35 protein-coding genes are annotated in these 44,600 nt (G+C 64.7%); 14 read left to right on the top strand and 21 right to left on the bottom strand.

The window, feature by feature from the left end; translation table 11 throughout:
- Positions 1-302: 302 nt before the first annotated feature.
- Positions 303-680, bottom strand: a complete 378-nt coding sequence (locus V7787_RS37800; RefSeq protein WP_336092762.1) for a hypothetical protein — start codon at positions 678-680, stop codon at positions 303-305.
- A gap of 122 nt (positions 681-802) precedes the next feature.
- Positions 803-1,978: a thiolase family protein gene (locus V7787_RS37795; RefSeq protein ID WP_336092761.1), complete on the bottom strand. Its 1,176-nt coding sequence runs from the start codon at positions 1,976-1,978 to the stop codon at positions 803-805.
- Positions 1,979-2,419: 441 nt separating this feature from the next.
- Between V7787_RS37795 and V7787_RS37790 the strand changes: the two genes are divergently transcribed.
- The gene (locus V7787_RS37790) at positions 2,420-5,221 is read left to right on the top strand and encodes a S8 family serine peptidase (protein WP_336092760.1); all 2,802 of its coding nucleotides are present in this window, start codon (positions 2,420-2,422) and stop codon (positions 5,219-5,221) included.
- A gap of 9 nt (positions 5,222-5,230) precedes the next feature.
- Here V7787_RS37790 and V7787_RS37785 read toward each other — a convergent pair whose 3' ends face one another.
- Positions 5,231-6,301 (bottom strand): helix-turn-helix transcriptional regulator, encoded by a 1,071-nt coding sequence (locus V7787_RS37785; protein ID WP_336092759.1) that lies wholly within the window; start codon positions 6,299-6,301, stop codon positions 5,231-5,233.
- A 132-nt stretch (positions 6,302-6,433) separates the two neighbouring features.
- On the opposite strand from V7787_RS37785, the gene V7787_RS37780 reads away from it, so the two are divergent.
- Positions 6,434-7,174 carry a hypothetical protein gene (locus V7787_RS37780; RefSeq protein ID WP_336092758.1) on the top strand — a complete coding sequence of 247 codons (741 nt, stop codon included), beginning with the start codon at positions 6,434-6,436 and terminating at the stop codon, positions 7,172-7,174.
- A 99-nt stretch (positions 7,175-7,273) separates the two neighbouring features.
- Here the strand turns inward: V7787_RS37780 and V7787_RS37775 are convergent, their stop codons facing one another.
- The 3 genes from V7787_RS37775 to V7787_RS37765 all read right to left on the bottom strand — a co-directional run bounded on the left by V7787_RS37775 (position 7,274) and on the right by V7787_RS37765 (position 10,433).
- The gene (locus V7787_RS37775; RefSeq protein ID WP_336092757.1) at positions 7,274-8,431 is read right to left on the bottom strand and encodes an isovaleryl-CoA dehydrogenase; all 1,158 of its coding nucleotides are present in this window, start codon (positions 8,429-8,431) and stop codon (positions 7,274-7,276) included.
- A gap of 1 nt (position 8,432) precedes the next feature.
- Complete coding sequence (locus V7787_RS37770; RefSeq protein WP_336092756.1) at positions 8,433-9,179, bottom strand: carbonic anhydrase; 747 nt, start codon at positions 9,177-9,179, stop codon at positions 8,433-8,435.
- Positions 9,180-9,329: 150 nt separating this feature from the next.
- On the bottom strand, positions 9,330-10,433 hold the full coding sequence (locus tag V7787_RS37765) for a Glu/Leu/Phe/Val dehydrogenase dimerization domain-containing protein (RefSeq protein WP_336092755.1): 1,104 nt from the start codon (positions 10,431-10,433) through the stop codon (positions 9,330-9,332).
- Positions 10,434-10,860: 427 nt separating this feature from the next.
- On the opposite strand from V7787_RS37765, the gene V7787_RS37760 reads away from it, so the two are divergent.
- On the top strand, positions 10,861-12,969 hold the full coding sequence (locus V7787_RS37760) for a C1 family peptidase (protein ID WP_336092754.1): 2,109 nt from the start codon (positions 10,861-10,863) through the stop codon (positions 12,967-12,969).
- A 180-nt stretch (positions 12,970-13,149) separates the two neighbouring features.
- Here V7787_RS37760 and V7787_RS37755 read toward each other — a convergent pair whose 3' ends face one another.
- From V7787_RS37755 to V7787_RS37745, 3 genes are all read right to left on the bottom strand, one after another.
- A complete protein-coding gene (locus tag V7787_RS37755) occupies positions 13,150-13,557 on the bottom strand; it encodes a hypothetical protein (RefSeq protein WP_336092753.1) in 408 nt (135 codons plus the stop codon).
- Positions 13,558-13,725: 168 nt separating this feature from the next.
- Positions 13,726-14,811, bottom strand: coding sequence for a C2 family cysteine protease (locus V7787_RS37750; protein WP_336092752.1), 1,086 nt, complete (start codon positions 14,809-14,811; stop codon positions 13,726-13,728).
- Between the two features lie 205 nt (positions 14,812-15,016).
- Complete coding sequence (locus tag V7787_RS37745; protein ID WP_336092751.1) at positions 15,017-15,334, bottom strand: YXWGXW repeat-containing protein; 318 nt, start codon at positions 15,332-15,334, stop codon at positions 15,017-15,019.
- A 464-nt stretch (positions 15,335-15,798) separates the two neighbouring features.
- Between V7787_RS37745 and V7787_RS37740 the strand changes: the two genes are divergently transcribed.
- The 5 genes from V7787_RS37740 to V7787_RS37720 all read left to right on the top strand — a co-directional run bounded on the left by V7787_RS37740 (position 15,799) and on the right by V7787_RS37720 (position 25,116).
- The gene (locus tag V7787_RS37740; protein ID WP_336092750.1) at positions 15,799-19,251 is read left to right on the top strand and encodes a methylmalonyl-CoA mutase family protein; all 3,453 of its coding nucleotides are present in this window, start codon (positions 15,799-15,801) and stop codon (positions 19,249-19,251) included.
- 274 nt (positions 19,252-19,525) lie between these two features.
- The gene (locus tag V7787_RS37735) at positions 19,526-20,296 is read left to right on the top strand and encodes a hypothetical protein (RefSeq protein ID WP_336092748.1); all 771 of its coding nucleotides are present in this window, start codon (positions 19,526-19,528) and stop codon (positions 20,294-20,296) included.
- Complete coding sequence (locus V7787_RS37730; RefSeq protein WP_336092746.1) at positions 20,289-20,741, top strand: hypothetical protein; 453 nt, start codon at positions 20,289-20,291, stop codon at positions 20,739-20,741. Before V7787_RS37735 ends, V7787_RS37730 begins: the two co-directional genes overlap by 8 nt.
- 150 nt (positions 20,742-20,891) lie before the next feature.
- The gene (locus V7787_RS37725) at positions 20,892-23,027 is read left to right on the top strand and encodes a phosphocholine-specific phospholipase C (RefSeq protein WP_336092744.1); all 2,136 of its coding nucleotides are present in this window, start codon (positions 20,892-20,894) and stop codon (positions 23,025-23,027) included.
- Between the two features lie 313 nt (positions 23,028-23,340).
- Positions 23,341-25,116 (top strand): proprotein convertase P-domain-containing protein, encoded by a 1,776-nt coding sequence (locus tag V7787_RS37720; RefSeq protein WP_336092742.1) that lies wholly within the window; start codon positions 23,341-23,343, stop codon positions 25,114-25,116.
- Positions 25,117-25,172: 56 nt separating this feature from the next.
- On the opposite strand, the gene V7787_RS37715 is transcribed toward V7787_RS37720, so the two are convergent.
- Positions 25,173-25,799: a LysE family translocator gene (locus tag V7787_RS37715; RefSeq protein ID WP_336092741.1), complete on the bottom strand. Its 627-nt coding sequence runs from the start codon at positions 25,797-25,799 to the stop codon at positions 25,173-25,175.
- 148 nt (positions 25,800-25,947) lie between these two features.
- Here V7787_RS37715 and V7787_RS37710 point away from each other — a divergent pair, with 148 nt between their 5' ends.
- A complete protein-coding gene (locus V7787_RS37710) occupies positions 25,948-26,505 on the top strand; it encodes a DUF3228 family protein (protein ID WP_336092740.1) in 558 nt (185 codons plus the stop codon).
- A gap of 181 nt (positions 26,506-26,686) precedes the next feature.
- On the top strand, positions 26,687-27,040 hold the full coding sequence (locus V7787_RS37705) for a hypothetical protein (RefSeq protein ID WP_336092739.1): 354 nt from the start codon (positions 26,687-26,689) through the stop codon (positions 27,038-27,040).
- Positions 27,041-27,254: 214 nt separating this feature from the next.
- On the opposite strand, the gene V7787_RS37700 is transcribed toward V7787_RS37705, so the two are convergent.
- The 3 genes from V7787_RS37700 to V7787_RS37690 form a co-directional block, all read right to left on the bottom strand.
- Positions 27,255-28,286, bottom strand: a complete 1,032-nt coding sequence (locus V7787_RS37700; protein WP_336092737.1) for a hypothetical protein — start codon at positions 28,284-28,286, stop codon at positions 27,255-27,257.
- Positions 28,287-28,404: 118 nt separating this feature from the next.
- Positions 28,405-28,773, bottom strand: coding sequence for a lysozyme inhibitor LprI family protein (locus V7787_RS37695; RefSeq protein ID WP_336092736.1), 369 nt, complete (start codon positions 28,771-28,773; stop codon positions 28,405-28,407).
- A gap of 55 nt (positions 28,774-28,828) precedes the next feature.
- Positions 28,829-29,413, bottom strand: coding sequence for a hypothetical protein (locus V7787_RS37690; protein ID WP_336092735.1), 585 nt, complete (start codon positions 29,411-29,413; stop codon positions 28,829-28,831).
- A gap of 109 nt (positions 29,414-29,522) precedes the next feature.
- On the opposite strand from V7787_RS37690, the gene V7787_RS37685 reads away from it, so the two are divergent.
- Together V7787_RS37685 and V7787_RS37680 are read left to right on the top strand one after the other, a co-directional pair.
- On the top strand, positions 29,523-30,779 hold the full coding sequence (locus tag V7787_RS37685; protein ID WP_336092734.1) for a glycosyltransferase: 1,257 nt from the start codon (positions 29,523-29,525) through the stop codon (positions 30,777-30,779).
- Positions 30,780-30,979: 200 nt separating this feature from the next.
- Positions 30,980-32,815 carry a hypothetical protein gene (locus tag V7787_RS37680; RefSeq protein WP_336092733.1) on the top strand — a complete coding sequence of 612 codons (1,836 nt, stop codon included), beginning with the start codon at positions 30,980-30,982 and terminating at the stop codon, positions 32,813-32,815.
- A gap of 92 nt (positions 32,816-32,907) precedes the next feature.
- Here the strand turns inward: V7787_RS37680 and V7787_RS37675 are convergent, their stop codons facing one another.
- The gene (locus V7787_RS37675) at positions 32,908-33,567 is read right to left on the bottom strand and encodes a hypothetical protein (RefSeq protein WP_336092731.1); all 660 of its coding nucleotides are present in this window, start codon (positions 33,565-33,567) and stop codon (positions 32,908-32,910) included.
- A 669-nt stretch (positions 33,568-34,236) separates the two neighbouring features.
- On the opposite strand from V7787_RS37675, the gene V7787_RS37670 reads away from it, so the two are divergent.
- Positions 34,237-36,492, top strand: coding sequence for a S8 family peptidase (locus V7787_RS37670; RefSeq protein WP_336092730.1), 2,256 nt, complete (start codon positions 34,237-34,239; stop codon positions 36,490-36,492).
- Between the two features lie 163 nt (positions 36,493-36,655).
- Here V7787_RS37670 and V7787_RS37665 read toward each other — a convergent pair whose 3' ends face one another.
- The 7 genes from V7787_RS37665 to V7787_RS37635 form a co-directional block, all read right to left on the bottom strand.
- Complete coding sequence (locus V7787_RS37665; protein WP_336092729.1) at positions 36,656-37,690, bottom strand: VOC family protein; 1,035 nt, start codon at positions 37,688-37,690, stop codon at positions 36,656-36,658.
- Between the two features lie 137 nt (positions 37,691-37,827).
- The gene (locus V7787_RS37660) at positions 37,828-38,205 is read right to left on the bottom strand and encodes a helix-turn-helix domain-containing protein (protein ID WP_336092728.1); all 378 of its coding nucleotides are present in this window, start codon (positions 38,203-38,205) and stop codon (positions 37,828-37,830) included.
- A gap of 418 nt (positions 38,206-38,623) precedes the next feature.
- Positions 38,624-38,941, bottom strand: coding sequence for a hypothetical protein (locus V7787_RS37655; RefSeq protein WP_336092726.1), 318 nt, complete (start codon positions 38,939-38,941; stop codon positions 38,624-38,626).
- A 4-nt stretch (positions 38,942-38,945) separates the two neighbouring features.
- Entirely contained in the window at positions 38,946-39,992 is a 1,047-nt protein-coding gene (locus V7787_RS37650) for a nuclease-related domain-containing protein (RefSeq protein ID WP_336092724.1), read from the bottom strand.
- A gap of 526 nt (positions 39,993-40,518) precedes the next feature.
- The gene (locus tag V7787_RS37645) at positions 40,519-41,358 is read right to left on the bottom strand and encodes a class I SAM-dependent methyltransferase (RefSeq protein WP_336092722.1); all 840 of its coding nucleotides are present in this window, start codon (positions 41,356-41,358) and stop codon (positions 40,519-40,521) included.
- Between the two features lie 97 nt (positions 41,359-41,455).
- The gene (locus tag V7787_RS37640) at positions 41,456-41,806 is read right to left on the bottom strand and encodes a hypothetical protein (RefSeq protein ID WP_336092721.1); all 351 of its coding nucleotides are present in this window, start codon (positions 41,804-41,806) and stop codon (positions 41,456-41,458) included.
- A gap of 59 nt (positions 41,807-41,865) precedes the next feature.
- Positions 41,866-42,096, bottom strand: coding sequence for a DUF4287 domain-containing protein (locus V7787_RS37635; RefSeq protein ID WP_336092720.1), 231 nt, complete (start codon positions 42,094-42,096; stop codon positions 41,866-41,868).
- 323 nt (positions 42,097-42,419) lie between these two features.
- Here V7787_RS37635 and V7787_RS37630 point away from each other — a divergent pair, with 323 nt between their 5' ends.
- Positions 42,420-44,480: a M13 family metallopeptidase gene (locus V7787_RS37630; protein WP_336092718.1), complete on the top strand. Its 2,061-nt coding sequence runs from the start codon at positions 42,420-42,422 to the stop codon at positions 44,478-44,480.
- The last annotated feature ends 120 nt before the right edge of the window (positions 44,481-44,600 follow it).

Below are 44,600 nucleotides of genomic sequence, written 5' to 3'. Positions count from 1 at the left end.
GGCGGCGGAAGCTTCAGCAGCGGCGTCCTTGGCTTCTTCAGCCTTCTGGGCGCAAGCCGACAGTGCCAGGACGGCGGCGGCGAGCAGGACGTAGAGATGGGTCTTCATGAGCTGTCTCCTGAGGAGTTGTCTGAGAAAAAACGTGTGGTGGAACGTGTCAGGCAACGCCAGTGCTCGCAGCGGTCCGGCAAGCCGGCTTCGATCGTTCACTGACCTTACGGAAAAAGCCGCCGGATAACCGGCGGCTTTCCCGTTCGACGCGAGGTTTTCGCGTCGGAACTAGCAGTATCGCTTGCGCGATATTACTTCTTCGCTTCTTCCTTGGCAGCTTCCGCCGGAGCGGCAGCGTCCTTGGCGGCGTCGGCAGCAGCGCCGGCGGCGTCAGCAGCGCCCTTGGCGGCGTCGGCAGCGGCGTCGGCAGCGGCCGGGGTGGTGGCAGCAGCAGCGGCGTCGGCCGAGGTGGCAGCGGCGTCGGCAGCGGTAGCAGCGGCGTCAGCCGAAGCAGCAGCGGCGTCGGCGGTGGCGGCGTCGCCAGCGGCAGCGGCGGTGTCGGCAGCGGCCTGAGCTTCGGTCGAAGCGGCAGCGGCGTCGGCCGAAGCTTCTTCAGCGGCCTTCTGGTTCGAGCAAGCGGCCAGGGCCAGGCCCAGAGCCAGGGCGATCAGCGCCTTGTTGAAATTCATGATTCGGATTCCTCGTCGTTTAGTTAGGCAACGCGCAGTTGCGCGCCGATAACATGATGACAAGCCGGTGACGTGTGTCAAGCGGCCTGCCGGTTTTTTTTGTGCAACGCGTTTTTAACTTTTTACACTAATTCGATTGCGATAGCGGTCGCCTCGCCACCGCCGATGCACAGCGAGGCGACGCCGCGCTTGCCGCCGCGGACACGCAAGGCATTGATCAAAGTGACCACCAGGCGGGCGCCGCTGGCGCCGATCGGGTGGCCCAGCGCGACCGCGCCGCCGTGCACGTTGATCTTGTCGTGGGCGATGCCCAGGTCCTTCATCGGCGCCATGGCCACCACCGAAAAGGCCTCGTTGACCTCGAACAAATCGACGTCGGCGACCGTCCAGCCGGCCTTTTCCAGCACGTTTGAAATCGCTTTCACCGGCGCGGTGGTGAACCATTCCGGCGCCTGCGCGTGGCCGGCGTGGGCGACGATGCGCGCCAGCGGCTTGAGCCCGCGCGCGGCGGCTTCCTCGGCCGACATCAGCACGGTGGCGGCGGCGCCGTCGGAAATCTTCGAGGAGGACGCGGCGGTCAGCACGCCGTCCTTGTTGAACGCCGGACGCAGGCCCGGGATCTTGCTGGTGTCGATCTTGCCCGGCTCTTCGTCGCTGTCCACGACCACGTCGCCCTTGCGGCCCTTGACCGTCACGGAAACGATTTCAGCCTTGAAATGACCGGCGGATTGCGCAGCCTGGGCGCGCTTTACGCTCTCTTCGGAATAGGCGTCGATGGCGGCGCGGTCGAAGTCGTACTTGGCGCAGGCGGCGTCGCCGAACACGCCCATGGCCTTGCCGTCGTAGGGGTTGGTCAGACCGTCCCAGGCCATGTGGTCGAGCATTTCGGCGCTGCCGTAGCGGATGCCGGTGCGCGAGTTGTTGAGCACGTGCGGGGCGTTGGTCATCGATTCCATGCCGCCGGCGACGACCAGTTTGGCCGAGCCGGCCTTGATCAGATCGTGGCCCAGCATGATCGCCTTCATGCCCGAACCGCAGACCTTGTTGATCGTGGTGCAGCCGGCCGAGGTCGGCAGGTTGGCGCCGAGCGCGGCCTGGCGCGCCGGGGCCTGGCCCAGGCCGGCCGGGAGCACGCAGCCCATGATCACTTCGTCGACCTGGTCGGCGGCCACGCCGGCCTGCTCCAGCGCGCCGACGATGGCGGCGCTGCCCAGGGTCGGGGTCGGTACGCCGGTGAATTGGCCGAGGAAGGAACCGATGGCGGTGCGCTTGGCACCGACGATGACGACATCGCTCATGGACGAACTCCGAAACTGTGGCGTTGTAGGGGCCGGCAACCAGCTCGGCTGGGCCGGAATCCATCGATTATGCGGCGCCATGCTGCGGTGCCGCAAACATCCGGCAGGGGATGGCGCTGGACTAACGAAAATTGAACGAATCGGGTGTCGCCGCCTTCGATAACCGGCGCCCAGCTGAACAGGGGAGTCAGGCTCTGATCGATGAAATCGATTACATAAACTTCGCCGGGTGGGTGAATATCGGCGGCGAGCGCGTGGAGAATCTCGCCGCTGACCGCCGTCCGTGCGTCGGTACACGCCGTTGAATCCGCGATCGTCCAAATCTGCGTAATAAATCAACGAATCGATTGTCGCTGCGCAAGACTTTGGATTAAAACGGCGGCGAGGGCGCGACAGATCCGCTGGGGAGCGGAACCCACGCCGGCCGCAGAGGGAACAGCCATGAAACGTTTCGACCCGGCAGTGCGTCGTCGTGGCCCGCAATGGGCGGTGTGCGCGCTCAGCGTGGCCATCCTCAGTGCCTGCGGTGGCGGAGGCGGCGGCGACAACGTCAAGCCGACCCCGCCGCCGACCAACAACCCGCCGCCGCCGCCGTCTTCGCCGACGCCGCCGATCGGCGCGCATCTGGATTTGACCAACACCCGCGCGGCGCAAGCGGCCGGCTTCACCGGCGCGGGCGTGCGCATCGGCGTGGTCGACAGCGGCGTGCGCCGCGACCATCCCGCGCTCAACGGCCGGGTCGGCCCGCATTTCATCTACACCGATCCGCGCACCAACAACCATCGCGTCGACGACGTGCTCGGTCACGGCACCTATGTCTCGCAGATCATCGCCGGCACCCCGGTCGGCGCGTGGCCGGGCGGCATCGCGCCGGGCGCGAGCATCGTGTCCGCGCGCATCCTCTCCGATACCCGGCCGTCCGACGACGGTTCCGGCCAGGGCAACGAAGCGCGCGACAACGGCGGCCTGGACATCGTCGGCCGCGATCTGATGAACGCCGGCGTGCGGATCATGAACAACTCCTGGGGCGGTCTGTACTGGACCGGCGACAACGTCACCCAGAGCTTCATCGCCGCCTACAAGCCCTTCATCGACAACGGCGGCCTGGTGGTGTTCGCCACCGGCAACGAATCCAAGGCGCAGCCCTCCGACAACGCCTCGCTGCCCAGCCAGGGCGCGGGCGCGGACGTGCTGGAGCGCGGCTGGATCGCTGCGGCGGCGCTGGACACCAGCAACCCGACCCAACTGGCGAGTTACTCCAACGCCTGCGGCATCGCCATGAACTACTGCCTGGTCGCACCCGGCGACGTGCAGGCGACCGGGGTCAACGATGCGGTCGGCAATCCCAGCTACTGGGTGGTGCGCGGCACCTCTTTCGCCGCGCCGCAGGTCTCCGGCGCCGCGGCGTTGGTGTGGCAGGCGTTTCCCTACTTCAACAACGACCTGGTCCGGCAGACCTTGCTCGGCAATGCCAAGGATCTGGGCGCGCCCGGCGTCGATCCGGTGTTCGGCCAAGGCCTGCTCGACGTCGGCGCCGCGGTGCGCGGGCCGCGGCGTCTGGATTGGGGCAACGTGCGGGTGAGTTTCGACGGCACCTCGACCTGGTCCAACCAGCTCAGCGGCGCCGGCGGTCTGGTCAAGGAAGGCAGCGGCACGCTGCGCCTGGATGCGACCAGCGCCAACACCTACACCGGCGCGACCGATGTGGTCGGCGGCACCTTGCGCCTGAACGACGGCGGCACCCTGGCCTCGCCGCTGACCGTGCGCAACGGCGCGGTGTTCGCCGGCGGCAACGGCGCCAAGCTGACCAATCGGGTCGACAACCAGGGCGCGTTGCGCCTGGACGGCGCGGGTCTGCGCGTGGACGGCAACTACGCCCAATCGCCGACCGGGCAATTGCAGTTCTTCATCGGCGCCAAACTCGATGTCGGCGGCAGCGCCAGTCTGGCCGGCGATGCGCGGGTGCTCGGGCAGTTGCCGGGGTACGTGCGTTCCAGCCGCGAAGTGTTTCTCAACGCCGGCAGCGTCAACGGACAGTTCGGCAGTCTGTCGACCGCGCCGGGCGTGTTCCTGACCGCCACCCTCGGCTACAGCGCGACTCAGGCTTGGCTCGACATTTCCGCGCTGAGCATCACTGCGACCGCGCAATCGCTAGGCATGCAGGCAGCCGACACCGCCTCGGCGGCGCGCGTGGACGGCGCCTTGAGCGGTCTGGACTCAGGCGCGCTGGTGCGCGGCGGGGCCGGGGCGCAAGGCGCGTTCGCGGCGGCGGCCGGCGCGTTGCAGCAGTCGGCGACGCCGGCCGCGGCGCAACGCTCGCTGGCGAGTTTGTCCGGCGAATTGCACAGCGCCGACGCCGCGTTCGCGATGATGTCGATCGAAGGCAACCGCCGCGCGCTGGAATCGCGGCTGGACGCGCAGTATCTGAACCCCCGCAGCGGCGCGTGGTCCGACCGCATCGATGCGCGCCGCATCGCCGGCGGTCGGCTGGACTTGGACGCCAGCGGTTGGATCGTCGGCCACGATCAGCGTTTCGGCGCGCTCAGCGTCGGCGCCGCCTTGAGCCAGACCGACGGCTACGCCTACAGCGCGCAACGCCGCGACCGCGAGCGCAATCGCCAGATCGAAGGCCAGTTCTACGCCTCGTGGGATCGCGCCGGCAGCTATCTGATGGGACGCGCGGCGTTCGGCAACATGGACCGCAACTTGCAGCGCGAAGTCCTGCTGGGCGCGACGCAGTTCGGCACCGGTTCCAATTACGCCAACCGTTATCTCAATGTGGGCGTGCAGGCGGGCCACCGCTTCGAATTGCGCGAGGGCTTGCTGACGCCCTACATCGGCGCGCAGAGCTTGCGTCTGGATCGCAACGGCTTCGAAGAAACCGGCGCGGCCGGCTTCGGCCTGAGCGCGGACGGCTCCACGCTGAGCGCGACGCAGTTGTTGGCCGGCATGCGCCTGGAGCGCGAGTGGCGTTTGGGTTCGACCTTGTTCGGCCTGAGCGGGCGTGCCGAATGGCAGCGCACGGTGGCCCAGTCGGGGCGTTACATCGACGCGCGTTTCACCGGGCTGGAGGTGTGGTCGCCGATCGTCAGCGATCCGTTCGCGCGCGAGGCCGGGGTGTTCGGGCTCGGGATCAATGCGCGCTTCGCCAAGGGCGGGGTGTTGAGTCTGGATATGGACAATCGTTACGAGTTCGGGCGGCATTATCCGCGTGCGTTGGCTCGGTGGTCGTTCTCGTTCTGAGCGCGCGCACTAGCAAAGCGTGTCGTTGAGCGCATCGAGCAAGCGCACCAGGCCGGAACGGCGGTGCATTCCGGTCTTGTCGAGTATCGATTGCAGGCGCGTGCGCGCGCCCGACAGCGCGATGCCCAGCGCGGCGGCGGCCTGTTCGAGGTCGGGATGGCGGCGCAGCGCCAGCGCCAGATTCGCCTCGCTCGGGGTGAGATCGAACAAGTGGCGCAACTGCGCGGCGGTGTCCGCCGACTCGGCCAGATTCAAGGGGCGCACGAACAAGGCGTAGGTCAGCGAGCCCTCGGCCGCCGCATAACGGCTGAGCCGGGCGAAAGCGACCAGGCTCTGATCGCGGCCATACACCGAGAACGTCGATGAAGGCGTCCCGGTCGTCAGTTCGCGCAGCGAGGCATTCCAGGCGGCCCGCGTCATCGGATGCACGGGTTCGATCGGGCGGCCGAGGCCGCCGCGCCACCAACCGACAGCGACGATCGCCGCCGCCGCGGGGTTGTCGTTGACCCAGCACAGGCGGCGGTCCAACAAGAACAGTGCGCGCCGATCTGCGCGCTGTTCTTGCTCAGTCGAGCGAACCCGTTCGAGCTGCGATTGAATCTGGCAAGCATTGACGAAATGAGGCGACAGCAACTCCAGAAATCGCCGGTCGCTGCCGTCGTAGGCGCCTGTCCGCGCGGACCGGCACAAGCTCAGGAACATGCCTTTGCCGGCATCCAGCGACCCGCAAATGCCGGTCGAGTGGGCGACATCGATCGGGCGAAGATAGTCGTTGTACCACTGCGTCGCGCGCAGTTCCCGCAGGCGCACCCACTCATCGCTGACGAATACGAAGCCCGCACGCGTGTGTCCGCTGGCGCGTTCGAACCAGATGTTCTGCTCGGAATGCTTACCCTCGTAACGGGCCATTTCCAGCGAGTCGATGCCGTTGGCCGCTAACATACGGCCGCCGGCGCGCAGGTCTTGCCGGATCATCAGCCCTAGGTGGCTTCCGGTCGCGGCCGCGACCGCCGAAAGAAATCGCTGGAGCCGCTCGGGTTCGCCGAACTGGCCGTAGAGATCGCACAGCGCGGTCTGCAACTCCGATTCGTTCGGCATGGCCGTCGACTCCTTGTCAAGTCGCAGATGCGACCTGCACGCGAACCTACGCCGGTATGCAATGCCGATCAATCGGCCGCGACGGCCAAGGGGGGAGCGATGAGGACGTTATCGATGTTTGTTGCAGCAACCGCTGCGTTTGGACTGAGTGCTTGTGGAACTTTTCCGCATTCCAAGACGAAGCTGATCGGCAAGGATGGTGATCCGGTGCGGATGGTCGACTTTCCCAGCGAACGACGCGGCGGCTGGGTAGTGATCGATCCGAAAAGCGGCCAGGTCAAAGTGTGTTCGGAACCCTTTTCAGACACCGGTCTATCCACCGAAGCATTGCTTAAACTTACCGGCGACATCGCCAAGAAAGGCAACGTGGTTTTCGACAGTACGTCCAAGACCACCTTGAAGGAGCTACAAGGCCGAACACCGTCGGTGTTGGCCTTGCGCGACGTGATGTACCGGATGTGCGAGCGGCGTCTAGCCACCGATGATGGGTCCATTTCCAAGGATGAGTTGGATATCTACAGGTCGATCGTCGAGGTGATCGCAAAATTTGCCGATGCCGAGCGCAACGAGGCCGCTACCGAGAAGGCCAAGCAGACAGGCGATGAAGATCGCGTCGGCAGCGCCAGAGCTGCGCAGGACCAAGGATTCGAAGCGTTGGCATCGTGCTCGTGGGACCAGGCCGAAAGCGCGTTCGCCCGAGCCGAAAGCCTGGTTCCGGGGTTTCAGATCAGCTACGAGATGGCGCGCGCCCTGCGAATGGCCCGGGCCGAACAGGACAAGCGCGACGACTCTCTAAAAGCCGGGCGCTTTTACATGCCCGCGGACGTCAAGAAAAAACTGGAGAAATGCCCGTAGCGCACGACGGGATGCTTGGACGGATAGAGCCGCTCCACGCATACAAAAACGCCGCCACGTTGCCGTGGCGGCGTTCGCTTTACAGCTCTGCTTCGACGCTCAGCTCTTACCGTCGAACAACTCCCGCCCAATCAACATCCGCCGAATCTCGTTCGTGCCCGCGCCGATCGCATACAGCTTGGCATCGCGCAGAATCCGCCCGGTCGGGTACTCGTTGATGTAGCCGTTGCCGCCCAGGGTCTGGATCGCTTCCAGCGCGACTTGCACCGCAGCGTCGGAGGCATGCAGCAGGCACGAGGCGGCATCGACCCGGCTCTTGTGTCCGGCGTCGAAATCGCGGCCGACCTGATAGGCGAACGCGCGGCTGGACTGCAGCGCGGTGTACATGTCGGCGATCTTGCCCTGCATCAGGCTGAAGGTGCCGATGGCGACGTCGAACTGCTTGCGCTCGCGCACGTAGGGCAGGGCGATGTCCATGGCCGATTGCATCAGCCCCAGCGGGCCGCCGGTCAGCACCAAACGCTCGGTGTTGAGCCCGCTCATCAGTACCTTGACGCCGTGGTGCACTTCGCCGAGCACGTTTTCCGCAGGAATTTCGCAGTTCTCGAACACCAGTTCGCAGGTGTTGGAACCGCGCATGCCCAGCTTGTCGAGCTTCTGCGCGGTGGAAAAGCCCTTCATGCCCTTTTCGACGATGAAGGCGGTCATGCACTTGCTGCCCGCGTTCTTGCCGGCGGTGCGCATGTACACGATCAGCACATCGGCTTCCGGGCCGTTGGTGATCCACATCTTGTTGCCGTTGGCCACCCATACGCCGTCCTTGAGTTCGGCGCGGCAGCTCATCGAGCCGACCACGTCGGAACCGGCGCCGGGTTCGCTCATCGCCAGCGCGCCCTTCCATTCGCCGGTGCACAGCTTGGGCAGGTACTTCTGCCGCTGGGCTTCATTGGCGTTGGCGTACAGGTTGGATACGCACAGGTTGGAGTGGGCGCCGTAAGAAAGGCCGACCGAACCCGAGGCGCGCGAGATTTCCTCCATCGCCACCAGATGGGCCAGATAGCCCATGTCGCTGCCGCCGTATTCGCCCGGCACGGTCATGCCGAGCAGACCCATCTCGCCCAGTTTGGGCCACAGGTCTTGCGGGAACGCGTTGTCGTGATCGATCCGCTCCGCGCGCGGAGCGATTTCGGCGTCGGCGAAACGGCGCACGGCATCGCGCAGTGCGTCGATCTCTTCACCCAGGGGGAAACTGCGCATATCAGCCCTCGTAACGAATCAGCGGCCGCCCGTTGAGCGGTTGGATGTTGCGGTTGTTGCGACGGTAGTGACTCAGGAACCCGTCGATCTGCTGTTTGGACATGGTCACCGGCGTCGGCAGCACGTACCACTCGACATTTTCCGTCAAAGGCGGGGTCGTGAGCGAGCCCAGGTAGTGGTAGTAGCCGTGCGACTTGGGAATCAGGCCCTCGATGTCGATCTCTTGCTGGGCCGGCGCGGTCTTGCGCGGGCTCAGGTCGTCGAGGACGTCCTGCGCGACCGCATTGGCCTTGCCCTGTTCATACATGACCCCGACCACCGCCAGGCGGCCGTCCTGGGCCTTGAAGACGAAATGGCCCTCCAGCGGGTAGTGCTTGCCGTCCAGGGTGTGCTCGCTTTGCGCATGGAAGTGGAACTGGGCGAGCTTGAAATGGCGTCCGCGGATCGTCGCTTCGGTGGCGTGGGTGTCGACCTGGACCGAATGGCCGTTGTCTTCGACCTTGTCGACCGCGCCGCGGGTGTGGACGAACTCGATCGCGCGCGGCTCGTGCTCATCGGCGGCGACGGCGCTGGCGGTGACGATGTCGATCGGCGACTGCGACTTGTCGTGGGCGGCCTTCCAGCCTTCCTGATGATCGTAATCGTAGGCCTCGTGATGCGAGGCGGCGGCGGGCTTGGCCTGCTCGGTGGCTTGGGCGGTGAAGGCGAGGGCAGCGGCGACAACGACGGCGAGAGTGTGTTTACGCATGTCTGAGGTCCTGTACGTGCACAACATCGGGGGAAAAATCGCGTCTGGTCCGGCAAAGCGATCGTCGTGGCCCACTCCATCAACGCGAATGGGCGACAAAACCCTACGCCGAATACGACGACGGGGCCGTTGGCCCCGTCGAAGTGTGCGTCAGTGCCCGCTGCGGATGCGTCCGCGGAAGCTCGGATTGGAGCGGCCGAGCGGCAGCTTCAGCTTGCCGATCGCGGTGATGCGCTCTTCGGCCAAACGGTCGGCGGCGGTGTAGGTCGGGATGCTGTCGCGCTCGGCGATCTCGAAGATGCGGCCGAGGTTGTGGTAGATCGTGCGCATCATGCGCATGGCGCGCTCGCGGTTGTAGCCGTCGAGTTCCAGCGCCACGTTCATCACGCCGCCGGCGTTGACCGCGTAGTCCGGCGCGTACAGGATGCCGCGCTTGGCCACTTCGTCGCCGATGGCGTTGTTGGCCAGCTGGTTGTTGGCCGCGCCGCAGATGATCTTGGCCTTCAGGCGCGGCAAGGTCTGCTCGTTGACGGTGCCGCCCAGCGCGCACGGCGAGTACACATCGGCGTTGACGTCGTAGATTTCGTCCAGGCCGACCGCTTCGGCGCCGTATTCGGACACGGCCTTGTCGACCAGGCCCTTGTTGATGTCGGTGACGAAGATCTTCGCGCCGCGCTCCTTGAGCAGCTTGACGAATTCCATGCCGACGTGGCCCAGGCCCTGCACGGCGTAGCTGTACTTGCCGACTTCCTCATCGCCGAAACGCTTGTTCAGCGAGGCCATCAGGCCCTGCAAGGTGCCGTAGGCGGTGAACGGCGACGGGTCGCCCGAACCGCCGTGGACCTGGTGCACGCCGGTGACGTACTCGGTCTCGCGGTACACGTATTCCATGTCGTTGACGTCGATGCCGACGTCTTCGGCGGTGATGTAGCGGCCGCCCAGCGAATCGACGAACTTGCCGAACGCGCGGAACAGCGCCTCGGACTTGTCGGCAGAGGGATCGCCGATGATGACCGCCTTGCCGCCGCCGATGTTCAGGCCGGCGACCGCGTTCTTGTAGGTCATGCCGCGGCTCAGACGCAGCACATCGTTGAGCGCGTCCTGCTCGGTCTTGTACGGCCACATGCGCAGGCCACCCAGGGCCGGGCCGAGCACGGTGTTGTGAATCGCGATGATGGCCTTCAGGCCGGCGTCCTTGTTATGGCAGAACACGACCTGCTCATGGCCGAAGGTGTCGAGGGTTTCGAAAATCATCGGGTGCTCCGAACCGGGCGGGAGTGCGCGGAAGATTGCGCTTACGCGTCGCGCCTGGCTGTGGGTTAAGTCGTTGAAATGAAATGAATTCGCCTGTGCGGCGGCGAAACGGCGGCCGGCGCAGGGGCGCTAGTCTAAAGCAATCGGGCAATACGGCTAGGTATGCCGGCCGTAGGGAGGCCGCCGCCGCCGCGGGGTTTGCCGGGGTTGTCGTTTGCCACGATCCAAAGTCTGGGCCGGCCGCCGTCGGCGCTGCCGTCCAAACGCGCGGGGACGGCGCAGGACTGTGTGTTCGGGCGCTGTTCGTGTCGCTGATAGTGCGAAAAGGAAACACGATAATGGTGGATTGGATCTGTCCGGACCGGCGCCGTCGCGGCGTTAACCCGGATGCGGATCGCACCGTTACCGCTTAACAGGACGCCGAATCATGGCCACCGCAAGGAAAGCCGCTGCAACGCGCAAACCCGCCGCCAAGCGCGCCGGCCGCAGCGCCACCGCCCACCAATTGCGCTCGCGCCTGCTCGATGCGCGCCCGGACACCGCCGACTTCCGCGACCGGATGTTCGAGCCGACGCTGATCGACGTGCCGGCGCACAAACCGCTGAGCGAACACCTCAAGCTGCGCGTGCCGGTGCTGGACCAGGGCGACGAAGGCGCCTGCACCGCGTTCGGCCTGGCCGCGGTCGCGCACGCCTTGCTGCGCCGGCGCAACCCGCGCGCGCGGCTGGCGCCGGTCAGCACCCGCATGTTCTACGACATGGCCCGCCGCTACGACGAATGGCGCGGGGAAAAATACTCCGGCTCCAGCTGCCGCGGCGCGATGAAAGGCTGGCACCACCACGGCGTGTGTTCGGACAAGGTCTGGCCGTACAAGGCCGGCGAGCAGATGGAAACCTACACCGAGCAACGCGCGCGCGACGCCGCGCAACGTCCGCTCGGCGCGTATTTCCGGGTCAATCACAAAGACCTGGTGGCCATGCACGCGGCCTTCGCCGAGGTCGGGGTGTTGTTCGCTTCCAGCGCGGTGCACGACGGCTGGGACGCGCCGACGCGCGGGCGGATCGCCTGGAAACGCCAGGAAATCGCCGGTTATCACGCCTTCGCCATCGTCGGTTACGACGAAGGCGGATTCTGGATCCAGAACTCCTGGGGGCCGGGCTGGGGTCTGCGCGGTTACGGTTACATCAGTTACGACGAATGGCTGGAGCGCGGCACCGATGTCTGGGTGGCGCGTCTGGCGGTGCCGATCCGGCTGCACAACGCGCAGTCCAGCGCGGTCAGCCATTCCAGTCTGGCGCGCCAGTCCACCGGTTACTCGCAGGCCGATCTGCGCCCGCACATCGTCAGCCTCGGCAACAACGGCCGCCTGCGCGACGACGGCCGTTTCGGCACCACCGCCGACGACGTGCGCAATCTGATCCGCAAGGACCTGCCGCGGATCACCGGAGACTGGCAGAAGAAGCGAGTGCTGCTCTACGCCCATGGCGGTTTGGTGCCCGAGCAGGGCGCGATCCAGCGCGTCGCCGATTACCGGCAAACCCTGCTGAGCAAGCAGATCTACCCGCTGGCCTTCATCTGGAAGACCGACGCCTGGACCACGCTGGGCAATATCCTGCGCGACGTTGCCAAGCCGCGCAGCGAAGGCCTGATCGACAAGGCCAAGGATCTGCTGCTGGACCGTCTCGACGACACCCTGGAACCGTTGGCGCGCACCGCCGGCGGCAAGTTGATGTGGGACGAAATGAAAGAGAACGGCATGCTCGCGACCACCGCGCGCACGCCGCTGGCCAACGGCGCGGTGCAGGAAGCCGGCGGCGCGGCCCTGGTCGCGCGCTTGCTGGACGAATGGATCGCGCGCGATCCCAAGGTGGAACTGCACCTCACCGGCCACAGCGCCGGCTCGATCCTGCTGGCGCCGCTGGTGCAGTTGCTGACCACTCGCGGCATCGTCCCCAGCGGCCCCGCGGTCGGCATGCAAGGCCTGGGGCGCGAGATCGAAAGCCTGACCCTGTGGGCGCCGGCGATCACCGTGGATCTGTTTCTCGACACCTACGCGCCGGCGCTGCGCAGCGGCGCGATCAAACGCATGTCGCTGTTCACCCTGACCGACAAGGCCGAGAACGACGACCATTGCGCCGGCATCTACCATAAATCGCTGCTGTACCTGGTCGCGCACGCGTTCGAACAGCAAGCGCGCACCTGGATCAACAAGAAGTACCGCAACGGCACACCGCTGCTGGGCATGGCGCGGTTCCTGGAATCGGGCGCGGCGCAGGGATCGAGGGAACTGCGCGAACTTATCGACAGCGGCCGCATCGACTGGATCCAATCGCCGACCGCGGGCCTGCCGGAAGGCTCGCCGGACGCAGCCTCGGCGACCTCGCACGGCGGCTTCGACGACGACCGCGCGACCTTGGCCGCGACGCTCGCGCGGATTCTCGGCCAGCCCGCGACCACGGCGAGTTTCGATATTCAACGCTCCGACGCCGGCATCGCCGAGCGGCGCCGCAACATCGTCCGCGCTGTCAAAAAATAATCATGTTCATCGGGAACAATGGACCCAAGCAGCAGGGCCGCAGGGATGGCGGCAGTGGCAAGCGGTGCGACGCGCCCACTATCGAGGCGCGTCGCACCTCGCAGGGGATCGGTCGTCGAGGTCGACGCGTAGTGGTTTCATTGCCGCACGTCTGTTGAGGCGATGCTGGTTTGGTCGCGCTCAGCGCGCGCCCCCGAACATGTGGGCCTTTGGGTTTTCGAGGTCGGCCGGGGCGCCGGCGTTTTTCTCCAGTTCGAAATAACCGAACACCAAGTTGCGGTCGTTCGGGGCGGCTTCGTCGTCGGGCTGCAGCCAGGCGAGGGCTACGTAGCCCGTTGTGGGGCGTGCGGTGCGCCACACCATTGCGCTCACGTCCTCATTCGCCGGCGGCGCATCCAGCCACATGCCTCCGAACTGGTTTTCTATGTGTCCGCGCGCGAAAGCTTTTACGCCGATCCAGTCGGTGTCGCCATCGAGCACGAACAGCCGATGCGCACGCACCTGAAAACGCCCGTCGAGCAAAGCGTCTAGTCCGCGCGTCAAGCGTTGTTGTTCGCGAGCGCGGTCGCCGGTGGCCAGCGGCTGCACGATGGTGGCGCTCGGGGTTGGTAGTTGATCGATCAAGACAGCATCCTCTGCAGGGTTGCGGGCAGCATGTGGCGCCGTCGCGCAAGCAAGCAGCGCAGCGCACAGCACGGCCGACAGCAGCCAGCGGGTGGAATGGGAAATCAGTCGTTGCCCTTGCATAGCGCGACCTCAGCGACTCATGGCGCGCACCGGCGCTTCCGGGGCAGGCGCTTGCGGTGCCGGCGCGGCTTGTGCGGGTTCGCGCGTCAACGATTCCTGATACTGCGCGCGGGCTCCTTCGCGCAGCGCTTGGCTAGCGGGCGAGTCGTACAGTTCGCGCATGGCCTGCTTGAGCGCGACTGGATCGTTGAGATTGGCGAGCAGGGCATCGACATGACGATTGCCGGTACTGGCGATCGGGGCCGCGCCGCGTACGGCGCTGCTCGAATCGCTTGCGGGCACTGTCGGTTCGGGTGCCGCCGGTGTCGTTGGCGGAAGCGGCGCCGGGCCGATATTGAACATGGTCGCATCGCTTTGCTTGAGCGTGTTCAGACTGACGCTGACCGTCGCGCCGGCGGGGTCGTTGCCTTCGCCGGCGACGTTGACGGCCAGTGGGTTGCGCAAATCCAGAAACATGTCTTCGCCGACCTTGCGCACGCCCTCGACCGCGTACATATGCCGGTCCTGCAGGCCATCCTGAGGAAATCCAGGGTTTTCCGCGTATGCGCCCAGCGTCACCGGGCGGCCTTCGGTCAGCGCGGTTTCCAAGCGGGTATAGATCTGCTCAGCAGTGAGTGCGGCGACCTGCTCGCGGGTTACATCTTGACCGGATTCTCCAGTAATCGCATGCATCGCCGGACCCGGTTCGCCAAATTCGATCGCAGCGTAATTGGCGCTGCGACTGCCGCGGTCTTGCAGCTCGGCGTATGCGGTTTCCATCACCGCCGGCCAGATCGGTCCATCCACGCCGCTGAGGTTGTCGACCGCGCTACCGCCATGGCGACGCAGGTTGTCGCGCAAGTCCGCCTGGCTGACATCCACCGTCACCGGCTGCGCGATGCCGTCCGCGTCGCGCCGGTACATGCGCACCTTGAACGATCGGCTGGCTTCGTCGTAGCTGATGGCATCCTGCAGGCGCTGCGGTTGCTGCCGCGCCAGTCCGGACATCGGCGCGACCAGATAACAGTCGTTGAGCTGGTCCTGATCGATATCGGCGGCCTGCGGGCGGCCACTGGGGCCATACAGATCGCTGGCGGTGAAACGCGGGCCTGTCATGACGTTGGTTTCCTTGGCCTTTGACTGCGTCCGATTCGGTTGGCTTCGTCATCGGTCCGCATGCCGCCTGCGCCGATAGGAGCAGCCTAGGCGAGTTTGAGATTGACGTCGAATTCGGTCTCCGGTTTATCGCGAGTTGGCTGAGATCCTGTGCAAAGGCGATGCAATATTGCGGCGAGCCGGGCATGAATCGCCGCACCTGGAATCAGCGACGATCCCAACGCCCCGGATGAAACCGCCAAGCCGGCCCGTATGGATGCCAGCGCGGCGTGACATAGACATAACCCGGCCGCGCGACCACGTAACTCCCCCCGACCCAGTAATAGCCGCGACCATCCCAACGCCAATACCCCGGCGCCCACACATACCCCGGCCGCACCCGCACCCGCTCATAACGCGGCGGCGGGGGCGCCACGCGCACATTCACGTCGATGTAAGCGCGCGCCTGCGCCGGCGGCGCATGCAGGCCGGCGACCGACATCACGCCCAGTACCGCTGCCAACATCAAAGGCCGCATGGCCATGACCGTTCTCCTCGCATTCGGCGGGAATCCGCCGGTAGTCGTGGCAACGCCGGGCTTGCGCCGGTGTTGACCGCGATGCGCGGGGCGTTCATGGGCGCGCGGGATTGCTGAAGGTTGGCTGGACGGAGGGGGCTGTTTGCGTCGCGGTCGGCGGTTCGCGGTCGCGGCTTGCGCCGCTCCTACAGGTAGTGGCCGGAGGTGGTGTGGTCGCGCGCACCCCCTGCAGGGGCGGCGCGAGCCGCGACCGGGCCGTATCCGTTCGCGCCGAAACCAGGCCCCGCAACGCCCGCAGCTGCGACCCGAACCGCAATTCGCCCGCCGCCGCCGGCCGTTCACCCTATTGACGCCGGGCCCCCGCGGCCTTAATGGCCCGCGCCCCTACGCCCCCGCACGCCGAGCCGCCAAACCGGGCTTGGCTCACAGAGCTACAATACGCACAGCCCGACCTGCGTATCGAGACAGCCATGAGCACGACTGCAGCCAATATTCCCGCCGCCCAGCCCGACGCCACGCCGTTGCGTTTCGTCACCGCCGCCAGCTTGTTCGACGGCCACGACGCGGCGATCAACATCATGCGTCGCCTGATCCAGGGGCAGGGCGCCGAAGTCGTCCACCTGGGCCATAACCGCTCGGTCGAGGACGTGGTCCGCGCCGCGCTGCAGGAAGATGCCGACGGCATCGCCCTGTCCAGCTACCAGGGCGGCCATGTCGAGTACTTCAAGTACATGGTCGACATGCTCAAGGAACGCGGCGCCGGCCACATCCGCGTGTTCGGCGGCGGCGGCGGCACCATCACCCCCGAGGAAATCCGCGAGCTGCAAGCCTACGGCGTGGAGCGCATCTACCACCCCAACGACGGCATGCACATGGGGCTGGTGGCGATGATCGAAGACGTGGTCCGCCGCGCCAGCGCAGGCCGCCTGGCCGACACCGCACCGGACAAGCCCACGGTCATCGACGATGAGATCACCATCGGCAAGATGCTCTCGGCGATCGAAGAGGGCAGCCTCGACGAAGCCCAGCTCGCGCACCTGCGCAAGCAATGGCAACTGGCCGGCGGCAAGACCCCGGTGGTCGGCATCACCGGCACCGGCGGCGCGGGCAAGTCCTCGGTCACCGACGAACTGCTCAACCGCTTCCTCGCCAACTTCCCCGACATGCGCATGGCGGTGATCTCGGTCGACCCGACCCGCCGCCGCACTGGCGGCGCGCTGCTCGGCGATCGCATCCGCATGAACTCGCTGCGCAGCCCGCGCGTGTACATGCGTTCGATGGCCACCCGCCGGCAGAACTCGGCCACCAACACCGTGCTCAAGGACTGCATCGCGCTGCTGCGCAGCCTGGGTTACGACCTGGTGATCGTGGAAACCGCCGGTATCGGCCAGAGCGATTCGGAAATCGTCGATCTGGTCGATTTCCCGATGTACGTGATGACCAGCGACTTCGGCGCGCCGAGCCAGCTGGAAAAGATCGACATGCTCGATTACGCCGAACTGGTGGTGCTCAACAAGTTCGACAAGCGCGGCGCCGAAGACGCGCTGCGCGACGTGCGCAAGCAGTGGAAGCGCAACCGGGTCGCGTTCCAGACCAAGGACGAAGACGTTCCGGTCTATCCGACCATCGCCAGCCAGTTCAACGACCCCGGCATCAGCTGGATGTTCGTCAATCTGTGCCGTTTGCTGCGCGAGAAGCTGTCGCTGCCGGCGGAGAAGTGGACGCCGGAGGTCAACACCGATCTCAAGGAGCCGCGTGCGACGGTGCTGATTCCCGGCAGCCGCGTGCGCTATTTGGCGGAGATCGCAGAGCAGGGCAGGTCGATCAATCGTCAGATCGAAACCCAGTCGGAAGTCGCCGATCGCGCGCAGTCGTATTGGCAGTCGCTGCACGATCTGGAAGACGAACAGTTGCCGAAGGCCCTGGATCTGTACGCCGCGCAAGCGCTGCTGCCCGAAGACCAGTCCGCCGACCGCACCCTGCTGACCCTGCGCCAACGCTACAACGACGCCGTCCAATCCCTCACCTCCGAGGCATTGAAGCTGCTGCGCGACTGGCCCGCGCGGCTGAAGTCGATCACCGACGAAGTCAACGAATACAAGGTCCGCGACAAGACCATCCGGGTCGAAAACTACCGCGACTCGCTGAGCCACCAGAAAATCCCGAAGATCGCCGCGCCCACCTACAAGAGCTGGGGCGAGCTGCTGACCTTCCTGCAAAAGGAAAACCTGCCGGGCTACTACCCCTACACCGGCGGCGTGTACCCGTACCGCCGCACCGGCGAAGACCCGATCCGCATGTTCGCCGGCGAAGGCACGCCCGAGCGCACCAACCGCCGCTTCCACTACCTGTCGGTCGGCCAGCCCGCCGCGCGCCTGTCGACCGCGTTCGACAGCGTCACCCTGTACGGCGAAGACCCGGCCGTGCGCCCGGACATCTTCGGCAAGATCGGCAACTCCGGCGTCAACATCGCGTCGCTGGACGACATGAAGAAGCTGTACTCCGGCTTCGACCTGTGCGCGCCCACCACCTCGGTGTCGATGACCATCAACGGCCCCGCGCCGATGCTGCTGGCGATGTTCATGAACACCGCCATCGATCAGCAGGTCGAGAAGTACCTGCGCGAAGACGGCGCCCGCTGGGACGCCGCGCACGACAAGATCGAAGCCATGTTCGCCGGCCGCAAGCGTCCGGAATACAGCGGCCTGCTGCCGGAAACCAACGACGGCCTCGGTCTGGGCCTGCTCGGCATCACCGGCGACCAGGTCGTCGACGCCGAAACCTACCAGCGCATCAAGGACAAGACCCTGTCCACCGTGCGCGGCACCGTCCAGGCCGACATCCTCAAGGAAGACCAGGCCCAGAACACCTGCATCTTCAGCACCGAATTCGCCTTGCGCATGATGGGCGACATCCAGCAGTTCTTCGTCGACAAGAACGTGCGCAACTTCTATTCGGTATCGATTTCCGGTTACCACATCGCCGAAGCCGGCGCCAACCCGATCAGCCAGCTCGCCTTCACCCTGAGCAACGGCTTCACCATCGTGGAGTACTACCTCGCCCGCGGGATGAAGATCGACGACTTCGCGCCGAACCTGTCGTTCTTCTTCAGCAACGGCATGGACCCGGAATACACCGTGATCGGCCGCGTCGCCCGCCGCATCTGGGCCCGCGCCATGCGCGAGCGCTACGGCGCCGACCCGCGCAGCCAGATGATGAAGTACCACATCCAGACCTCCGGCCGCTCGCTGCACGCGCAGGAAATCCAGTTCAACGACATCCGCACCACCTTGCAGGCGCTGTACGCGCTGTTCGACAACTGCAACAGCCTGCACACCAACGCCTACGACGAAGCCATCACCACCCCGACCGAAGAAAGCGTGCGCCGCGCGGTCGCGATCCAGATGATCATCAACAAGGAGCTGGGGCTGAACTTCAACGAGAACCCCTGGCAGGGCAGCTTCGCGGTGGACTACCTCACCGACATCGTCGAAGAGGCCGTGTACAAGGAATTCGAAGCCATCAGCGAGCGCGGCGGCGTGCTCGGCGCCATGGACACCATGTACCAGCGCGGCAAGATCCAGGAAGAAAGCCTGTACTACGAACACAAGAAGCACGACGGCAGCCTGCCGCTGGTCGGCGTCAACACCTTCCTGCCCAAGGATCACGGCGGCGACATCGTCACCGAGATCGAGCTGATCCGCTCCACCGGCGAGGAAAAGGGCCAGCAGATCGACAACGTGCAGGCCTACCAGCAAGGCCGCAACGGCTACGCCAGCGAAGGCCTGCGCAACCTGCAAGCCGCCGCGCGCGACCGCAAGAACGTGTTCGCCAGTTTGATGGAGGCGGTGAAGACCCACAGCCTCGGGCAGATCAGCCACGCGCTGTATGACGTGGGCGGCGAGTACCGGCGCAATATGTGATCGGCGCAGCGATTCAGAAAAAAATCCCCGCTCCGGCGGGGATTTTTTTTGTGGCTCGAAATCAGCGCCAGTCGGCACGGTTTTGACTGATACATCCATGGACATCCACATCGGATGATGTGTGCGTGAATCATGAGCGCTGACCGAATGCGCGAATTTCCCTGCGCGCTTGCGTGGGTGTGCGACGGTTCTTTCTCGCGACTTGCAAGCTCGCTATCGATCGCGGACTTTCTTCGTGGGCCGCTGCTCAGAGGGCGGGCCCGGTCGCCGCGGCGTGCACCGCACCAAGCCCGCCGACAGATATGCACTCAGGGGGAAGATCATGCGATTGGAATCAAGCGCCGATGGCGCCGGCTATACCGCGATCGGCGCGTCGGCGATCGTCAGTGCTTTGGGATGGTTCTCGATAGACCGATGGGTGCCAGTGTCCGGCGACGGTTCGGCGGTGATGGTGGCGCTGCTGCGCACCATCTTCACCTTGCTGCCGGCCATCGTCGGTTTCTGGATCGCGATGCGGCGCCAGCGCGATACCCACAAGGCGATCACCCTGCGGCTGGCCGATCTTAGAAGCAAGGTGTCCGAGTACCAGCGCGTCCGCAAGATCGAACACGAACTGCATACGATGGACCGTATGGCCAAAGTCGCCCGCGAAGCGGTCAAGAACACCGCCTCCAGTTCCAAGGAACTTCTGGGGGCGATAGAAGCCGTGGACGAGCCTCGGGTCAAGGAACGTTTGGTCGAGCGATACCGCTACCACACCAATAACGTGGTCACCGTGCTGTCGGCGGTCGCCGAGCAAATGGAGCAGAGCGGGCGCTCGATACAGTTGGAGTTGACCGCGGACGATGCCATTCCCATCTTGGAACGCGAGAAGCTCAACACCTCGCGGGGAATCGAGCACGCCAGGGAAATCATGGAGCAGCGCGGCATCGTCGATGGCCTACAGCAACTCAACTTCGCCGCCGAACAAGCCTCCAAGCTGCAACTGGAACTGTCGTCGTTGAAGGCGATCGCCCCGCCGGCTCAGGAGAACCAAGATGGCTAAGCCGGACTTCACCAAAACCTCCAGTCAGCTCGAACGCCAAGTATTCGACTTGATCGACGCCGTGGACCGTTCCCTGGACAGTTCCAACGGCGATTCCCAGCGCAACGGCCACTACGTCTTCACCGCCTTGGTTTCCATCGTGATCGTGTTCGCCAGCATTCTCGGCATCGACTACTTGGTGGGCGGCAAGAAACCGGCCAGCGCCGGGCGCAACGCCGTCGCGAACGGATCGCGCCACGACATGCGCGATCTGGAGCTGATGGGGCAGCATCTGACCCGCATCGAACGGCAATCGTCCTCGATCCGCGAGATCAAATCGCGGGTAGCGCCGTCGATGCCGATCGACAGTCAACTCGACGTGATCGCCAACTCGGTGGACGACTTGCGCCGGTTAGAAGGCGTTCCCGCGCCGGCCAATGCGACGGCGACGGGGGCGAGCCACTGAAACAGCGGCCGGGATAGGCGTGTGAAAGAGCGTGTCTTTTCCACAGAGGGTAGGGCCTGAACAACAGCGAGCGGCACACACGCCTGTGACCGTAACAGCATCGTCATAACCGCTCACTAGCGTTCTGCGCTTTCACCGCCGAGGTCCCGCATGTCCGAGTACAACCGCCGCGACTTTCTCCGCATCGCCGGCCAATCCGCCGGCGCCCTGGCGCTCGGCGCGGCCTTGCCGCCGTCGATCGCCAAAGCCCTGTCGATCGCCCCCGCGCGGGTCAGCGGCACCATTCAGGACGTGCAACACGTCGTCATCCTGATGCAGGAAAACCGCTCTCTGGACCATTACTTCGGCCGGCTGAGCGGCGTGCGCGGCTTCAACGACCCGCGTGCGATCCGCCAAGCCGACGGCAAGCCGGTCTGGCAGCAGAACTACAAAGGCCGCGACTACACCCCATATCACCTCGACACCAGCAAGACCTGGGCACAGTGGCTGGAAAGCAACAATCACGGCTGGGGCGGTCTGCACGATTGCTGGAACCAGGGCCGCAACGACCGCTGGATGCACGTGCAATGGCCGCAGGCGATGGGTTATTTCACCCGCGCCGACCTGCCGTACTACTACCCGCTCGCCGACAGCTTCACCATCTGCGACGCCTACCATGCGTCCATGCTCGGTCCCACCAACCCCAATCGCCTGTATCTGATGAGCGGGCGCGCATCGGCGAAGGCCGACGGCAGCGGCGTTCATACCGACAACGACATGGGCGACAGCGGCGGATCGGTGAGCTGGATCAGCTATGCCGAGCGTCTGCAGCAAGCCGGCGTGTCCTGGCGCATCTATCAGAACGGCGCCGTCGGTTCCTACAACGTCGTGGCGAACTTCGTGTCCAGCCGCTACAAGATCGACGACAACAACAACTACGACTGCAATGCGCTGGCGTGGTTCAGCCAGTTCAAGAACGCTCCGCGCACATCGCAGTTGTGGGAGCGCGCGATGACCGTGCGCGGCCTGGACAAGCTGCGCGAAGACGTGATCCAGAACAAGCTGCCGCAGGTTTCGTGGCTGGTGCCGCCGTTCTCCTCATCCGAACATCCCTGGTGGGGTCCGGCCTTCGGCGAGCTGTACGTCTCCAAAGTCATCGAAGCGCTGACCGCCAATCCCGAGGTCTGGGCCAAGACCGTGTTCTTGCTGACCTACGACGAATGCGACGGCTTCTTCGACCACATGCCGCCGCCGACGCCGCCGTGGCAGGCCGGCAAGGGCGCGTCCACCGTGCCGACCACCGGCGAGATCGAAGCCGCGTCCGGCCTGCCGATCGGGCTGGGCCATCGCGTGCCGATGCTGGCGATCTCGCCTTGGTCCAAGGGCGGCTGGGTGAGTTCGGAAGTGTTCGACCACACCTCGGTGATCCGCTTCCTGGAAAAACGCTTCGGCGTCGCCGAGCCGAACATCAGCCCGTGGCGCCGCGCCGTGTGCGGCGACCTCACCGCGTTGTTCGACTTCGATGCCGCCGACACCGCCGTGCCCGCCGGGTTGCGCGACACCGCCGCGACCAATGCGCATATGAACGACGCGTATAACAAACAGTACTACTACGCCAAACCCGACTACCCGAGCATCTCGCCCGCGCTGCCTGGGCAAGAGCAGGGCATGAAGCTCGCGCGCGCCGTGCCTTACGAGTTGTATGCCACCTCGTGGAGCGAGCCGGGCAAGCGCCAGTTCTGGCTGGAATTTTCCAACCAGGGCGCCAGCGCCGCGGTGTTTCAGGTCTACGCCGGCAACGGCGACATCGGCCCGCGCACCTACACCGTCGGCCCGGGCAAACAACTCAGCGACTATTGGAGTGTCGACGCGCAAGGCGCGTACAAGCTCACCGTCTACGGCCCCAATGGTTTCTTCCGGCAGTTCAGCGGCAGCGTGAGCGCAGACGCAGCGCAACCCGACGTCATCGCCGTCTACGACAAAACCCGCTCGCGTCTGGCGTTGTCGATCGAAAACAAGGGCGTGCGCGCCTGCACCGTGCAAGTCGCGGTCAGCGCTTACAGCAACGCACCCGCCCGCAGCTATCGCCTCGATGCCGGGCAAGCGGTCAGCGCCGACTGGTCGTTCGCCGACAGCGACGGCTGGTACGACCTCACCGTTACCAGCGACGCCCCCGCCGGCTACGAACGGCGTATCGCCGGCCATATCGAAACCGGCCTGCCGAGCATCACCGATCCCTTGCTCAATCGCGGCACCTCCACGGCGACCGCGTCCGCGAACGGCACCGCAACGGTTACTACGGCGTAACAGCACGCTCCAATCATCGCCACGCGATACCCGGCGCGAAAATCCGCCGGGTATCGCAGTTCAATGCGATACCCGCGGCGGATAAGCGACCCGCATCACGCCGCTGTTGCAACACGCGCTCGCAAAACCGCGGCGCTGCGCGAAACGCGCCGCGAGACCGACGCGAATACCGCCACATGCGCGGGAATTCGCGCATCGCAAACCATGCGGGCTTTCTCATTAGCCCGCTTGAAGTTCTGCCAAGATCGCCGCGCACTGCCGCGCCGGCATCAGGGGACGGCGACCCTCAGAGACCTATTTCAGGAGAAGTCATATGGCTATCCCCCAGCGACGCCTGCGCGCGATCGCCTGCCGCGCCGGCGCCTTCGTACTGATCGCGCTCGCCGCCACCCTTAGCCTCAAAGCGCAAGCCGCGACGCCGACGGAGGCCAAAGCCCTCGGCGATTTCCGTCTTGCCGTCGACCCGGGCAGCATCGCCACCAGCCGGGAAAACTCGGTCGCCACCTACGTCGTACTGAACAGCATCGACCAATACAACAAGCCCACCGCGCTCAGCGTCGCCGACTTGCCCGCCGGCATCACCGCCAGCTTCTCGCAATCCTCGCTCACACCGCCCGCCAACGGCAGCGTTCGATCCAAACTCAGCCTGGCCATCGCCGCCGGCGTCGCGCCCGGCACCTATCCCATCACCGTCACCGGCCGCTACAACGCACTCGCGCACAGCGCCACGGTCGAACTCATCGTCACCGACCAATCCGGATTCAAAGTCACGGTGCCCGGCACCCAGCACATCGTGACTATCGGCAACAGCAGCCGCTTGAACGTCACCGTTACCGGCACCGCCTACACCGAACCGGTGACGCTGGACGTGAGCGGACTGCCGGCCGGCGTGAGCGCGGTCTTCAGCCTCAACCCGGTCAACCCTGGCGCGAAGGCCGCGGTGAATTCCACCTTGACCTTCAGCGCGTCCACGCAAGCCGCGCAGGGCAAATACCCGCTGACCATCACCGGCACCTCCAACGGCACCGTCCGCAGCACCGCGCTGAATCTCTACGTCAACCCGACGCCCGATTTCACCCTGTGGACCATCGGCCGCAGCCGCGCCTTGGTCGCGGTGACCCAGCAAGCCGGCATCAGCGGCTGGCTGGAAATCAACGCGCGCCCCTTGCACGGCTGGAACCAGGCCATCGAGTTCTCGATGGAAGACCTGCCGCCCGGCGTCAGCGCGACCTTCAGCCCGGCCGTGGTCAACCCTTACGGCCCCACCGCCATCGCCTTCACCGCATCGGCGGAAACCCCCGTGGGCCGCTACACCGCCAACGTCGTCGCCACCGGCGCCACATCCACGCACCGACTGCCGGTCGAACTGACCGTGCTGCCGTACCTCGACGCCAGCCGCCTGCCCAACGACGTCACCCGCGTCGGCCTGTCGCTGCGCGCCGGCGAATCGTTGCTGTTCAACATCATGAAACCCGAAACCGGCGCGCTCTACACCGCGCTCAACACCCAGGCCGGCTTCGGCACCGGCCGCGGAAAACTCTACGTACGCGAAGGCGCGCCGCCCACCGCCACCGACTTCCATTGCCGCACCACCGGCAACTGGAGCACCTTCTGCAAAGTCGAACGCAACCCCGACGCCGACTTCCCGATGACCTACTTCCTGCGCCTGACCGCCGACACCGACATCAGCGGCGGCAGCATCATGGCCAGCTACGGCGAGCGCAACGACGGCCGCTGGCCGACCCGGCGATCCAACCCCACCGACTACCTCATCAACGACAACACCGTCGTCGAAAGCCCCATCGTCGTCAGCGACCTGAGCGGCAACGGCGGCCTCGCCAGCGTCAGCTACAACCTCAACCACGCCTACCGCACCGACCTCAAAGTCGAACTGATCGCACCGGACGGTCAGATCTACCTGTTGCGTGACCACGTCAACGGCCCGGTCAACCCGAGCGCCACCCACCGCTTCGACTTCACCGACAAAGTCGCCAACGGCACCTGGAAACTGCGCGTCACCGACGACGTCACCGGCGGCTCGGGCGTCTTGCTCGGATGGCAGCTGGACTTCTTCGACAGAGCGCAGTAACCCAGCGCGACGCCAAGCCCGGCGCGACCGGGCTTGGCGTTATCCCGCGGCGTCTATCAGCGTTGCTGAAACGCCAACTTGGCGCCGAGCCCCAAATAGATCGCCCCGACCACCTTGTTCTGCCAGCGGCCGACCGCGCGATTGCGACCGAGCCACTTGCCCAGCGCACTCGCCGCCAACGCGACGGCCGACGAATACAGCGCGCTCAGCACCGCGAATATCAACCCCAACTGCGCCAACTGCAGCGTAGCGTTGGCATGTTGAGCCGACACGAACTGCGGCAAGAACGCCAGAAAGAACAACGCCGTCTTCGGATTCAACACCTCGGTCAACATGCCTTGGCGGAACGCCGCCCAGCCGCCGAGCTTGCGCGCCTGCGGCAACTGCAGATCGCTGGACTTCTCCAGCAGCGCCTTCACCCCGAGATACACCAAGTACGCCACACCCGCGTACTTGACCGTCGCGAACGCCGTCGCCGACGCCATCAACACCGCCGACAGACCGAAGGTCGCGAGCATCGCGTGGACCAGATCGCCGCAGGCTACGCCCAAGCCGGTCAACACGCCGATGCGGCGGCCGCCGCTGCTGGCGCGGGCCAGGATCATCAGGACGGCCGGGCCGGGGATTACGAATAGGGCTAGGACTACGAGGGTGAAGGAGAGCAGGGTGCTGGGGTCGAGCATGGGCTGGGTCTCCGGGCGAACGTTGGCGGGGGCGATGGGCTTAGAAAGCCACAACCAAGTTGCCAGCCGCAAGCGCCGGGACGGGGGCGGTTCTGGGAAATGCCGTCCGCCTAGTGCCAGACACCCCCGGCCCCTCGATAATCCCCGAATGACCATCATCCTCACCGACTTCGCCCGCACCCGCTTGTTCCCGCGCGAACCGCGCCGGAACACCATCCAGGACATCACCCCGGAACAGTTCGAGCGTTACCTCAACGACGTACCGCCGCTGACCGTCCTCGACGGCTACGCCCCGTTCTGCAAACTGCACGTGCACCGTAACTGGACCAGCACCCGCTGCCTGACCGTGCCGATCACCGACGACAATCGCCACCTGCTGCGCAGCGGCTACGAAGCGCGCACCAAGGACGAACTGCCGGTGCTGGTGCGCTGGTTCGAAGGCATCGACCCGCCCGTGGCCGAGTACCTCATCGTCATCCTCTACAGCCGCGAGCAACTGGCCAAAGAAGGTACCGACACTACCGCCGACTGGGGCGTGGTCGGCTGCATGTACACCGCCGAGCCGGTGGAGACGCCGATGGCGCCGATTACGATGATGCGCAATGCGTTAGGGGTGGAGGAGGGTGGGTCGGGGGTGGGGTTGGATCGGCAGGCTTACTTGCGGGCTGTGGAGTTTTGGCGAGGGCATGCCAACTGGCGGGGGTAGTTCGGTGTTCGGTTATTGCATTCGCCTCAATATCGAGCAAACCGCTTAGCCATCATCCGAGTGCTTCGTTAGGACCTCTGTCGATGGTTGCCTGTCATGTAGGATGGGGCTGCAACTGAACGGGCGGCCTCCGGTGCCGCTAGCACTGTTCTTGAGGCCTGCCAGACCGAAGGGAATCGCCATGGAGTACAAAGAACAACCACGTGCCAGCAACCCATCGTCGGACGAACGCACAGCGAAGCGCCATCGCGGAGCGCGCATCTCAGCCATCATTTGCTTGATCTTGGTGTTGCTGTTGGCGGCGATTTCGGTGGTTTTGATGGGGACAGATGTTGCGGGCTGCTGGGGCGGCGCCTATTTGTTCCTGATCTGCCTTGTAGTCCTCGGAGTCCCGATCCTGATTCTGTTGGTGACAGTCGCTTGTCTGAGGTTTTCCGAGTTGCTTTGGCTGGTCGCGGCGCTGGCGCTGACTTACTTTGCTGTCGAGGTGGTATCCAGTCTGCTTCCGCCCGTTATATGCAGCGGTTCGGGCTGATGGCGCCGGTATCGTCCTTGAGCCGAATACTCACGGATGACTCGTTTGAACGCTGCTGGGCATGAGCGTGAGAGGCGTAAGCGCTGGGTGTACCTGCAGCCGTATACCCGAATTATCTGCCGCCACGAGTGGGGTCGTCCAATGTACGAGCGGCGGTCAATGCTGAGCGCTCTCGCCTGCGAGTCCCTGGAATGTTGCTGCCCCTTCTGTTTCGCTACTCGACAGCCTTGCAATTCAGTTCCGAAATAGCATCGGAAGGTCGTTGCCGGGTCAGATCAAAAACGGTGAAGCCGTCGGTGTTCTTGCCGCCATCTTTCTGGCTGGCCTGCACGTAGATTTTTCTGTTGTCGGCAAGCGAGACTTCGAAGAACGCGCCCTCTCCCGCGCCTTCTTCATATTCGGGCGCGGGGCATTGGTCTGCGATCGTGGATATCCGTGCCGCTTTGAACTGGTTGTTCAGTACGCCCAGGTAGTTGTCCGAATAAAGCGGCTTTCTGATCGACACAGAGTCGACTCCACTCAGGGTTCCGGCCACAGTTAGCGTCGACTCGCCTTCGTTGCGCTTTGTGGTTGCGTAGTCTGAGCCCGGCTTCCCGTTTGGGATGTCCTTGATCGTAAAGCCCTGCAGCAGGACGGTGCCGCTTCGCGAATAGCGGCCGGCCGTGAACTCCTGGGGAACTGAGTCTTTCCATTTGACTTGGGAGAGCGCTCCATAGGCATCCCAGTCGCGTCCGCGCTCGCTTGCGAAAACGGATGCGGCCGCTTGCATGTCGCTAATCGTCACAGGGGCGACTTGCTCGACTCGCGCCGTCTCGATCGGAGGGGGAGGCGCAGCGGCATTTTCTTGTTGGCAGGCCGCGAGTCCCAGCGTGGCGGAGGCGGCTATGGCGGTGAGGTGCTTGATGCTCACGTCGTCTATCTCTTGGCGGAGTTCTTCGCTGCTTCCGGGGGCGGCGCTGCTGGTCGCTAGGATCGGTTTTCGCTTCGGTCTTGATGTCGCGTCGCTGGCAAGCCGAAGGCCAAGTTCGCTGCGGGTCGCGCCGTTGATTAAGTCGAGGTCTCTGCGCAGCGCATCGGCCTGTGCAAGCGCAATAAAATCCGGAGGCTGGGGTTGCTGTAGGCGTGAGGCATGCAACGATCCATGTTGAAAGCAGGCCGAGCTACTGCCTATTTCTTGCCGCTCGAATTTTTCGACTGGGATTCTCGTTGGCAGTTCATTTGGCACACGGCCGTTCGCTTTGGCCAACGCAAGAATTCCGTATTTGCACTGTCGCCGCAAGGGCAACTCTAAGTTGCGCGTCGCTTGGGCCTAAAATGACACGCGGTAGAGTGCATTGCTCTGTCACGGATCGTGCCAGTTAGACTTACTTTTGCTGTCCCATCCAGGCTTTGAGTACCTTGATCCGCGCATTGGTGAAATCGACCTGACAGTTGTACCGAGCGTCTTCTTCGATAGCCCCATCGACGTTCACGCGGGTAGTGAAGGCACAAGAATCTTCGACGAAAGCCCGCCAACTGGCCTGTGATTTCTGCAGCAACGCCCCAGCCTGCGCATCCTTGCCCGCAACCTTGCGATGCAGCGGCCGATACGCAGCATCGAGGTCCTTCTCCAACGCCTCATACAGACAAGCCCGCACGGCGGCCATGTTGGAACCGGCTTGTTCGCAATCTTGCGCCTGCACGGAGAAGGCGACGGCGAACAGCAGGACGAAGGCGAGAGCGATCGGTTTCATGCGAGTCCTTGCGTTGATGACTGGGAATACGACGTCCGTTCCCGATACGTGAAGGTTAGCGACATGCGATTAGACCCGCCATTAACCCGTTCCGCGTCAGCGTGCGGGTATCGCCGGCCCGTTCCCGGGCCAGCGTCCTGAGAGGGCGACCGATATGGGCAACGAAACCGGAGGCGGGAAACCGCGCGACACCGATCAAGGCGGCAAGCCGCCGCATGGGCAAGGCCATCAGCCGCTGCCGGGCGAGAGTCCGTCCGAGGGCGATGTGCGGGCCAAGCGCAAGCACGTGCAGAACGCGGATCTGCCGCCGGGGCAGGGGCATCAGCCGTTGCCGGGCGAGGATCCGCCGGACGATAAGGGCGGTCGTCGCTGATCGATGAGGGCTGTCGCGCGCCCGCGGGCGCGCTGGCAGCCAGGAGGTCTCGCCATGAATGTGATGGCTCAGTTGGCGTTCGACGGGCAATGCCGGCGGGCGTTCGAGCGCTATGCGCAGATATTCGGATGAGTGAACGCGGCGATCCGGCCGCAGGCTGAGGGCGGCGATCTGTTCGGTCAGGGGATTTGCGGCTGATTTGCTGCGGCGGGCGGTCGCCATCGTCGCGAGCTGAATGCGGGGCGCGGACCGATCGACCGTTCTCAACGCTGCTCCCGTTCTTAAATTATAGCCCGCCCGGGGGCTTGCGGCAAGGCCCGCGGGGTGCAACACAATCGCCGCCCTCTGCCGGATCCGGCGATTTGGGAGCTGCGAAATGCGCGTTTTGTTGTCGACGTATGGTTCGCGCGGCGATGTCGAACCGTTGGCGGGATTGGCGGTGGGGTTGCAGGCGCTCGGGGTGCAGGTGCGGGTGTGTGCGCCGCCGGATGTCGAGTTCGCCGAGTTGTTGGCGCGCGCCGGCGTGCCGCTGGCGCCGGCGTTTTCGTCGGTGCGCGAGTGGGTCGGCGAGATGATCAAGCGCAAGGCGGAGGCGACGCCGCGGGGCGCGGCGCAGTTGATCTCCACAACCGCGGCGATGATCGTCGGGCGACAGTTCGAGGCGATCGACGCGGCTGCGGAGGGTTGCGATGCAGTGGTGGCGACGGGTTTGTTTCCGTCGACCGCAGCGGCGCGGTTGGTGGCCGAGCGACGCGGTCTGGACTATGTGTATGCGGCGTATTGCCCGTACTTCGTGCCTTCCTCGCATCATCGGCCGCATGAGTATCCCGATCACCCGCTGCCGGCGGATATCGCCGACAACGCCGTGTTATGGGATCGCGATATCGACACCATGAACGCCATGTTCGGCGCCGGGGTTAACGCGCAATGCGCGGCTATCGGCCTGGGGCCGGTGAAGAACGTGCGCGATTACGTGTTCACCGAGCGGCCGTGGTTGGCGGCCGATCCGGTGTTGAGTCCGTGGCGGCCGACCGAGCTGCGCGATGTGTGGCAGAGCGGGGCGTGGGTGTTGCACGACGAACGTCCGCTGCCGGCGGATCTGCGCGCGTTTCTCGATGCCGGCGCGCCGCCGGTGTATGTGGGTTTCGGCAGCATGCCGATGCAGGCCTTGCGCGAGACCGCGCGGGCGGCGATCGAAGCGGTACGTGCGCAAGGGCGCCGGGTGTTGGTGTCGCGCGGCTGGGCGGAGCTGGGTTTGCTCGACGATCGCGAGGATTGCTTCGCGATCGGCGAGATCAATCAGCAAGCCCTGTTCGGCCGAGTGGCGGCGGTGGTGCATCACGGCGGCGCCGGCACGACCCACACGGCCACGCGCGCGGGCGTGCCGCAGGTGGTGGTGCCGCAGATCGCCGATCAGCCGTATTGGGCGGGGCGGGTGGCGGCGTTGGGCATCGGCGCCGCTCACGAGGGGCCGCAGCCCAGCTTCGAGTCGTTGTCGGCGGCGCTCGCCGATGCGTTGAGGGCGCAGACCTGCATCCGTGCGAGCGAAGTGGCCAGTACGGTGCGGGGCGATGGCGCGGCGGTGGCGGCGACGCGATTGGCAGAGGCCATGAGTAGAAGGTGTGGTTTCTAGCTGTTCTTAAATCAAATCGTCTCTACCAGCGGACGGCCGATGACGGGGAAAGAGGCTTCTTACTGGATATCAGCGCGAGAGGAGTGTCCGGCTCTTGGGGGCTTTTCCGTTGATCCGTCGATTGCCCGAAACTGATAGAAAGGCGTGGCGGCTTTCAGCTGATATGAAAAGGGGGCGTTATGCGGAGTGCCGGAAGGACGTTGGCTGATTTTGGGGTGTTGAGCCCGGCGGAGAAGAAAGTGCTAGCCGCCGTACGAATGGGGAAAGAAGCCGCTATCGGTTCGGCGCGACCCACGGCCGAAACTGCCGGCAACATGGTTAGGGGGGACTTTATCCGCTTCTTGCTGCTTGGCGGCGATGATTCCGCGCCCGTGCATGAGGATGGCGTAAGAGTGTGTGGAGCTTGGATAAAGGGCGAGATCAGTCTTAGGTACGCGAAGGTGTGTTCGCTGAGGTTTCGCAATTGTGTGTTGGATTCCAAGCTGAAACTTGGCGATTCCGAGATCGCCGGAGTTTTGTTTCTTCCAGGTACATCGGTGCCGTGTATTTACGCGCCCAGAATGCGGTGCATTGGCAGTGTTTTCCTGAAAGACGGCTTCAAGGCGACTGGAGGGGTTGCGATTCGTAATGCAAGGATCGGGGGCAGCATCAACATCAAGGATGCGCAGTTCAGTGCCGGAGGCGACGATCTTGCGATAGATGCCGGTGGGATCGTCGTTGAGAGAGATGTCAGCTTTCTGGCCGGAGTTCAGGTTGTCGGAGCAGTGGATCTGGGCTTTTCGAAAATCGCTGGAACGATAAAATGTCAGGAGGCCAGCTTTAAGTCCAACCATGAATTCGCGCTATCGCTGGACGGTGCGGCGATCGGCGGCGACCTCAGATTTGATGACTCGACTATCGAGGGTGAGTTGCGGTTGATCGGTGCGCGCATCGAGGGCGACCTTTCGTTGTCGAAGGCGCGTTTGAAATGCGATCTCGACTGTCTTTCAATGGATAGGGCCAGAATCGGCGGCGATGCATATTTGTTGGATATGAAGACCGTGGGCTCCATCGGCGGTAGAGGGCTTGAGGTTGCCGGGGATATGTCGTTTGTTGGCGCCGAAATAAGTTGCGATGAAGCGACTTCGATAAATTTCGAGGGCGTGGCGATAGGGCGTGCGTTGATGTTCCATTCTCTAGCTAACCCGGTTTCCAACATCAATCTGGGCTTGGCTAAGATCGGTGCGATCGTCGACGACGTGGTGAGTTGGGGCGGTGGCACGGTGCTGGATGGGTTGAGCTACGGGCGGTTTTCGGGGCGTGCTTCCACCCGCGCTTCGGACAGGATCGAATGGCTGAAAGGCCAAAAGGCCGAGCATGTAGGGACTTCTTTCCGTCCTCAGCCTTGGCGCGAACTGCAGCGAGTGCTTAGAGAGTCCGGGCACGTCGAGGACTCCCGGCAGGTGGCGATTGAACTGGAACATAGCAAGCGAAATGTCGGGCTCATCGGCGCCACGCCGGAATCGTGGGCGGCTCCGCGGCGCTGGATGTATCGCAGCGCCAGCCGGTTTGGTCACTGGATGCTGTGGGTGCTTGTGGGTTACGGATATCGTCCCGTGCGCTTGTTTGCCTGGATGCTCGGCATTTGGTTGGCGTTCGGTGGGTATTACTTTCTCATGGCCGAAAGAGGGGTGTTTGCTCCCGCCGATCCCTTGGTCTTTCAGAACCAGGATTACAAGTCGTGCTGGTTGGACGGGAGCAAAGAGCGGGCCAATTGGTATGGATGCGCGGCTCTGCGGGACGAATATCCGGGCTTGAGTCCATTGGCGTACTCGCTGGACGTGTTGCTTCCAGTCGTGAATTTACGTCAAGAGGAGGCGTGGGGGGCGAAGGTTCCAACGCCTTTATCGCCTTGGTACCGAGAGCTGTTCGCGCTTGATTCGTATCGGCTGACCAGGCTCGCCATTTGGCTGCAGACGATCTTCGGTTGGGTGGCAACGTTGTTGCTGGTGGCTTTCTTGACCGGACTGCTCAAGCGCGATGAGCAGGCTTCATAGCGTCCGGATCGCAACTGAAGAGGGCGCGGCTCATGGCCGCGCCCTCTTGAATCCAATCAGTCCGAGGCCGTCGTCGGCCGCGTCTATAAGGTTCAGATAAACGGCACGAACGGAATATCGTCCTGCTTCAGCACGCGGTCGAGCAGCTTCTCGCCCTGCACGAAACCCTCGATGGCCGGACCCATCGGGGTCAGGCCGAACGGGCCGGTGTCCTTGAAGTACTGGACCGTGGTGTCCCAGGCCATCTCGGGCACGTCGCTGAGGTTGAGTTTGCCGGCGGTGATCAGCGATTGGTTGATGCCTTCCATGCTCAGCACGTCTTTGACGTCCGGGGTGGCGGCGATCACCAGCAGATCCTGCACGGGCAGGTCGTACAGGCCGGAGTTCACGTAGGCGTCGGGGTGCGAGCCGAAGGCGAATTCGCGGAAGCCTTCCGGGTCGCGTTCCAGGTTGGCGAAGCCTTCCGGGTCGCGGGTGCGGAAATCTTCGATGGCTTGCTGCAGCGCGTCGGTGGTGCGGTCGCGCCATTCCAGGCCTTGCGAGGACAGGTCGGTGGAGTCCAGCGCCTGGAAGCGCTCCATGTATTTCTGGCCGTAGCCGAGGTAATAATCCGGCGGTTCCATGCCCGGATTGCGCGCCTTGAAGTCGTCGACCCGCTGTTGGTAGTAGTTCGGCGAACCCACTTCCACCGGCGACGGCGCGGCGGGCGGCAGGACGGGGGCGGCGTAGATCCGGTCGATAGGTGGCAGCACGGCGGGATACTCGGGTACGTGGGTGACTGCAGACTACTTACGGCGGCGGGCGGCTGGAACTGGGGGTAACCCTAAGGGTGGGGTGGTTCCGGAGGGTCTGGATGGCGGCAGTACTGGCTGCGGCCGCGGTTTTGCGTCTGCCACGAGCCCCCTCTCCGACGGCGGCGGCCCTGCGGCTGATTGCGCACATCGCCCCACCGCCGCGCCTGCGGCGCAGGTCCGAGGGCCCGGCTGCGCCTTGAACCGCGTTCGCACGAGAACGAGGTTGGTGCGAGTTCTCATTTTCGGAATTTCGTCGCTGCTGTCTGCCAGTGTGGGCAGACCGACATCGCACGGCAGTTGCAAGAACGCTGTGCGACGTTCGAAACAAACGGAATTTGCGCAGAAATTTGCGATGTGCGGCGATGCCATCGCGGCATCCGGCCGTGCGCCGGTCGGATGATCGAGAGCCGTGTCCGTGACTTTGCGATTACGCAAGTGGCATGGACCGTAGATATTCGTGCCGCCGTGTGGCCATGTCGCGCGGCCTTGTCAGTCGGTCCACACATCGATGTGGACGTACGCATTCCTGACGCCTTGTTGGCCTGGGCCGAGCGTGATGTTTTGGCCGCGGGCCGCGCCCGGCCCACAGGGAGCACTACCGATATGTCCAGTTTCAAGGAGATCAAAATGAATGCCAGGACAAGCAAGGTCGAATCATCGCAGCACGTAAACAGCAACCGGATCGCATTGGCTATCGCATCGGCCCTGGTCGCTGCGTTGTTGCCTCTGGGCACGGCCGCGGCCGCGTTGGCGCCGCTGGTCAACGAGAACGCGCCGCGGCGAATTGCCGGGCAGTACATCGTCGTGTTCGAACAAGGCACATCGAGCGCGGTCGTCAACGCGTATCGGGATCGGGCAAGCAGGCTCGGCGCGAAAGTCGGCTACACCTACACGTCCGTGCTGAGCGGGTTCAGCGCTAGTCTGCCGGACAATGCCTTGCAGATGTTGCGCGAGGTGCCGGAAGTCGAGTACGTGGAGGTCGATCAAGTCGGCGAACTCCATACCGTTCAAACCAATCCGGCCGACGGTTTGGACCGAGTCAGCGAACGTCTGTTGCCGTTGGATCAGCGGTATACCTACAGCGAAACTGGCGCCAACGTGCATGCCTACGTGATCGATACCGGTATTCGTGCGACTCACAACGATTTCATCGGCCGCATCCTGCCCGGCATCAACACGATGAATAACTCCCAGGACACCAATGATTGCCACGGCCACGGCACTCACGTCGCCGGAACGATCGGCGGCACGACCTACGGCATCGCCAAACAGGCGTTGTTGCATCCGGTGCGCGCAGGCGATTGCTTGAATACGTATCTGGCGCCGGTGATCGCCGCGGTGGACTGGGTTACGGCCAATCATGTCGCGCCCGCGGTCGCCAATCTCAGCTCCGGTTTCTTCCCCAGCCCGACCCTGGACAATGCGGTCAACAATTCGATCGCGGCCGGCGTCACCTATACCGTTTCGGCCGGCAACAACAGCGGCAACGCCTGCAATCTTTCGCCGGCGCGCGTGCCTGCGGCGATTACGGTCGGATCCATCGATCCGACCAACGACACCCGCGCGAATTCGTCCAACTACGGCTCTTGCGTGGATTGGTTCGCGCCGGGCGTGAACATCCTCTCGGCGAGTCATGCCAACAACACCGCGGCGGTAGTGAAGTCGGGCACTTCGATGGCCGCGCCGCACGTCGCCGGCGTGGCGGCCCGTTTCCTCCAATACCATCCTTACGCATGGCCGGCGGTGGTTCGCGCCGGGCTGCACTGGGCGAACAATCACACAGGCACCCCAGGCTGGGGCGGGGTGATCAATCGCGGAGCCAATTCGCCGAACGAGCAACTGCATTACGGTTCGCTCAACAACGGATACAACGACGGCGATCCGCACATCATCACCGTCAATGGCCTGAAGTACGACTTCCAGGCCGGCGGCGAGTTTGTCGCCTTGCTTGGCGGCCCGGCCATGGAATTGCAGACCCGGCAGACGCCGGCTCCGGGGTATCCGTGGGTCAGCATCAACACCGCGCTTGCCGCGCGCGTCGGCAGCAACCGGGTGACCTGGCAGCCGGGTCCGAGCGGGATGCAATTGCGCGTGGACGGTGTCGTCACCACGCTCGATGCCGCGGGGTTGGCGCTCGGAGCCGGTGGCCGAGTGAGCCCGTACGGCAGCAACGGCATCAAGATCGATTTCCCGGATGGGACGCAAGCGCTCGCGAGTTCTTACTTGTGGTCGCCGCTGTGGTACATCAACCTTTCTGTGCACAACACCCAGGCCAGCGAAGGCTTGATGGGCGCATTGCAGCCCGGCGAGTGGAATCAGGCGGGTTTCGCTGATTCGTGGCGGGTCACCGACATGACCAGCTTGTTCGACTACGTCCACGGCGACTCGCCGGCTAAGTACGTGCATCAGCCGTACCCGGCCGACAAGAAGCCGGCGCTGAAAGCCGAAAACGTGACACTGGCGCAGAATGCCTGCGCCGAGGTCGGGGATGAGCGCATCCGCAAGGATTGCGAGTTCGACGTGGCCACCACCGGCGCGGTCGTGTTCGCCAAGAGCGCCAAGGAACAGGAACTGGTGCAGCGCGGCGCCACCCAAACCTCGCTGGGCGTGATCGGCGCGCGCGGCGGGGACAACACGACCTTGGCGGTAGCGGTCGCGCGTCTGACCCCGGGCGAAGGCGTTCCTGCCGGCAGTGTGCGTCTGTTGGTCGACGGGGATCAGTACGGCGCCGCGGTAGCCCTGGACAAGATCGGGCGGGCGCAGTGGAGCGTGCCGACGCCGGTCGCTTCCGGACCCAGCGTGATCGCTGAGTACGTCCCGGCTGGTGGCAGCGTGTATTTGCCCAGCAACGCGACGCTTGAGTACGAGGGCGGGATCCAGTAGCACGGTGGTCGCGCGGTCGGTGCGGTTTATGCATCGGCCGGGCGAAACGCGATCGCGGGTCGCAGGGTTCCTGCCTGGTTGTGTTCGATAAGCCTGCATCCGCGCAACAGCGCCCCGGCATCGTCGGCAACGGCGATGCCGGGGCGTTCTATCGTCCTCGGCTTTATCCCGCGCTTACCCCACACCCCGCCGGTGTCCGCGCCGATTCATGAAATTCGACCAGCAACCCCAGATCGGCTTGCGTCGGCGCCATGAACGCCTCGCCCAGCGCTCCGCGATAGCGCGCCAATTCGGTTTCGTAGCCGCGTTCCACCCGGCGCTGGGCTTGTTCAAGATCGGCCACGCCGATACTGATCGCCAGCATCTGCGGGCCGCCCTCGCGCAAGACATTGGCGGCGATGCCCGCGCCATCGGGTTGCAGCGCGAACAAACGTTTGCCGCCGACCGGTACGCAATACCCTCGCGCGGCGATCTGCGGAATGCGCACCCGCACCGCGCCGTTCAAGCCCATTTTCTCGAACTGCTTGCGGTCGGCGTCGGCATCGGCCGAGAGCAGCCAGATCGCCGACAGTTCGCGCGCGCCGTTGGGATGTTGCGGCGCGATCCGCGCGTCGGTGGTCCGGGTAGGCGTAGCGAGCAATTTGGCGTAGTCGATGAAGAACAGGTTGCTCGACAGCGGTTGCGGCGCGAACGCGAACAACCGCCAGCGCGGCGGATGCCCGGGGCCGTCGCCGTCGGGATCGTCCAGCGGCGCGGTAAAGATCGGCGTGGGCGCGAACCCTTGTTGCCGCAACTGGCCCGGCAGTTTGTCCAGGACCGTGGAGCGCAAGCCGAACGTGCGCGCGCCGGCGCCGCCGCGCAGCGAGGCCTGATCGGCCTGCATGCCCGGGTCCATTTCGGGATCGGCGCGGGTCTTGGCGAACAGTTCGATGTAGCTCAGGTCGCCCATGCGCACGTAGCGATTGGCCACGCCGCCGGGATTGCGCCCCGGTCTGACCTGGAAACCCAGTTTGACCGTGACGTCGGCGGTGATTTCATCGATGTCGCGGCCCCATAGCAGGGCGTGATCGATCTCGGTGCTGGGTTCGGACGATGGGACCGTTTCGGCCGCCAGCGCAGCCGAGGGGTGAATGCCCAGGAGCAGGGCGGACAACAGGACCGACAGGGATGTCGAACGTTTGCCGAACTTCAACCTCATTGCGTATCTCCGTACCGACGGGGTGAGTGCGCGCAGCATGCGAGCGGCGTCGCTAGGCTGCGCGCACAAACGGCCGGTGGCGGACACAGGCGGATGAAATCGGGTCCGTCGATGCGAATGCCGCCGGCCGCCGCGGTTTATCCCGCCGGCGGCGCGGCGCGGACGATGCGCATCACCGGGATGCCGAAGCAACGCGCCAACTCGTGAGCGATACGGAAGCGCACGGCGCGGCCGGATTCGGCCCGTTTGATGGTCGCGATGGAGACGCGGATGTTGCGGCGCCAACAGTCGTCGGCCAGTTCCTGCTGGCTCAGCAACCGGTCCCGGCGAAGCTGGCGCAGCAAGGCGCTGTCGAGCGCCACCTGCCCACGGTCGCGCAGCGTACAGCCGGGCGGCGCGGGCGGAAGTTCCGCGAACCCCGGCGAAACCGCGATGGTTTCGAACGGCGCGGGGTCGAACGGCAGGGGGTCGAATTTCGGGGCGTCGGCGCTGTCGGGCGTATTGAAGTCGTCCATGGGAAACACCTCATGAAAGGGAGCCGTACTGGAATGTTCCGCTGCTGCGTCCGCGTCGGCCGGGAATCCCCTTGCAGCGGCGAGAGCGTCCGCGGATCGTCGAGCGATCCGTTGCGACCAGCTTGCCGACGGCCGGCGGCGCTCGCCTTTCGGGAACCTGCCGGTTCGTATCTCGCTGTTTCTATTGCGCGTTTTCTTTCGCGCGTCGACGGGCCCCGCTGCGGCGAGTGCAACGACTGCGTCGACCCGCTGAGCGACGAAGCGCGTGTATGCGTAAAGAAGGCGCGCGCGGACGCAGGAGCACCATCACCGCCGGGTAGCGAGCGTTAGCCAGTGTCAGCCGAGATTGGGTCAATCGGCGATTGCTGCCGCGTGCAGGCATGAACGAACGTCGCGACGCGGTGGCCTGCCGCCGCGCTTATTCGCGTTCGTGTTCGATGGGCGGACGCTCTGGCCGCCCATTTTGCGGCGTGGGCAGCTGCGCCCGCGCCGAGGATCGGTGCGAAGTGCGTTTGCGCCGGAACCAGACATAGCTGACGACGATCACCACGCTTTGCAGCACAGCCAGCGGCGGGAAGAACAGATGGGTCGCGGTCCAGGCCAAACTGCCGACCAGGGCCACGATCATCGTCTTCGGCCCGATCCGGCTGGCGACGTACATGATCGCCACGAACAGCAATTGATACAGCAACACAGGCAGAGTCAGAACCGCCAGCAAGGTCACGACGCCGATCATGGGTTCAAGGCCGGTTGCGGTGAAAGAGCGCGCTGCTGCGGCAATCGGCGCATTCGCGGTAGAACTCCGCGCCGTCCTTACGCAGGCGCGGCTTATGCCCGGGCTGACAATTGAAGCGGATCTGGGTGTTGCCGCTGCAGCCGTCGCACTTGAAGTAGTAGCCGTACTTTCCGTAGAGGATTTCACCGGCTTGCTTGCCGCAGTATTTGCAGGTCGCGGCGTTGGGCTCCGCTTTGGCCGCCGGTAACGATACGGACGCGGGTAACGGCGGTGGCTCAGCGAATGTCGGTTCGATCCGCTTCGGCGCGGCTGCCGGTGGCTTGGGTGGGGTCGGGTGCTGTGTTTCATCGCTGTCGTGCGTCAACGGCCGATGCAAGGCGAGCAACTGCCTGGCCACGAACTCCACCGTCTCGCGCGAAACGATCCTGGTGGTGCTCTTGAACAAAGTAACCAGCGGATTTTCGTTATCGATGTCCTTCCAGATCTGTTTCTTGAGCTGGTCGGCCTTGATCACCCGAGTGGAGTCGAAGCGCTTGGATCGGTCGATGCGCGCGGCGGGGGCAATCAGAATCAACGAATGGAAAGTCGGTGAGATACGCAAGCCCAGCCGTTGCGGCCAGTCGATGCTGCCGGCGACGTCGCGAAGAACGTCGATGTGGCGCTCGTTCTGTTCCAGCGGCGAGGCCATTCCGGTGTAGGTCTTGCGATAGTTGTCCCAGCGCAGGAACTCGCCGCCGTCGTTGATCTTCAACCCGGCGTTGAAGTGCTTCGATTCCAGCACGTAAAGATCGAGCCAGCGATTGATCAGCAGATGGTCGATTTGCGCGGTGCGTCCGCGGTGTTCTATGCGCAGATCGTGGATCACCGCCCAGTTGGGCGAGCCAGCGAAATGGAAGTCGATCAGATAGGCCGATTCCATCTCGCCTTTGATCCCGGCCTTGCGGATGCGCAACTCGGCGGTGGCCTGCTTGGCGGCCGGGCCGGAGCCGGCGGCGCGAAGTTCCAGCGCTTTGAGCTGAGCCGATTGATCGTCCTTGGTCTTGATCAGCACGCAGGTGTTCCCCCTTGCGGCCGAGCATAACCGGCCAGACCGGTTAAGCGAAGCACATCGGATCACTGTATTCCGCGGGGGAGGGGAGTCGGGTGGCCGTCGCCGGGATGAATGCACATGTTTCGTGATCTAAGTGTCCTCCGCCGCGACGAGGCCGCTTTCACGCCGCGCTTACCCGTTTTTCACGGCGGTCTTCTCGGCGCATGCTCGAATGCCCGCCAAGACCGAAACCGGGAGAATCGACATGATCAGGCCGTTTGCAGTGCTGGCGTCAACGTTCTCGCTAGCCGTTTGCGGGCTGGCCGCGGCCGCCGTGACGACCGTGAGCGGGCAGGGGCAAAGCTACGATCCGGGCATCGCCCTGGAAGACGCCCGCGCCGATGCGGTGCGCAAGGCGGGACGCCGGTCAAAGAGGTCTATAACCACGTCACCCGCACCAATCTGTGGTCGGCCAGTTCGATCTGGTCGTGCGAGGTGCCGTGATTGCGATTGAGACAGGCGAACGCGCGATGCGGCCGCGAAGTCTTCAGCGGCGGATGCCGAGTACGCCGTCGAGCGCCAGTTGGGTCTTGAATCCGGCCTTTTCCAATCGCTTCGCCACTTCGCGCGGGACATCGCGGCCGCTGGTGAGTTTGTTCGGGCTGCCGGTGTAGTGGAACAAACGGCCGCCGCGACGCAGGACCCGCGCGAGGTGGTCGTAGAAGGTCTGCGAGTACAGTTCGCCGGCGATGCCGAAGCGCGGCGGGTCGTGGAGCAGGGCGTCGACCGAGGCGTCGGCGATCTGGACGATCGCTTTGGAAACGTCGGCATGCGCGAGTTGCAGGCGGCCGCCGCTGTCGGGTGCGTCGGGATCGGGCGACCACGGGTTGAGCGTGCGCAGCCACAGCACGTCTTCGTTCTTTTCGAACGATTGGATCCGCGCAGCGCCGGATTGCAGGCAGCACGCGGCGAAGTAGCCCAGGCCGCCGCAGGTGTCGAGTACGGTCTTGCCGCGCGGTTCGATCAGCTCGACTTTGCGCCGGGCGTCGTCGATCGGCGAGAGCTGGGCGCTGACCAGCATCTTGATGCCGTCGATCTCGAAGGTCGGCGTGCCCCACTGTGTCGGCACCAGTTTGATCAGCGAGCCGGAGAAGCGCGAGACCGGCGCGAAGTCTTCGCCGTCCCAGTAGTAGATGGTGCGGTCCTTGAGCGCGGTCGGATAGGGATAGCGTTGGCCGTTCCACTGCCACCGGTCGCGGTCGAGCTGCGCTTGCCCGCTGGATCGGCCCAGGTCCAGCGAGCCGCTCCATGTACCGGTATCGGCGCGCGCGGCTTGCAGTTGCTCGGCGATGGGGCGGGTAAGCAAGGGGCCTGAGTAATGCGGCACGGCGGGCGGTCTCTGCGGGGCAGGCGCCAGCATAAAGGGCCCGGGCGCATATCTCGACTCGTGCGCCCGGGCCGGGTTGTCGGTCGGTGGGTCGAACCTAGGCGCCCGGTACCGGCAGACACTCCATCACTTCCACGCCATCGCCGGGAAAAATGGCGAAATGCGGGTGGTTTTCGAACAATCGCGCGGCCGCTTCATGCGACGCGGCGCGCACCACGGTGTAGGCGCACAAGGCGTTGCGGAAGTCGGCGATGCCGTCGCTGCCGATGCGTTTGGTTTTGCCCAGCGGGGTGCCGTGATCGACGATAGCGTCGGCGTGGGCGGCGACCCAATCGCCCCAGGCCTGCATGCCTGCGCTTTCGCGCGCGGCGCGGGTGGCGTCGTCGAGTTGGGTCCAGGCGTCCATCGAGGCCGGTGAGCCGGTGAAAACGGCCAGATAGTTCTTCATTGCGGGTCTCCTGTGGCGTGCGGGGGCGTGGGGTGTCGGTGCGGGCGAGCGTCGCGGGATCAGCGGTCGCCTTCTTTCTTGCTGCCTTTGAGCAGGGCGACGACGGCCATCGAATGGCCGTGGCCCAGGCCGAAGTCCTGCTTGAGCCAGGCGATGATGGCGCCGGCCTTCACCCCGGGGCGCAGGCCGTTGGCGTCGGCATAGCCTTTCTTGGCGGCCAGAGTGCGCAAGTTGGCCGGAGTTTTGCCGGTTTTGGTTTGGATGGTGTCTAGGTAGGCCTGGAATGACATGGGAACTCCTGGGTGGGTATTGGTACGTCGAACCAGGGGGGCGGAAATCGACAAGCCACAGCCAAAGCGAATCCCCCGGCGCGCTGGGCCTGTCTGAATCGGGCTGCGCAGGCGCCAGCCCCCTTTTTCAAAGGGGGCGAGTTGTCGCGGGGGCGGCTCCGCTTCGCGTCGCCGCCGCTGCAACTCCCCCCGCTTTTGCTGTTCCCCCCTTTGAAAAAGGGGGGCAGGGGGGATTTGCTCTTGGCTCCACCCGCCCAACCAACGGCCCACGACACCCTCACCACCCCTGGGCTAGGCTCCCGCCTTTCCACCGGAAACCGTCCATGAAGCCTTCCCGTTTGAGCCTGAGTCTGGCGCTGGCCGCCGCGTTCGCCGTTTCCTCCGCCCATGCCGCCGGCGCCGCCGCCCAGGGCAAGCCGCAATTAGGCAGTTTCGGCGTCGATCTGAGCGCGCAGGACAAGAACGTCAAGCCGGGCGACGATTTCAACCGCTACGTCAACGGCCACTGGCTGGATACCTATCAACTGAAGGACTACGAGACCTCGTTCGGTTCGTTCAACCTGCTGCGCGACCAGTCCGAGGCGCAGGTGCACGCGATCATCGAGGAACTGCGCCAGAGCAAGCATCTGGCCGCGGGCAGCGAAAAGCAGAAGCTGCGCGATTACTACGCCAGCTACATGAACCGCGCCGCGCGCGATGCCGCCGGGATCGCGCCGCTGCAGCCGGTGCTGAACCGGATCGCGGCGATCGATTCCAAAAGCGCGCTGATCCAGGCCTTCGGCGCCGCCGATCTGGACGGCACCACCGCGCCGCTGCGTCTGGGCGTGGACCTGGATCGCAAGGATCCGGACAAGTACCTGGTCGGTCTGCGCGTCGGCGGCCTGGGTTTGCCGGATCGCGATTACTACCTCAATCAGGATGCGCGTTTCGTCGGCATCCGCACCGCGTATCTGGCCCATATCGAACGCATGCTCGGCTTCGCCGGCATCAAGGACGCCAAGGCGCGCGCGCAGGCGGTGCTGGATCTGGAAACCGAGTTGGCCAAGCCGCAGTGGGAACGCGCGCAGCTGCGCAACCGCGACAAGACTTACAACGTTTCGACCTTCGCCGAGCTGACCAAGCAGTACCCGGGTTACGACTGGGCCGGGCAGGTCCAGGCGCAGGGCATGCCGGCGCTGGACCGCGTCAACGTCGCCACGCCCAGCGCGGTGCAGCCGGTGATCGAAACCATCGGCCGCACCCCGCTGCCGGTGTGGCGCGATTACCTGACCTTCCACGCCGTGCGCAACAACGCCGCGCTGCTGAGCCGCGAACTCGACGATGCGGCATTCGCCTTCAACGGCACCGTGCTGAGCGGGCAGAAGGCGCAGCGCGACGACTGGAAGCGCGCGGTGGCCACGGTCACCGGCAGCGAAGGCTTGGGCGACGCGATGGGCAAGATCTACGTCGAACGCCACTTCTCGCCGCAGGCCAAGGCGGCGATGCAAACCCTGGTGGAGAACCTGCGCAAGGCGCTGCGCAGCAACATCGAGAAGATCGACTGGATGGGCGATGCGACCAAGGCCGAGGCCTATCGCAAGCTGGCCAGCTTCCGGCCCAAGGTGGGCTATCCGGACAAGTGGCGCGATTATTCCAGCGTGACCATCGTGCCGGGCGATCTGGTAGCCAACACGATGCAACTGCGCCGCTACGCGCGTCAGGATCAGGTCCGCCGCATCGGCACCCGCACCGATCGCGACGAATGGTTCATGACCCCGCAGACGGTCAATGCGTACTACAACTCGACCTTCAACGAGATCGTGTTCCCGGCCGGCATCCTGCAGGCGCCGTTCTTCGACCTCAACGCCGATCCGGCGGTGAATTACGGCGGCATCGGCGCGGTGATCGGCCATGAAATGGGCCACGGCTTCGACGATCAGGGCAGCAAGTCGGACTTCGCCGGCATCCAGCGCAACTGGTGGACCGACGCCGACCGCGCCGGTTTCGAGCAGCGCACCAAGGCCCTGGGCGCGCAGTACGACGCGTTCTGCCCGCTGCCCAAGGTCTGCGTCAACGGCCAGCTGACGATGGGCGAAAACATCGGCGACCTCGGCGGCATTTCGATGGCCTACACCGCGTATCAGCTGAGCCTGGGCGGCAAGCCGGCGCCGGTGATCGACGGCTTGAGCGGCGATCAGCGCTTCTTCCTGTCGTGGGGCCAGATCTGGAAGAGCAAGTACCGCGATGAGGCGCTGCTCAATCTGATCAAGACCAACCCGCATTCGCCGGGGCAGTACCGCGCCAACGGCCCGCTGCGCAATTTCGATCCGTGGTATCAGGCGTTCGAGGTGAAGCCGGGCGATGCGATGTATGTCGCGCCGGAGCAGCGCGTGCGGATTTGGTGAGGCTTGGCTAGGCCTGCGATAGCGGGCTTGAGGTAGAAAGCGGGGGCGGATGCTTCGGCCGATGCGGCTGTTGGATTCGCCCCTTCGTTTTGTCTGGGTGGGATACGTGGAGTTGGGATT

This window comes from Pseudomonas sp. CGJS7 (assembly GCF_036961695.1).
Note: the sequence above shows the minus strand (reverse complement) of the source record. Positions and strands in the feature narration are given on the sequence as shown.

Bases quoted from the DNA above. Each gene is read 5' to 3' on its own strand.
- V7787_RS37800 (WP_336092762.1), bottom strand. From the start codon at position 680: ATGAATTTCAACAAGGCGCTGATCGCCCTGGCTCTGGGCCTGGCCCTG.
- V7787_RS37795 (WP_336092761.1), bottom strand. From the start codon at position 1,978: ATGAGCGATGTCGTCATCGTCGGTGCCAAGCGCACCGCCATCGGTTCC.
- V7787_RS37790 (WP_336092760.1), top strand. From the start codon at position 2,420: ATGAAACGTTTCGACCCGGCAGTGCGTCGTCGTGGCCCGCAATGGGCG.
- V7787_RS37780 (WP_336092758.1), top strand. From the start codon at position 6,434: ATGTTTGTTGCAGCAACCGCTGCGTTTGGACTGAGTGCTTGTGGAACT.
- V7787_RS37775 (WP_336092757.1), bottom strand. From the start codon at position 8,431: ATGCGCAGTTTCCCCCTGGGTGAAGAGATCGACGCACTGCGCGATGCC.
- V7787_RS37770 (WP_336092756.1), bottom strand. From the start codon at position 9,179: ATGCGTAAACACACTCTCGCCGTCGTTGTCGCCGCTGCCCTCGCCTTC.
- V7787_RS37765 (WP_336092755.1), bottom strand. From the start codon at position 10,433: ATGATTTTCGAAACCCTCGACACCTTCGGCCATGAGCAGGTCGTGTTC.
- V7787_RS37760 (WP_336092754.1), top strand. From the start codon at position 10,861: ATGGCCACCGCAAGGAAAGCCGCTGCAACGCGCAAACCCGCCGCCAAG.
- V7787_RS37750 (WP_336092752.1), bottom strand. From the start codon at position 14,811: ATGACAGGCCCGCGTTTCACCGCCAGCGATCTGTATGGCCCCAGTGGC.
- V7787_RS37745 (WP_336092751.1), bottom strand. From the start codon at position 15,334: ATGGCCATGCGGCCTTTGATGTTGGCAGCGGTACTGGGCGTGATGTCG.
- V7787_RS37740 (WP_336092750.1), top strand. From the start codon at position 15,799: ATGAGCACGACTGCAGCCAATATTCCCGCCGCCCAGCCCGACGCCACG.
- V7787_RS37730 (WP_336092746.1), top strand. From the start codon at position 20,289: ATGGCTAAGCCGGACTTCACCAAAACCTCCAGTCAGCTCGAACGCCAA.
- V7787_RS37725 (WP_336092744.1), top strand. From the start codon at position 20,892: ATGTCCGAGTACAACCGCCGCGACTTTCTCCGCATCGCCGGCCAATCC.
- V7787_RS37720 (WP_336092742.1), top strand. From the start codon at position 23,341: ATGGCTATCCCCCAGCGACGCCTGCGCGCGATCGCCTGCCGCGCCGGC.
- V7787_RS37715 (WP_336092741.1), bottom strand. From the start codon at position 25,799: ATGCTCGACCCCAGCACCCTGCTCTCCTTCACCCTCGTAGTCCTAGCC.
- V7787_RS37710 (WP_336092740.1), top strand. From the start codon at position 25,948: ATGACCATCATCCTCACCGACTTCGCCCGCACCCGCTTGTTCCCGCGC.
- V7787_RS37705 (WP_336092739.1), top strand. From the start codon at position 26,687: ATGGAGTACAAAGAACAACCACGTGCCAGCAACCCATCGTCGGACGAA.
- V7787_RS37695 (WP_336092736.1), bottom strand. From the start codon at position 28,773: ATGAAACCGATCGCTCTCGCCTTCGTCCTGCTGTTCGCCGTCGCCTTC.
- V7787_RS37685 (WP_336092734.1), top strand. From the start codon at position 29,523: ATGCGCGTTTTGTTGTCGACGTATGGTTCGCGCGGCGATGTCGAACCG.
- V7787_RS37670 (WP_336092730.1), top strand. From the start codon at position 34,237: ATGAATGCCAGGACAAGCAAGGTCGAATCATCGCAGCACGTAAACAGC.
- V7787_RS37665 (WP_336092729.1), bottom strand. From the start codon at position 37,690: ATGAGGTTGAAGTTCGGCAAACGTTCGACATCCCTGTCGGTCCTGTTG.
- V7787_RS37660 (WP_336092728.1), bottom strand. From the start codon at position 38,205: ATGGACGACTTCAATACGCCCGACAGCGCCGACGCCCCGAAATTCGAC.
- V7787_RS37655 (WP_336092726.1), bottom strand. From the start codon at position 38,941: ATGATCGGCGTCGTGACCTTGCTGGCGGTTCTGACTCTGCCTGTGTTG.
- V7787_RS37640 (WP_336092721.1), bottom strand. From the start codon at position 41,806: ATGAAGAACTATCTGGCCGTTTTCACCGGCTCACCGGCCTCGATGGAC.
- V7787_RS37635 (WP_336092720.1), bottom strand. From the start codon at position 42,096: ATGTCATTCCAGGCCTACCTAGACACCATCCAAACCAAAACCGGCAAA.
- V7787_RS37630 (WP_336092718.1), top strand. From the start codon at position 42,420: ATGAAGCCTTCCCGTTTGAGCCTGAGTCTGGCGCTGGCCGCCGCGTTC.